The following is a 57,671-nucleotide window of genomic DNA, read 5'->3' as shown; positions in this document are numbered from 1 at the left end:
CTTCCTTGATGTAGCGGATGAACTTGAAGATCGAGAAGCCGGTGAAGCGGGCGATCAGGCCCAGCACGACGAAGATGAACAGGGCGCAGGTCAGGTAGAACGAACCCATCAGCTTGGCCAGCGGCAGCAGCGACGCGATGCCGTACTTGCCGATCGTGAACGCCATCGCGCCGAACGCGCCCAGCGGAGCGACCTTCATGATGATGTTGACGATGCCGAAGATCACGTGCGAGACGTCATCGATGAGCTTGGTGACCGGACGGCCGCGCTCGCCCATCATCGACAGCGCGAAACCGAACAGGATCGCGACCAGCAGCACTTGCAGGATATTACCGGTAGCAAACGCATCCACGAACGTCGTCGGGATGATGTGCATGATGAACTCGGTCGTGGTCTGGGCATGCGCATTGGTCGTGTATTGCGCAATCGAGCTCGCATCGAGGTGGGCTGGATCGACGTTGAAGCCGGCGCCCGGCTTGGCGACGTTGGCCACGACCAGGCCGATGGCCAGCGCGAAGGTCGAGACGACCTCGAAGTACAGCAGGGCCTTGCCGCCGACGCGGCCGATCTTCTTCATGTCCTGCATGCCGGCGATACCGGCGACGACGGTACAGAAGATCACGGGGGCGATGATCATCTTGATCAGTTTGATGAAGCCGTCTCCCAGAGGCTTCATCGCGGTGCCTACCTCTGGGTAAAATACGCCCAGCAACACGCCAAGAACAATGGCGAACAGTACCTGGACGTACAGGATTTTATAAAACGGCTTCTTCATGGCAACTCTTCAACGAGGTTGGTAGTGGCGCCATGGTGGGGCAATCAGCCGGTGCGGGCTATTGTGGAAATCCGCATGCTGCACTGCAGCAGGGCAATGTGAATAAGCGTGGGAACTAAGCGCGCACCGGGATCGTGCACGACCGGACCAAACGCCCGGTCGTGACGACAAGATTGTTACTGGGCGGCCCAGCCGCCGTCCATATTCCAGGCCACGCCGCGCACCTGGTTTGCTGCCGGGCTGCAAAAGAACACGGCCAGCGCGCCCAGTTCGTCGGGCGTGACGAATTCGCCGGACGGTTGTTTCTCGAGCAGCAGGGCCTTGCGCGCGGCGTCGTTGTCGAGCCCTTCGCGCGCGGCGCGGTCGTCCACCTGTTTCTGGACCAGCGGCGTGAGCACGAAGCCGGGGCAGATCGCATTGCAGGTAACGCCCGTCTGCGCCGTTTCCAGCGCAGTGACCTTGGTCAGGCCGACCAGTCCGTGCTTGGCGGCGACATAGGCCGACTTCTGGCTCGAGCCCACCAGGCCATGGACCGAGGCCAGGTTGATGATGCGGCCCCAGTTCTTTTGCTTCATGCCGGGCAAAGCCAGGCGCGTCGTGTGAAACGCCGAGCTCAGGTTGATGGCGATGATCGCGTCCCAGCGTTCGGGCGGGAAATCTTCGAGCGCCGCGACGTGCTGGATGCCGGCGTTGTTGACCAGGATGTCGACGCCGCCGAACTTGTCGTTGGCATACTGCATCAGCGCGGCGATCTCGGCCGGCTTGGACATGTCGGCATTGTGGTACGCGGTCTGCACGCCGAATTCGGCGCCGATATCGGTATACAGTTTTTCGATTTGCTGTGCGTCGCCGAAGCCGTTGAACACGATATTGGCCCCCTGTTCGGCCAGCGAACGTGCGATTCCCAGGCCGATGCCCGAGGTCGATCCGGTGACGAGAGCCGTTTTACCGTCTAGCATGGTCGATGTCATTGTGTCCTCATTGGTAAATGCCCGGTGGCGAGCGGTGGTGCCCGTTGGCGAGCGTATCGGGGGAACTCCCTCAGAATTGGTAGAATTCTAACCGTAACGCCTCCCGCGCGCGAAAGCAGCCAGGCGCCCTTCATGATTTTCTTCTCCCGGAGTCGCGATGTCCGAGCCCAGATTCAAGAGCGTCCAGTGCACGTCGCCACGCGGGTTGCACCGCGTCGCCTACAAGGAATGGGGCGCCCCGGACAATCCGAAGGTGCTCGTGTGCGTGCATGGCGTGACCCGCGTCGGGGACGACTTCGATCATCTGGCGCGCGCGCTGTGCGACACCTGGCGCGTCGTGTGCCCCGATATCGTCGGGCGCGGACGGTCCGACCGGCTGCGCGATCCGGCCGGCTACCAGGTGTCGCAATACGTGGCCGACATGGTCACGCTGATTGCCCGCGTGACTGCCGGCGCCGACGCTGATAATGAGGACGTGGCCTGGTTCGGCACGTCGATGGGCGGCCTGATCGGCATGATGCTGGCCGCCCTCGACAACTCGCCGATCTCGCGACTCGTGATCAACGATATCGGTCCGGCGCTGGGCAGCGAGGCGCTGCAGCGCATCGGCGAGTATATCGCCCAGGACGTGCGCTTCCCGAGCTTTGCCGCCGGCGCGGATTACATCAAGGCCGTCTCGGCGACATTCGGCCCGCACACCGACGACGAATGGCACAAGCTGGCAAGCGACGTGCTGCGCCAGGACACCGACGGCCAGTGGCGCCGTCACTACGACCTGAATCTGGCGCAGCCGTTTCGCGCCATCACGGTCGAACGTGCGGCAGAGGACGAAGCGGCGCTGTGGGCCGCGTGGGATGCGATCAGATGTCCGACGCTGCTGGTGCGCGGCGAACAGTCCGATCTGCTTTCGCGCGCCACGGCGCAGCAGATGACGACGCGCGGGCCGCATGCGCGTCTGGTCGAACTCCCCGGCGTCGGCCATGCGCCGACCTTCGTGCACGCCGACCAGATCGCGCTTGCCCGCACATTTTTAACCGGCACGGGATCATGACGATCCGGCCTGAATCAACCACCATCGAACAGAAAGACATCATGGAAATCAAACGACTGTACGTAGGCAAACGACTGTCCGAAGTCGCCATCCACAACGAGACCGTGTACCTGGCCGGCCAGATCGCCGAAGACACCACCCAGGGCATCGATGGCCAGATGCGCGAAGTGCTGGGTCACGTCGACCGCTTGCTGGGCGAAGCGGGCAGCGACAAGTCGTGCATCCTGTCGTGCAATATCTTCATTTCGGACATGGACAACTTCCCCGGCATGAACGCGGTCTGGGACGAGTGGGTCGCCCAGGGCCACACGCCGCCGCGCGCCACCGTCGAAGCCAAGCTGGCCAATCCGGCCTGCCTGGTCGAGGTGTGCGTCACCGCCGCGCTGCGCTGAGCGCATGGTCTCCACCGCACTGTTAGGCGACGCCAAGACCGGCCTGGTACAGGGCCTGAGCGCTGAGGATTGTGTGCGCGTGCATGGCGCGCTAGAGTACGCGTTCGGCGCCTACGGGGCGCGCCTGGCCGGCTCGGGCCAGAGCGCGTTCGAATTCTCGCTCGGCGCCGCTGGCACGCTCGCGTACCTGAATACCGATGCCGAAACCCGTATCGCCGGCCTGGTGTTCGAACTGGCGCTGATAGACCCGGCCGTGTTCACCGACCTCGAAGAACGCTTCGGCGCCGGTGTCGTCGCGCTGGTGCAGGGCGTGCATCAGCTGATTCGCCTGCGCGACCTGACCGCTGGCGGTGCGCCTGTAGGCAGTGGCAAGAACGCGGCGCAGCAGGCGGCGGCGCAAAACGAGACGCTGCGCAAGATGCTGCTGGCGATGGCCACCGACATGCGCGTGGTGCTGATGCGCCTGGCCTCGTGCGCGGCCACGCTGCGCCACTTCGCCGAACACAAGCGGTTTGACGACGTCACGCGCGCGTACGGGCGCGAGGTGCTGGACTTCTATGCGCCGCTGGCCAACCGCCTCGGGATCTGGCAACTGAAGTGGGAGCTGGAAGACCTGGCGTTTCGCTTCATCGAACCCGATACCTACAAGCGCATCGCCAAGATGCTCGAAGAAAAGCGCATGTCGCGCGAAAGCTTCGTCGCCTCGTCGATCGAGCGCCTGCAAAGCGAGCTGGCATCGGCCTCGATTCCGGCCGATGTGTCGGGCCGGCCAAAGCACATCTACAGCATCTGGAGCAAGATGCGCGGCAAGGAGCTCGATTTCACCGAGCTGTATGACGTGCGCGCGTTTCGCGTGATCGTCCCCGACATCAAGACCTGCTACACGGTGCTGGGCGTGATCCACAATATCTGGACGCCGGTGCCGAAGGAGTTCGACGACTATATTTCGCGCCCGAAGCCCAACGGCTACCGCTCGCTGCATACGGTGGTCATGGCCGAAGACGGACGACCGCTCGAAGTGCAGATCCGCACACAAGAGATGCACAACTTTGCCGAATACGGCATTGCCGCGCACTGGCGTTATAAAGAAGAAGGCGGCTCGAACTTCAAGAGCCAGCAATACGACGAAAAGATCGCCTGGCTGCGCCAGCTGCTGGCGTGGAAGACCGACGTGTCCGATGCGGTCTCGGGCCAGGAAGAACTGCAGCGCGAATGGGTCGAAAAGCTCAAGGCCACGACGCTCGACGACCGCATCTTCGTGTTGACGCCGCAGGCGCGGGTGCTCGAGCTGCCGGTGGGTGGTACGCCAATCGACTTTGCGTACCACTTGCACAGCGATGTCGGCCATCGTTGCCGCGGCGCGCGCATCGATGGCGTGATGGTGCCGCTCAATACGCAACTCAAGAACGGCCAGACCTGCGAAATCATCACGGCCAAAGGCTCGAGCGGCAACCAGGGCCCGTCGCGCGACTGGCTCAGTCCCGGCTACGCGGTCAGCAGCCGCACGCGCTCGAAGATCCGCGCCTGGTTCCATGCGCTGGACCAGGCCGAAACGCTGGCCCATGGCCGCGCGCTCGTCGAAAAATCGCTCCAGCGCGAAGGTAAGACGGCCGTCAACCTGGAAATGCTCGCGCACAAGCTGGGCTTTGCCAAGGTGGACGAACTGTTCATCGAAGTGGGCAAGGACAAGTTCAGCCTGCGCCACGTGGAAGCGGCGCTGCACGATGGCGACGAACCGGCGCCGCTCGAGGAACCGAAGTTCGACAACAAGAGCCGCGCCTCGAGCGTGGAGCAGGGCGCCAAGTCGGGCGTGCTGGTGCTGGGCACCGAGGGGCTGATGACCTTGCTCGCGAAGTGCTGCAAGCCGGCGCCGCCGGACCCGATCATCGGCTTCGTCACGCGCGGCAAGGGCGTCTCGATCCACCGGCTGACGTGCAAGAACTTCTCCGAGATGCAGACCAAGTCACCGGAACGCGTGATTCAGACCGAATGGGGTTCAGCCGGGACCGAGACCGTCTACCCGATCGACCTGTTCATCCTGGCGCAGGACCGGCAAGGGCTGCTGCGCGATATCTCCGAAGTCTTCTCGCGCGAGAAGATCAATGTGATCGGGGTGAACACGCAAAGCGCCAAGGGCCAGGCGCGGATGATCTTCACGGCCGAAATCGGGTCGACGGCGCAGGCGCAGAAAGCGCTGGCGGCGATCATGGAAGTGGGCGGCGTGATGGAGGCGAAGCGGCAGTAGCGCCAGACGTGGTGCGCGGCGTCGTGACGTAATCATTTGTCACCGACTCGCGCAGCCTGCCGCAACCGCAGTATCATTCAGCCCATGCCGCGCTCGCTTCCTTCCACCGCCCATCCCGAACTCTGGTTCGCGCACGTCAAACGCTACTCGCGCAGCTGGTGGTACATGATCCACCTGGGCGCGGTCGCCATCGTGCTGGCGCTCTCGCCATCCACCTGGCAGCGCGAGCGCTTCCACGCCACCGCGCGCCACATCCACGCCAGCACCTGGCAGGTGCTGCCCTGGTTCACGCTGGCCTCGTGCCTGGTGAGCCTGGTCATCATCCGCATCGTGCTGGTCACGGCCAAGAGCTACGGCTTGTCGGGCTTTGCGCTCGAGATGGTGGTGCGGGTGCTGGTGCTCGAATTGATTCCGCTGTGCGCGGCGCTGTTCGTTGCGCTGCGCGCCAGCATGGCGTTCGACGCGTCGGCGCTGGGCCTGGCGCGCGCCGGCCCCCTCGCGCGTGGCGCGGGTGAGGATGCGCTGCGCCGCATGCGCAGCGACCTGGTGCCCCAGTTGATCGCCAATGCGGTGGCGGTGCTGACGCTGGCGCTGGTCACGTCGATTGTCGTGCTGCTACTGGCCTACCTGAACGTGTACGGCGTGTCGCCATGGGGGCTGGGCGACTACACCCGCACGGTCGGGCGTGTGTTCGCACCAAGCGTCACGGCCGGCTTCGTGCTCAAGACGGTGCTGTTCGGCCTGGCCGTGGCGCTGATCCCGACGGCGGCCATCCTCGAATTGCAGCGTTATCCACGGCGTCTGGTCTCCACCGTGCAGCCGGGCGCACTGCGCCTGCTGTTCGTGCTGATCGTGATCGAAGCGGCGTCGCTTGCACTGAAATACATCTGACTGACAGGACCAGAACTTACATGACGGACCAGATTCCCGATACCGCGCTTCCCGAGGAACCGAAGCACGTCGAAACCAAGGCCGTGATCCTCCTCGTTTTTCTGGGACTGATGATCTGCAGCTTTGTGTTCTACGTGATGTACGCGCGCGGCGTGTTCGAGCCGACCCAGCGCCTGACGCTCGTGGCCGACGATTCGACCGGCGTCATTCCCGGCATGGACATGACGTTTGCCGGTTTTCCGATCGGGCGCGTGCGCCAGGTCGAGCTGGCCGACAGCGGCAAGGTCAATATCCTGGTCGACGTCCAGAGCAAGGACGCCAAGTGGCTGCGCGCCTCGAGCGTGTTCACGCTGGAGTCGAGCATCGTCGGCGAAACACGCCTGCGCGCCTACACCGGGGTGCTGACCGATGCCCCGCTGCCGGCCGGTTCGACCCGCACCGTGCTGCGCGGCGACGCCACTGCCGAAATCCCGCGCATCGTCGCCACGGCGCGCGGCCTGCTGGAAAACCTGGAAACCATGACGTCGTCCGGCTCGGACGTCAATACCAGCCTGTCGAACCTGTCGGCCGTGACAGGCCGCATGTCGGGGCGCTACGGCGTTCTGGGCGGCGCGCTGGGTGGTGACGAAGAAGCGAAGAAACTGATGGAAGCGCTCGACCGCGTGAATCTGATCCTGGCCAAGGCCGACCAGCGCGTGTTTGGCCAGGCCGGCGTGATGGACGATGCCCAGACGGCGGTGCGCCAGCTCGACGTCGTGCTCAAGGACGCCAGCGCCACATTGAAGAAAGTCGACGCAGTGCTGGTCGAAGCGCAAGCGGTTGGCGCCAACACGCGCGAGGCAACCGAAGACCTGAGCGCGCTGCGCGGCGACGTCGACGCTAGCCTGCGCAAGGTGAATCGTCTGGTCGAAGAAATCAACCGCAAGTGGCCGTTCGCGCGCACCAGTCCGGAGATCAAGCTGCCATGAAGACCATTCCATTGTTGATCGCTGCCTTGCTGGCCGGCTGCGCGAGCAAGCCGTTGCCGCCTGACTGGCAGGCCAATGCCAAGGGCGCGCTCGACGCGTCGGTCGACGATTACCTGAAAGGCCACACGGCCGCGTCGAACGCCGAGTTTCGCGAGGCGCGCGCCGAGACGACTGCCACTGGCCGTGCCGATCATGTGGCCCAGGTCGAGCTGGTGCGCTGCGCGGCGCAGGTGGCCAGTCTGGTGTTCGAGGATTGCCCGGGTTATGCGGCGCTGGCGCTTGACGCCACACCGGCGCAGCGCGCCTACGCCGCCTATCTGGCGGGGCAGTGGGATGGACTGGATCTGGCATTGCTGCCGGAGCAGCATCGGGCTGTCGTTGGTGGTGGGGCGCTGGAGAACATCGCCGATCCGCTGGCGCGGCTGGTTGCGGCCGGTGCGCAGTTCAAGGCAGGGCGCATCGCGCCGGCGGGAATCGCGCTGGCCGTCGACACGGCGTCGATCCAGGGCTGGCGCCGGCCGCTGCTGGCATGGCTGGGGGTGCAGGCGAAGCGCGCCGAGGCCGCGGGAGACACGGCCGCGCAGGCGGCAATCGAGCGACGCCGCAAGATCGCTGGCGGCTTGTAGAACTTAGCCGCTTAGCGCAGCGCCCACGGCAGCGTGTTGTGGATCGTCGTTGCGGCAATGGCCGCCTGGCCGGTTGCCACCGTGATCTGGTTCAGACCTCGCGTGACATCCCCGATTGCGTACAGTCCTGGCACCGCGGTGCGGCAATGGTCGTCGACCGCCAGCGTGTCGCATTCGACTGTTTCGGCGCCCAGCTTGGCCGCCAGCGCGGAGCGCGCATTTTCGCCCAGCATCGGGTAGAACACATCGCATTCGTAGGATTGCCCGTCGCGCGTGTGCAGCACGGGTTTCAGATCGTCGGTCAGCGTGACGCCGGCCAGCGGTGACGCGATGTGCTGCACGTTTGCGGCCTGCAACTGCGCATGCTGGTCGGCATCGACCACCGACTCGTCGGCCCGCTCGAACAGCAGCACGTCGCGGCTGAAGCTGCGCATGAACAGGGCATGGCCAACCGGGTTGATTTCGGCCGTGGCCACGGCGATGCGTTTGTCGATCACGTCGTAGCCGTCGCACACAGGGCACAGGCGCACCGCGCCGCTGGCCACCGCTTCGTCCCAGCGTTCGACCGGCATGCCGACGTCGGCCACGCCGGTGGCCAGCAGCACCGTGTAGGCGCGCATTTCGGTGACGTCGCCGTCGGGGCTGGTACAGTCGGCGATGAACAGGCCGTCGTCGATGCGCAGGTTGCTGATTTCACCGGGAATCACGTGGCCGCCGTACTTGCCGAGCTGGCAGCGCAACTGGTCGAGCAGCAACTGGCCGTTGATCCCGTCCGGAAAGCCAGGGTAGTTGTGCGAGACGGGAATCCAGGCCAGGCGGCTATTGCCTTTGTCGACCAGCGCGACGTTGCGGGTGAAGCGGCGCAGGTAGATGGCGGCGGTCAGGCCGCCTGGCCCGCCGCCGATGATGAGGGTGTCAAATACGTTTGGTGAGAGGTCCATGCGTGCATTATGTCGCCGATTGCAGGGTCGGGCTATCGGCGCGCGCGCTCGTGCCGGGTGGGCCTGTGCTTACACAGCAAGTGGCAAGGTGACGTTGACTGTCGGTTTCACAACGATTTGCCGCCGGCCGCTTCCGGTTGCAGCGTGACGTGGTCGATGCCATGCCGTGCGCGCAGCATCGCGCGCACCGCTTCCAGCACGGCGGGCCACTGTTCCAGGCTGCGGATCTCGATGTGGCCGATCAGCGCCGGATGGCCCGGTGACATGTCCCACACGTGCATATCGTGCACGCCCAGCACGCCGTCGACGGCGGCCATGTCGGCGCCGACCCGGACGAAGTCGATCTTGTGGGGCACGCCTTCCATCAGGAAATGGTACGACTCACGCAGAATGCCACTCGTCGAACGCAGGATCAGGAGCGCGACGAAGATCGACAGGATCGGGTCGGCCCGCAGCCAGCCGGTGAAATAGATGATCGCGCCGGACGCGATCGCGGCCAGCGAGCCGAGCAGGTCGCCCATCACGTTGACGAGCGCGGCGCGCGTGTTGATGCTGTCGTTGTTGCGCGACAGGATCCAGGCGACGAGCAGATTGATCGAGGCGCCCAGCGCGGCCACGACCAGGACGATGCCGCCCTTGACGGGCTCAGGATGCATCAGGCGCTGGATGGCTTCCCAGCCGATCCAGCCCACCAGGGCCAGCATCACCAGGCAGTTGACAAACGCGGCCAGGGCTTCGGCGCGCACGAAGCCGAACGAGTGGCGCGCCGATGGCGGGCGTTTGGCGATCAGTTGCGCAAGCAGGGCAAGGCCAAGGGCAGCGGCGTCGGTGACCATGTGGCCGGCGTCCGAGATCAGGGCCAGCGAATTGGATATGAAGCCGGTAATCACTTCGACCAGCGCGAACAGCAGTGTCAGGCCCATCGCGAACGCCAGCGCCTTCTGGCTGCGCGCTTCGATGGAGTGGGAATGGCTTGCGTCACCGTCGAGGTGGGCATGCAGGTGAGAAGGGTCATGCGGCTGGTACGTCATCGCCATGCAATCAATAGTCGAACGGGGCACCAGTGTAAATCATCGCGGCCGGTGCAGCAGGATGGCCTGATCAGCAATAAATTTTGTGCAAGGGTTGCGGTTCGGGCATCGGGTCCCTATAATGGCGGCATCGGGCGGTTAGTTCAGCTGGTTAGAATACTTGGTCGACATCCAAGGGGTCGCAGATTCGAATTCTGCACCGCCCACCAGAACACAGAAGTGCAAAGAAGCGTAGCGAGCGGCAGCAGTTTTGGTTGAGAAGCGCAGTCGTACGAATGTACGGCGAGCATCGCAGACCGAAACTGCAAACGCGCAGTAGCTTGTTTGAACTTCGAATTGTAAGAGCGAGAAAGGCATCAACGGTTATGACACCGCGAACTACAACCAGGTTGTGGGGGAATCGCTAGGCGCGGTGTGGTGTTCTTTTGCTCGACACAAAGAAGAAAACGCGGCTAGCCCGCGTTTTTTTTCGTCCAGATTTTACTATCCTTGATTCTTGATTTTTAACGGCGCGCGGCGCCACGATTGGAGTACAGCATGTTGAACGTCCGACTTCCCGATGGTTCCAGCCGCCAGTTTGACGGTCCGGTGACGGTGGCGCAGGTAGCGCAGAGCATTGCTCCGAGCCTGGGCAAGGCAGCGCTGGCCGGCAAGGTCAACGGTAAAGTGGTCGACACGTCGTTCCTGATCGACGCCGACGCCGATCTCGCAATCGTCACCGACCGCGATCCGGAAGGCCTGGACGTGATCCGTCACTCGACCGCCCACCTGCTCGCGCACGCGGTCAAGGAGCTGTTCCCGGAAGCGCAAGTGACGATCGGCCCGGTCATCGAAAACGGTTTCTACTACGATTTCTCGTACAAGCGCCCGTTCACCCCGGACGACCTGGTCGCCATCGAAAAGAAGATGACCGAGCTGGCCAAGAAGGATGAGCCGGTTACCCGCAAGGTGCTGCCACGCGACGAGGCCGTCGATTACTTCAAATCGATCGGCGAGCACTACAAGGCGGAAATCATTGCCTCGATCCCGGCGAACGAGGATGTCTCGCTGTACACCGAAGGCAGCTTCACCGACCTGTGCCGCGGCCCGCACGTGCCATCGAGCGGCAAGCTGAAAGTCTTCAAGCTGATGAAGCTGGCGGGCGCCTACTGGCGCGGCGACTCGAAGAACGAGATGCTGCAGCGCGTGTACGGCACCGCCTGGACCAAAAAGGAAGACCAGGAGCAGTACCTGCACATGCTGGAAGAGGCCGAAAAGCGCGATCACCGGAAACTCGGCAAGTCGCTGGACCTGTTCCACTTCCAGGAGGAAGCCCCGGGCCTCGTGTTCTGGCATCCGAAGGGCTGGACCATCTGGCAGCAGGTCGAGCAATACATGCGCCACAAGTACCAGGTTGCCGGCTACAGCGAAGTCAAGGCGCCGCAGATCCTCGACCGCACGCTGTGGGAAAAGACCGGTCACTGGGAAAACTACCGCGACAATATGTTTACGACCGAGTCGGAGAACCGTTCGTATGCGTTGAAGCCAATGAATTGCCCGGGCCACGTGCAGATCTACAATTCGGGCATGCGCTCGTACCGCGACCTGCCGCTGCGCTTCGGCGAATTCGGCCAGTGCCACCGCAACGAGCCGTCCGGCGCGCTGCACGGCCTGATGCGCGTGCGCGGTTTTACCCAGGATGATGGCCACATCTTCTGTACCGAAGAGCAGGTCGAGCGCGAAGTCACGTCGTTCCACGCCCAGGCGATGGCCGTGTACGATGACTTCGGCTTTGCCAATATCGACGTCAAGCTGGCGCTGCGTCCCGACAGCCGCATCGGTGCGGACGACGTCTGGGATCAGGCCGAAGAATCGCTGCGCTCGGCGCTGCGTGCCTGTGGCGTGACCTGGACTGAATTGCCGGGCGAGGGCGCGTTCTATGGTCCGAAGATCGAGTACCACCTGAAGGATAGCCTCGGCCGTCCATGGCAGGTCGGCACCGTGCAGGTCGACTTCTCGATGCCGGGTCGTCTCGGTTCCGAGTACGTGGCAGAAGACAACACCCGCCGCGTGCCGGTGATGCTGCACCGTGCGATCGTGGGTTCGATGGAGCGTTTCATCGGCATCCTGATCGAAAACTACGCGGGCGCAATGCCACTCTGGCTGGCACCGGTGCAAGTGGCGGTGCTCAATATCTCGGATGCGCAGGGCGATTACGTGAAGGAAGTCGAGGCCAAACTGCGCGCCGCAGGCCTGCGTGTTCACGCCGATTTGCGCAACGAGAAGATCACCTATAAAATACGTGAACATTCCGTCCAAAAACTGCCGTACATCCTCGTTGTTGGGGATAAAGAAAAAGACGCGAATACTGTGGCTGTGCGAGCCCGAGGCAATGTCGATCTGGGCGTGATGTCCGTCGATGAACTCGTGGAACGTCTGGTGGGCGAAGTCGCCGCCAAGACGAAGTAATCCCGGCCAAATTTCAATACGTTCAAAGGAAACAACATAGCTACTGACAAGAACAATCGCATCAATGGCGAGATCACCCATCCCGAAATGCGTTTGAACGGTGTAGAGAACGAGCCATTGGGCATCGTTAGTCTGGCCGACGCATTCCGTATGGCCGAAGAACTGAACGTCGACCTGGTCGAGATCGCGCCAAACGCGGTCCCGCCGGTCTGCCGCCTGATGGACTACGGCAAGTTCAAGTATTCGGAGCAAAAAAAGGCGCATGAGGCGAAGCTCAAGCAGAAGATCATCCAGGTCAAGGAAGTCAAATTCCGCCCGGGTACCGATGACGGCGACTACAACATCAAGTTGCGTAACCTCATCAAGTTCCTGGAAGAAGGCGACAAAGCCAAGATCACGCTGCGCTTCCGTGGTCGTGAAATGGCCCACCAGGATATCGGTATGCGTGTGCTCGAGCGTCTGCGCACGGATCTCGATGCAGTCGGTCAGGTGGAGCAGTTCCCGAAACTCGAAGGTCGCCAGATGATCATGGTGGTCGCGCCGAGGAAGAAGAAGTAATTCTTCGCCGGGAGCATCCAGAGCCGGGCCCGTGTTGCAGACTTTGTCTGCGGCCCGGCCCGGCTTTATTGCGTCCCTAGATCCGGTGTCGCCGACCATTCGTGTTTCTTCCTGTCGGCTATCGCAGCGCGTAGAAGCTGTGCTACAATCTTCGATTCCTGTTTGCGACAAGCAGGTTGTAGCAGACTCTGCGTCTGCTGCAAAACAAGTGAAAGTAGGCATCTAAGAGCAGCGTCGCTGCCACCTGCAATCCTGTTACATATGAGACTGTCCGCGAGGGCAGATGACTATGCCAAAAATGAAAACCAAAAGCAGCGCGAAGAAACGTTTTCGCGTGCGTCCGGGTGGTACTGTGAAATCGGGTATGGCGTTCAAGCGTCACATCCTGACCAAGAAGACCACCAAGAACAAGCGCCAACTGCGCGGCACCCGCAACATCAATGCAGCAGACGTCACGTCCGTCTACCGCATGATGCCATCTGCTTAATCTCACACTAAGGAGCTACTATGCCTAGAGTTAAACGTGGGGTTACAGCACGTGCCCGTCATAAGAAGGTTCTTGACCTTGCCAAAGGTTACCGCGGTCGTCGCAGCAAGGTATATCGTGTTGCCAAGCAAGCAGTCATGCGCGCTGGCCAATACGCATACCGTGACCGTCGCAACAAGAAGCGCGTCTTCCGCGCACTGTGGATCACCCGTATCAACGCGGCATCGCGTTCGCACGGCATGACCTACAGCGTGTTCATGAACGGCCTGAAGAAGTCCGCAATTGAACTGGACCGTAAAGTCCTGGCCGACATGGCTGTGCATGACAAGCCGGCATTCGCCGCGATTGTCAGCGCCGTCAAGGCCAAGCTGGCTGCTTAATCAGTTAAGCTGCTGAGCAAGTTGGTGCCGCGCCCTTCACGGGGCGTGGCGCACAAAGAAGCGGGGCAAGGTTCACACCTGTGCCCCGTTTTTGATTCTGGCGTCTCCCGCCAACGAAAAACAGGAAAAGAACAAGCATGAACCTGGAAGAACTCGTCGTCGCGGCCCGTGCCGATTTCGCGGAGGCGCCAGACGCCGCCGCGCTTGAAAATGCGAAAGCCAAGTACCTGGGCAAGACCGGCCAGGTGACCGACCTGATGAAGGGTCTGGGCAAGCTCGATCCCGATGCGCGCAAGGCGCAGGGCGCCCTGATCAATGCCACCAAAGAACAAATCGAACAGGCATTGACCGCGCGCCGCGACGCGCTCGCCGAGGCCCAGCTCCAGGCGCGCCTGTCCATGGAAGCCATTGACGTGACGCTGCCAGGTCGTGGCCGCTCGAAGGGCGGCATCCATCCGGTGATGCGCACCTGGGAACGCGTCGAGCAGATCTTCCGCTCGATCGGCTTCGACGTGGCCGACGGCCCCGAGATCGAAAATGACTGGACCAATTTCACGGCACTGAACAGCCCCGAAAATCACCCGGCCCGGTCGATGCAGGACACCTTCTACATCGACGGCAACGACAGCACCGGCAAGCCGCTGCTGCTGCGCACGCACACGAGCCCGATGCAGGTGCGCTACGCCCGTACCCACACGCCGCCGATCAAGGTCATCGCGCCGGGTCGTACCTACCGTGTCGACAGCGACGCGACCCACTCGCCGATGTTCCACCAGGTCGAAGGCCTGTGGATCGGCGAGAACATCAGCTTCGCCGATCTCAAGGGCGTGTACCTGAACTTCGTCCAGGCCTTCTTCGAGACGGACGACCTGCAAGTGCGTTTCCGTCCATCGTACTTCCCGTTCACCGAACCGTCGGCCGAGATCGACATCGCGTTCGGCTCCGGTCCGCTCAAGGGGCGCTGGCTCGAAGTCTCGGGCGCCGGTCAGGTACACCCGACGGTGGTGCGCAACTTCGGGCTCGACCCGGAAAAATTCATCGGCTTCGCGTTCGGCTCCGGCCTCGAGCGCCTGACGATGCTGCGTTATGGAATCAGCGATTTGCGCCTGTTTTACGAAGGCGACCTGCGCTTCCTGAAGCAGTTCAATTAATTCGACGCTGAGGCACAAAGATTATGCAATTCTCCGAAAACTGGCTCCGCTCGATCGTCAATCCGCCGATCAATTCAGATGAGCTGTCGCACGTGCTCACCATGTCGGGCCTCGAAGTGGAAGAGGTCGAGGCGGTGGCCCCACCGTTCTCGAACGTGGTTGTGGCTGAAGTCAAGGAAGTGGTCAAGCACCCGAACGCCGATCGCCTGAACGTCTGCCAGGTCGACGTCGGCACCGGCACCTTGCTCAATATCGTGTGCGGCGCCCCGAACGTGCGCGCCGGCATGAAAGCGATCTGCGCGCAAGCCGGCGCCGTGCTGCCGCCGGGCGCGGATGGCAAGCCGTTTGAAATCAAGGTCGGCCAACTGCGCGGCGTCGAGTCGCAGGGCATGATGTGCTCGAGCAAAGAGCTGGGCATCTCTGAAGAAAGCAATGGTTTGATGGAACTGCCGGCCGATGCGCCGGTGGGCCAGAGCATTCGCGACTACCTGGGCCTGGACGACCTGAAGTTCACGATCAAGCTGACGCCCAACAAGGCCGACTGCCTGTCCGTGCTGGGCGTGGCGCGCGAAGTGGCGGCGCTGACCGGTGCACCGTTGATGCTCGAGCCGACCCGCACCGTGGCGGTCAACAGCGATGAAATCCTGCCCGTCAAGGTGTCGGCGCCTGACCTGTGCGGTCGTTTCGCCGGTCGCGTGATCCGTGGCCTGAATGCACGCGCGGCCACGCCCGAGTGGATGAAGCGCCGCCTGGAACGTAGTGGCCAGCGCTCGGTCTCGGCCCTGGTCGATATCTCCAACTACGTGATGCTTGAAGTCGGCCGTCCGTCGCACGTGTTCGATCTGGCCAAGATCCACGGCAGTCTGGACGTACGCTGGGGCAAGACCGGTGAATCGCTCAAGCTTCTCAATGGCAACACGGTCGCCGTCGACGAATGGGTTGGCGTGATTGCCGACGAAGCACAGATCGAATCGCTGGCCGGCATCATGGGCGGCGACTCCACCGCCGTGTCGCTCGATACGACCGATATCTATCTGGAAGCGGCCTTCTGGTGGCCAAACGCCATCCAGGGCCGGGCCCGTCGATTCAATTTCTCGACCGATGCCGCCCACCGCTTCGAGCGTGGCGTCGATTACGCGACCGTGCCCGAGCACCTCGAGCGCATTACGGCGCTGTTGATCGACATCTGCGGCACGCCGGCCAGCAAGGTCGGCCCGATCGATGACCAGATCGTCAATCTGCCAGTGCGTACGCCGGTGGTGCTGCGCACCGCGCGCGCCGCGCAAGTGATTGGCGTGCCGTTGACCGATGCCGTGATCGCCGACATCTTCACGCGCCTGCAGCTGGGCTTTGCGCAGGCGCCCGGCGAGTTCCATGTCACGGCGCCAACGTACCGTTTCGACATCGAGATCGAGGAAGACCTGATCGAGGAAGTCGCGCGCGTTTATGGCTTCGAGAACATTCCGACCCGGCCGCCCACGGCGCCGAGCGCGATGCTGATCGAGCCCGAAAACACCCGCTCGCTGTTTGCGATCCGCCATCAACTGGCCGACCTGGGTTTCCAGGAAGTGGTCAACATGAGTTTCGTGGAAAGCGCGTGGGAGCAGGACTTCGCCGGTAACCTCGAGCCGATCCGCCTGCAGAACCCGATCGCCAGCCAGCTCAGCGTGATGCGTTCGTCGCTGATCGGTAGCCTGGTTGCCAACGTGCGCTACAACATCAACCGCAAGGCCGGCCGCGTCCGCGCGTTTGAAGTCGGCGGTGTGTTCAAGCGCAACGCATCGGTCATGGACGGTCCGCTGACCGTGGCCGGTTACGACCAGCCAAAGCGCGTCGCCGCGATTGCCTACGGCCCGGCGCTGGACGAGCAATGGGATGTTGCCACGCGCGCCGTCGATTTCTTCGACCTGAAAGCGGATCTGGAAGCGTTGTTCGCCCCGCGCCAGCTGCGTTTCTCCACCGCAGAGCACCCGGCACTGCACCCGGGTCGCTCGGCCACCGTCACGCTCGACGACCAGCAGATCGGCGTGATCGGCGAGCTGCACCCGCGCTGGCTGCAAAAGTATGATCTGCCGCAAGCGCCGGTCGTGTTCGAGGTCGATGCCGAGGCGCTGCGTGGGCGCATCGTGCCGGCCTATGCCGAGATTTCAAAGTTTCCGGGCGCCACGCGCGACCTGGCGCTGGTGGTGAAACAGGACGTTCCGGCCCAGTCCGTAATGGATGCTTTTACTGCTGAAATCGCAGTAAATCCTATGGGCAAGATCGTGCAAGCCGTTGTTTTGTTTGATGAATATCGCGGCAAGGGTCTCGAGGCGGATGAAAAAAGCCTTGCTTTCCGCTTTAGCTTGCAAGATACTCAATCGACACTGCAGGACGATGCGGTCGACGCCATCATGGCGGCGGTGCTCGCCACTGCTTCAACCAAACTGAACGCGAAGCTGCGTGCATAATATGCATATCCTGGCTCTCAGCAAAGCGGCCGCAAGCCGCTTTGCTGTGGCTGCGGCATCGTTTGACTTACGGGCAGGGCTTCAAAATTAACAATAACGACGTTGATTCGACGGTGTTCCAGGAAGCCCTCGTGGCCGATCTGGATCGTGCAATGCTGGTGGCGCGCGTACGTAAAGAGGCCGAACAGTCATTGCCGACCCTGACCAAGGCCGAGCTGGCCGAACTGCTGTTCGAGCAGGTCGGGCTGAACAAACGCGAAGCCAAGGACATGGTCGAGACCTTCTTCGACGAAATCCGCAACGCACTCGAGCGCGGCGAAGCCGTGAAGCTGTCGGGCTTCGGCAATTTCCAGTTGCGAGACAAGCCGCAGCGGCCCGGCCGCAATCCGAAAACCGGGGAAGAAATTCCCATTACGGCGCGCCGCGTCGTCACATTCCACGCCAGCCAGAAGCTCAAGGCCATGGTGGAAGAAGCCGGGCCGGGCAATTCGGGCTCGGGTTCGATGGCGCGCGCAGCCTGATTAAACGATGAATGACCGACCGAACAGGACCGAATTGACCGTGCTGCCACTCATCCCCGCGAAACGTTATTTCACGATTGGGGAAGTCAGTGAGCTGTGCGGCGTCAAGCCGCACGTGCTGCGCTACTGGGAGCAAGAATTTACCCAGCTCAAGCCCGTCAAACGTCGTGGCAATCGCCGTTATTACCAGCACCACGAAGTGCTGCTGATCCGGCGCATCCGCGAATTGCTCTACGAGCAGGGTTTCACGATCAGCGGCGCGCGCAATCGCCTTGACCATCGCGCCGTCGTGGTGGCCGAGCTCGACGAAGAGCGCCTGCGCGATGCCCCACCGGCCATCGACGCCGAAAAATTGCGCGCTGACTTGCTCGACATCCTCGATCTGCTCAAGAACGGATCTCCGCCAGCGCCTTAGCGCTGGCCACTACCTCACACCATCGACAGGTGTGCCGTACCAGATTGCGCCGGTTCGCGCGCGGCCGGCAGGCAGCGGGTCGTGGCCGGGTCAAGCCCCCACCTTTCATCACTCAGGTATTCGTAACGCTGTTGAAGGCAGGCGCCGGGGTGTTAAAATGTCACTCGCGCGATGCTGAACGACACGCATCAACCGGGCGGAGCAGATCCGGCACTTTCCTGCGCAAGGAAAATTTAAGGGAAGACAATGATACGCGTTGCCATTTGTGACGATCACCAGATAGTACGAGCAGGTTTCAAGCAGATTTTTTCGTCGTCGGGCGACTTTGAAGTCGTGGCCGAAGGCGCGACGGGCCGTGAGGCCCTCGACATCGCGCGCCGCGAGATTTGCGACGTGCTGTTGCTCGATATCGCCATGCCCGACCAGAGCGGCATCGATATCCTGCGGACGATCCGTCAGGGCCAGCCCAATTTGCCAGTGCTGATCCTGTCAGGGTATCCGGCGCAGCAATATGCGCTGAACCTGTTCAAGATGGGCGCGAACGGTTACCTGAACAAGGAATGCGAAGCGGACGAACTCAAGACGGCCGTGCGCACCGTGTTTCAGGGCCGCCGCTATGTGTCGTCGACGGTTGGCGAATTGCTGGCGCAGAGTTTCGATCGCGATCCGAACACGGCGCTGCACACCGAGCTGTCCGATCGTGAGTTCCAGGTTTTCCTGCGCCTGGCGAAGGGCGCAACGGTGTCCGATATAGGCAATGCGCTGTCGCTGTCGATCAAGACCGTGTCGACTTACCGCACCCGGATCATGGAGAAAATGGGCCTGCAGTCCAACTCCGACTTGACCTATTACGCAATGAAGAACAATCTGCTCGACTAAGAGTTCAGCCGTTTTTGTATCGGATTTTTCCCACAACGCGCCTCGGCGCGTTTTGTCATTGGGGCGACTGCTAGACGGATTCAGCAGTTTCGACCAGCATCAAATGCAACAAATAGTTACGCCGGGCCATTTGCGGCGCAACAACACGTCCTTACAGGTAAAATGCGAGCCCGCGTTGTCAGCGTGAAAGGATGTCTGGATGTATTTTTCAACCGCCCTGGCCGAGCGCCCGGCCCGTCGTCTTCCCCTTCATAAGTCCTTGCTGTGCCTCGTGTGCGTGGTGCTGCTTGTCGTCAATGGCGTATTCTTGCTGCGCAATCTGGATGATTTGCGCGCCGCCAATCTCCTGCAGGCGCAGACCGCCCAGGTTTCCGACGAGCTGCAATACCTGAACCTGCTTGTTACCGATGCCGAAACGAGTTTGCGTGGCTATTTTCTGTCGAACGATGACGTCTATCTGAGCCCGCTGCGCGGCGCGCCGCAGCAGATCGATGCCCAGCTCCGTCAGCTTGGCGTGCTGCTTGCCGACAATCCTTCACAGACCCGCAATCTGGCGCAGCTGCGCGTGCTGACCCAGCGCAAACTTTCCTTGCTGCACCAGTCGCTCGACGTTTTCCGGCAGGGTGGCCTGGACGATATCGTCGCGATCGCTGCGTCACCGGACGACCGGGCGCAAATGGACGAAATCCGCCTGCAAGTGGTGATCATGACGCGCGAGCAGAACGAGCTGCTCGAGTCGCGCACTGCCGGGTTTTATCAACAATACCGGCATGCAGCGCTGTTTGGTGTCGGCATCAATGCAGCAGCAATCACGATCTTGCTGCTGTTTTATAAACTCGTTGAACGGGCATTTGCGGCGCGCCTCGATGCCGAGTACGCGTTGCAGCAAACGAACGACGGTCTCGAGCACATCGTCGCGGAACGCACGGCGCAATTGTCGGTCCTGTCGCGCCACCTGATTCGCGTGTCGGAAGAAGAAAAATCGCGGTTGGCGCGCGAACTGCACGACGAGATGGGTGCCAACCTGACAGCCATCGGCATCGACCTGGCCACGGTCATCGACCGTTTGCGCGCGAACGAACCGGAATTGGTGGACAAGCTTGGGCGAGCGCGCCGCACGCTGGTCGACACCGTGCAGCTCAAGCGCCGCATCGTCGAAAACTTGCGCCCGAGCCTGCTGGACAACATGGGCCTGTCGGCGGCGCTGCAAAGTTACTGCGACGACTATGCGCGCGTTACATCGCTCGACTGCGATGCATTGATCGATTCTGATGTGGATGGGGCTGGTCCTACACAGGCGATCGCATTGTTCCGCATCACGCAGGAAGCGCTAAACAATATCGCCAAATACGCCAGGGCGCGCAATGTCATCGTCAACCTGACCCGAGAACCGGACGGCTGGGGACTGGAAATCACCGATGATGGTATTGGCATTCCCGACGGTATGCTGACCAGGACGAAATCGCACGGCCTGCTTGGCATGCGCGAGCGCGCCTTGCTACTGGGCGGAACCCTGGTAGTGGAGCGGGGTGTCAATGGGGTGGGGACGTGTGTTCGAGCCCTGATTCCGGCGGTGGCGCCGGGAGGCAATGATGTGGCGGCAAATTCTTCGACACCGCCGACCCTGACGCAGACGACAGGGCCGCAACATCAGGATCCGCTACGGCACACAGCGGCGAATCCTGATTGACTACTTGGTTGACAACTTAGCGTGCGACATCTGCCAGCAGGCGATCGTACTCGAACTTGGCGACTTTGTAGCATTCGCCAGCGTAGTCTTCCAGGCCAGCACGGTCCAGCACGGTGATGTTGCCGCGACGGTACTGGATCAGGCCTTCGTCCTGCAGCTTGCCGGCAGCAGCAGTGATGCTTTCGCGGCGCACACCCAGCATGATCGAGATCAGTTCCTGGGTCACTTTCAGTTCGTTGCTTGCTGAACGATCCAGACGGTCGAGCAACCAGCGGCACAGTTTTTGTTCGATGGAGCTGTGACGACCGCCGACAGCGTTCTGCGCCATCTGGGCGAACAGCGCGTTGGTGTAGCGCATCAGCAGCTGTGGCAGGGCGCCACCGCGGTTGAAGGCGTCACGCAGGAACTGGGTGCGCAGGCGGTATCCGTAGCCGGCACTTTGCACGACAGCCGAGCAGGTGGCGCGCTCGCCCATGAACAGCGACACGCCGACTGCGCCTTCGTGGCCAACGACAGCGATCTCGGTCGTGGCGCCGTCTTCCATTACGTACAGCAGCGACACGATTGCGGTTGTCGGGAAATACACGTATTCCAGTTTGCTGCCATACTCGAACAGCTCTTTGCCGAATGGCATTGCCACCAGTTCGAGATGGTCGAACATTTCTTCCAGATCCTGGCGTGGCAACGCTGCCAGCAGTTCGTTCTGTTGGGTGCCGCTGTAGCTGACGATCGGTTTAGACTGGGACTTCGATGCCTCACTCGTGGCAGAATTCTGGCTTTTTGCTTTTTGTGTGATACCAGCAAGTTGAGTGTTGTTCATATTATGTCCTCTTAGGTCTATCGTGCGTCAGGAGCGACTCAGGAGGCGTATGGTGCTTACCTCGTCGCGATGTGTGTACTTTACGTCCACCGTCTGTTGCCGCACATAAGACATGTAGTCGCCCCGGTGTAGGTTGCAAGCATCATCACGTGTCAGTCCAGTCCTACTGGGGGAAATGCCTGTTTTGCCCCTAAAAAGCGTTGTATTTTGTTTTGGAAACAAAAAATAACGCATAATTCAGGGTGCCGGCGGTGATGTTCACCGTCCACAAAACAGGATATTCCTACAAATGGGGCTGCAGATCGGGCTGCATATTTTGCTTGTCGAAGACGATGCCGTGCTTGCCGACGGCTTGTTACGTGCACTTCATGCACAAGACATGACGGTTCAGTTGGTGCGCGATGGCCTCGCTGCCGACGCTGCCCTGCAACGTATCGCTTCCGCTTCCGGCTCTGCCCCTTCCCCTGTGTTCGATGTGGTCGTTCTCGACATCGGCCTGCCCGGCATCGATGGCTTCGAGGTCGTGCGCCGCCTGCGTGCGCGTGGCGGCGCCACCCCCGTTCTTCTGCTGACTGCCCGCGACGCCGTCGAAGACCGTGTGCGCGGGCTGGAAACCGGCGCCGACGACTATCTGGTCAAACCCTTTGCCACGGCTGAACTGGTTGCCCGCATCCGCGCGCTGGCGCGCCGCCATGCGCCGCTCTCGTCGGTCCTGACTCTTGGTCGCCTGAGTCTGGACAGTGCCACCCGCCGCGCGCGCATCGGCGAGGGCGTCATCGACTTGTCCGTGCGCGAGTGGGGCGTCCTCGAATACCTGCTGCAGCATGCGGGGCGCGTCGTCTCCAAGCAGCAGATCATCGACGCCATCCTGCCCTGGGGCGACGACGTCACGCCCAATGCGGTGGAAGTCTATGTGTCGCGCCTGCGCCTCAAGCTCGACGGCGCCGACGTTGCGATCAGGACCATCCGCGGCTTTGGCTATCTGCTCGAAGCCCTCGCCTGATGCATTCTTCCCGATGAACAGCATCCGCCTGCGCCTGCTGAAATGGCTGCTCGGGCCGATCCTGCTCGTCAATCTCGTGCTCGCCGCGCTGGTCGCAGGCCTGGCATGGACACCCGCCCAGGTTGCCTTCGACGCCGGCCTCATGGACACGGCCACCGCCCTGGCCAGCCGCGTTGCCACCGGCGGAGCGGCGAGCCTGCCGCCCATGGACCCTGCCGCGACGGGCGAACGCGCCTGGTTCGTGGTGCGCGACGCGCGAGGCCGGCATCTCGAAGGGAACACGGGGTTTGCGTCATTGCGCCCTGGCGCGCCGGCGTACGATGCCGGCATCGACGGCGAGCCGGTGCGCGTCGTCGCACTCGCCGTGGCGACCCCGACGGGAATGCGCCACGTCGGGGTCGCGCGCACGCTGCGCCAGCGGCTCGACGTGCGCGCCGCCATCGTGCGCTCGCTCGTGGTGCTGGTCTCGCTCGGCACGATCACGCTGGTTGGCGTCGTCTGGCTGTCAGTGGGCAATGGCTTGCGGCCGCTGGCGCGCATCCGCGCAGAACTGGCCAGGCGCGGGCCGGGCGACCTCGCGCCGATTCCTACCGACGGGGTACCGTATGAAATCGCACCGGTGGTCAGCGGCTTTAACGACCTGCTCGATAAAGTCGAAGCCGGCGCGCGCGCGCAGCGCGACTTTCTGGCCGATATGGCGCACCAGCTCCGTACGCCGCTGGCCGGCGTGCAACTACAGCTCGAATGGCTCCATGCGCGTCATGCACACGACGCCGACACGGTGCGTTCGCTGGCCATGATGGACCTGGCCAACGAGCGCATGATTCGCCAGGTCAACCAATTGCTGGCACTGGCGCGCGCGCGGGAAGGGCGGCCCGGCGAACATGCCGGTGCGCTCGACCTGGCACTGCTGATCCAGGAATCGATCCAGTTCTTCGTCGACAAGGCGGCAAACAAACGGATCGACCTGGGCTTTGAACTGGCAGCGGCCCCCGTCACGGGCGACGCGTTCCAGCTGCGCGATCTGATCGACAACCTGGTCGACAATGCGCTGCGCTATACACCCGAAGGCGGGCAGGTGACGGTCGGGTGCACGGTCGATGCCGGCGTGACGGTGCTGACCGTCGTCGACTCCGGGCCCGGCATCCCGCCAGCGCAGCGCGGCGCGGTATTCGAGCGCTTCGTAAGGCTCGATGACAACGCCACGGGCAGCGGACTCGGTCTGGCGATCGTGCGTGATATTGCACGTGCGCACGGCGCCGATGTCGCGCTTGGCGATGCAGCAGGCGGCGGCACACGCGTCACGGTGCGCTTTGGCCCGGCCACTGTGGTGTAGCTGACAAAGGCTTTGTCGTTACCCCTGAAGTCGCGAACCTGCACGAATCGCTGAACCGACTGCCTCACGTCCAGCAATTGCCGCATTGTGCGCGGCTGTCAGGGGTTTGTCAGCATTTCCTCAGGGAAATGACAGCTTCATGCTTTATGATTCCACCTGGAAACATGCCGCGCGACAATTGTAGCCCGGCGGTCAGCGCGCAGCGCCCAGGAGAATTTCATGCAACAACGTCAATCCGGTTTTACGCTTGTCGAGCTCATGGTCGTCGTGGCCATTATCGGCATCCTGAGCGCAATTGCCTTACCCTCGTACAACAGCTACATCCTGCGCGCGCGCCTGGCCGAAGCCCACGGCGACCTGGCGTCGACCCAGCCACGCCTCGAGCAGTTCTGGTCCAACGAACGCACCTACGAGGGTTTCGCGGGCAAGCCCGCCGACACCAAGAACTTCACCTACGCATTGACGAGCGCCAGCGCCAGCGCCTACGTGCTGACGGCAACGGGCCGTGCGGGCGCCGCCGAGTTCGTCTATACCATCGACCAGGCCGGTACCCGCGCCACCACCGGCGCACCGACTGGTTGGACCAAGAGCGCTACTTGCTGGGTCGACCGCAAGGATGGGACATGTACGCAATAAACCCACCCCGGCACGCCACAGGCGGCTTTACGCTGATCGAGTCGATGGTCGGCCTGGTCGTGCTGGGCATCCTGCTGGCTGTGGGCGTGCCGCAGATGTCGGGCTGGCTGGCCGCTACCCGCGCCACCGGTGCGGCCCAGTTCTATGCCGACGGCTTCGCGCAGGCACGCAACCTGGCCATGACGCACAACAGCCAGAGCCGGCTGGTGTTCGTCTCGGGCGAGAACCGCCAGCCGGGCTGGCAGATCGATCTGTGCCTGCGTAACAGCGGCAACCCCTGCACCGACGTCAGCAACGACTGGTCGACCCCGACCACTGCGGCCAAGGGTGCGACCGGCGCAACGGCAGACTACCGCTCGCTCGTGCGCGGCGCCGACACCTTGCCGCCCACCACGATGCTGACCGTCACGCTGGATCCGGAAGACGATGACGCCGTGTATTTCACCCCGCTGGGCTGGATCGATGCCGGCCAGACGAATCAGGTGCTCCGTGTCGACCTCGCGCCAGCCGGCGCGCTCGTGGGGGAATTCAAGGCGTCGGCCGTCGTGCTGACCCTGGGCGGGATGGCAGTGACCTGTCTGCCGGGCGCCGCCGCCGGCGATTCGCGCAGGTGCCCGCAATGACCCGCGCCCCAATGAACCGCGTGCCACTGATCCGCGCTGCCATGATCCGCCGTGCCGAACACGGCGTCGCGCTGCTCGAGTCGCTGCTCGCCGTGATGATCCTGGGTATTGCCCTGGTCGGCACGCTGGGTCTGCAGGCGCGCTCCATCGCGGCCCTGTCGGATGCCGGGTTGCGCGCCGAGGCAACCGTTGCTGCCAACGAGTTGCTGGGCATCATGTACAGCGACATGCCGCATGCGGCCGACTATGCACTGGCCGCGGGCGGAACGCCCGGTACGCGCCTGGCGGCCTGGCATGCGGCCGTGCAGGAGCGGATTCCGGGCGCAGGCATCGTGGTGGGCGTGGCCACGAATGCGACTGTTGGCCGCACTGAAGTGAATATCGCGATCGGCTGGCAGCGCACGGGCGACAGCCAGCGCAATACCCACCGGATCAAATCCTACCTGACGGCATCGAAACCATGAGCGCCCCGTTCATTTCCCGCGCCCGTGGCTTTTCGCTCGTCGAACTGATGGTCAGCGTCGTCATCGGCCTCCTGGCGGTGCTGTTTGCCACCCGGATCATGACGGACAGCGAGCGCAACAAGGACGCCGCGCTGGGCGGCTCCGATTCGATGCAGAACGGCATGCTGGCAATGTTCCAGATCAGCAGCGATGCCGAGCAGGCCGGCTTCGGCCTGAACGACCCGTTGATCACCGGTTGCAACACCATGTTCGCCGACAGTCAGGGCTACGAGCTGGCGCCGGCGCAGCGCGGCGGCGTCACGATCCGTCCGCTGGCCGCAGCCGTGATCGAGCCGGGCGGCACGGGTCCGGACCGCCTGACGCTATACGCGGGCGCCGCCCCCGGCGGTACGTCGACCATGCGCGTTATCAAGAACTATATCGGCGGCACCAGCGTCGAGGTCGATCGCGATCCATGGGGTTACTTCACGCTGGGCGACGTGATCGTCGTCGCGCCCGAGAACATTGGGGCCGATTGCGCCCTGGCGCAGATATCGAAAGTCCCCGACAAGCCGGAACTGTCGTTCGGTGCGACCAGCCAGCGCTTCAACCGCGGCGCGCTGGGTGCGAATTACACGGGCAATACGACACGCCTGTTCAATCTCGGACCCGGTGCGCGGCTGGCGTTTCATACCTGGTCGGTGGAGGCTGGCTACCTGCGCCTGCGCGCCACCGACATGGCCAATGCCGCCGACAACGCGCAGGCGGTCACGGGCGACATCGTCTCGCTCAAGGCGCAGTACGGTTTCGACGGGCGAACGGGCACCGGCTTCGCACCAGAAAAAGGCACCGCCATCAGCGCCTGGTCGTCCACCATGATCGATGCCGACGGCGATGGCGTGACGGGCAGTCCTGGCGACTACGGCCGCATCGTGGCGCTGCGCATCGCGGTGGTGGCGCGAGGGAAAAACCCCGAGCGGCCTGCCGCCGACGGCACCTGCAGCGCCACGACCACGGCGCCGCCGTTGTTTGCGAGCGCGCAGCCGAGCGACGCCACGGCGGAAGAAGTGGAGGTCGATCTGGCGGTCGAGAACGATCCGATCGACTGGACATGCTATCGCTACCGCGTGTTCGAAACCATTGTCCCGCTGCGCAATGCGGGATGGAGGCCATGATGGCGCATCGTCCGCACCGGCTGTCCCGGGCAGCCCAGCGCGGCATCGCGCTGCCGGTCATGCTGATCATGATGCTGGTGATGCTGGTAACGAGCATCTATCTGCTCAAGTCGAGCAACAGCACGACGCTGAGCGCATCGAGCCTGGCGTATGACGCCACGCTCAGCCGCGCCGCCGATTTCGGCCTGCACAAGGGCTTCGAGTGGATCGACCAGAAAGCCAAGACGAACAAGGGTTCGCTGACGGCGCATCAACCGGCGGAGGGTTACCGCGCCACCATGGCGCCTGGCCTGTCGACCCGTGAAGAAGAGTTCTGGAGCAACAGCAAGAAGGTCACGGATTCGGGCGGCACCGAGGTGGAATACGTGATCCACCGCCTGTGCAAGAGTACCGGCACCTTCGACGACAAGAATGCCTGCGTGCAGACCGCCGCCAACACGGCTGGCCTGGGCAATGCGACCGCCATCGGCGAAAGCATCCGCACCGATGGCGTCGTGTACGCCGCCAGCCCGCAGCTGCACTATGTGATTACCGCCCGCATCCACGGCGCGCGCGGCGGTACCGTGGTGAACCAGATGGTAGTACTGATCGGTGTCTGACGGCGCCGTATAACCCGAACGGATTGCGCATGAACCCCTTCTCGACCCTCACGCATGCCGCCGGCCGCACCGGCCCGGTGGCACAGCTTGCAGTGCTGGCGCTACTACTGGGCGCGCCGCTGGCGCAGGCGGAACCGACTGCCATCGCCCAGCTGCCACTGCTCAATATCAGCGGAAGCGGTACGGTCAAGCCGAACCTGATGCTGCTATACGATAACTCGGGGTCGATGAATTTCAATTACACGCCCGATTACATCAACGTCACCGACACCTGCCGCGCCGGTAGCACGATGTCGGCCGGCACGCGCGCCTGCAAGATTGGCGATCCGCCATTTGCCAGTGGCGGCTTCAACCGCCAGTACTACGACCCGGCAGTGCGGTATCTCCCGCCGGTCAAGGCCGACGGCACAGCCTATCCTGATCTCGACGCCGGGCGCACGGGCGACTGGAAGCGCGTGCCAACCGATGTGTACGGCGTGAACCGGGCTGACTTCCTGGGCAATGTGGCTGACACCAGCAATCTGGTGGATGGCTACTACGATATCGAATGGTGCGACGCCAACCTGAACAACTGCATGCGCAATACGGGTGGCTATGCCTACCCGACCAACAGCCGCTACCGTGCGCGCTACGTCTACAGCACCCCGTACTACTACACGAACAATGTCGCCGAGTACTGCACCAATTCCAACCTGACCGAGTGCCGCGCCGCCACCGCCAACGGTACATCGCCGGGAACCAGCTATACGTTCCCGGCGCGCGTGCGCTGGTGTGACTCGAAAGCATTGACCAATTGCCAGGCCAAGTTCGTCGGCACCTACAAGTATCCGCGTTTTGGCGCCGAGAACGTGGTGGCGCCGTGGTACGGCATGATCAGTATCGGCGCGTCGAATAACGCCAGCACGCGCACGATCGCGGCAGTGACCGCCGTCGGTCCGCTGGGCACGCAGGTCATCACCAATGGCGCCGTGACTGCCACCACCGGCACCAACACGGCCGACAAGCAGGCCGCCCTGGCCCAGGCGCTGGCCGTGGCGATCAATGAGAAGGTTGGCGACGCCGACAGTTACTTCGCCTGCGTGCGCACGCCGAAGAACGGGGCGGTGCCCAGCTGCAGCAGCCTGGGCGTGGCTCTCGGCGCCGACAATGTGGTGGGTGTCGTGCCAATCTCGTGCCCGGCTGGTTCGACCACCAAGTCGCTCAGCGTGTGCAGCCTGGTGTCCGACAACAGCCGCGCCGGCACCGGCCTGATGGTCGCCAGCGGCACGGGCGCGACCGCCTTGCTGCGCGTGGGCGGCACCACCAACAACAGCACCAGAAACAGCGAAAAACAAGTGATGAGTCGCCTGAACTTTGCCGGCAGCGGCATGCTGGGCGGCGACATCACGTTCAACAGCAGCACGGGCGCGAGCGCGATCGTGGCTGCGCTGCAAGCGCGAATCGGCACCCGGGGCAACGTGACCGCCTACGTCGGCAACACCCCGAATTCGCCGCCAGTGTGCGCGAATGAACCCAACACGACGCTGTGCCTGGTGGACAGCTCAGGCCAGGCCGAAGGGCAGGGGATCGACTTCACCATCCCGAGCAACAACCGGTACAACAACCGCACCTGGCTGACGATGAGCGCTGTCAACGCGGTCTCGGACATCGTGCCAACGTCGACCACCGGCCTGGGTGGCTCGGTGTTCGTGCGCACCGACATCGTCCCGGGCCGCACCATCTACCCGCGCGCCATCGGCCGCACCGACTGCACCAGCGGCTCCTGCTCGTATGCGCAGGAGATGACCAACTTCGCCAACTGGTATGGCTACTACCGTACCCGCAACCAGATGATGAAGACGGCCGTCGGCCATGCGTTCTCGCCCGTCACCGACAAGTACAACGTCGGGCTGGTCGCGTTGTCGGTCGCCGCGGTCGAAGGCGCCATGAACAAGCCCAAGCCGTTTGCCGGCGCTGAACGCAACAGCTGGTACGACGCGCTGTACGCGATGGCCACGGAGGGCTCGACCCCGGTGCGCCAGGCCCTGCACGCGATCGGCAAGATGTACGCGAATCAGAGTCCCTATAACTACGCGGCCGGCGAAGAAGTCGTGAAGTACCCGTGCCAGCAGAACTTCACCTTCATCACCACCGACGGTTACTGGAATGGCAAGGCGCCGGTCGGGGTGGCCAGCAACGACGAGGTCGACAATCCGGCCCGCTTCTGCCTGCAATCCAGCGGTTGCGTTGATCCGCGCGACCAGGGCAAGCCATCGCTGGCCGACATCGCGCTGTACTGGTACAACGGCGGCTCGGCCGACAAGACCGTGTCGTTGCGTCCGTTGCTTGAGGACTACAGCAAACCCGGCGCGGTGCCGGCCGCCACCGGCGAGAACAACCGCCTGCACATGCGTACCTATGCCCTCGGCCTGGGCGTGGACGGCATCATGAACTACGAGAAGGACTACGACACCAAGCCGGATCCGAACGGCGACTTTTACAAGCTGGTCAGTGGCGCGCTTAAGTGCCCCTGGAACAACGAGGGCCGCTATGTCTGGCCCGATCCGGACGTCGATGAAGACAGCGGCTCGGCCGCCCTGCAATCGCGCGTGGACGATCTGTGGCATGCAGCGATCAATGGCCATGGCAAGTACTTCTCGGCGTCCGATCCGATGCAGGTGGTGGAAGGGCTGCGCACGGCCCTGTCGAACATCGAAGTCAAGACCGGCGCAGCAGCGGCGGCGGCCACCTCGACCCCGAACATCTCGCAAAGCGACAACGACATCTTCTCGGCGACGTTCACCACCGTGCGCTGGTACGGGCGCCTGTCCAAGCGCAAGGTCAATACCATCACCGGCGACGTGGAGCCGACCGAGGACTGGAATACCTCGAGCCTGCTCGGCAAGAAGGTCGAGGTGGACGAAGATGGCCTGGACAGCCGCTCGATCTACATGCTCAAGGATGGCGCGCTGGCCGCGTTCAGCTACGACACGATGGACACGGGCACGCGCGCCTGGTTCGACAACAAGTGCAATGTGCTGACGCAGTGCGCCAATATGTCGGTGGCCAACCGCGCGCTGGTCAACGATGGTCGCAATATCGTCAACTGGCTGCGCGGTCGCCAGCAGTACGCCAACGACAACGTCCTGCGCGCCTTCTCGCGCCAGGAAGTGGGCACCGACAAGACGACGATTCCGATCGTGCTGGGCGATATCGCCTCGTCCAAGCCGGCTTATCTGCGCGAGCCGCGCCGCAATTTCGACCGTGCCGGCTACAGCGCCTTCAAGGCCACCAATGCGAGCCGCAAGGCAACCGTGTTCGCCGCCGCCAACGACGGCATGCTGCACGCGTTCGATGCCGGCACCGGCGACGAGTTGTGGGCGTATGTTCCGCGCATCACGATGAAGAAACTACACCAGCTGGCCAGTACCACCTACGGCACCAACCACATCTTCTCGGTCGACGGCTCGCCCGAGATTGCGGACGTGCAGGTCGGCACTGAATGGAAGTCGGTGCTGGTGGCGGGGCTCAACGCCGGCGGGCGCGGTTACTACGCGCTCGATGTCACCGACCCGACCGCGCCGAAAGCGCTGTGGGAACTGTGCGCCGACGCCAGCGCCTGCGCCGGCAACGTCGACACGCGCCTGGGCCTCACGTTCGGCAACCCGCAATTCGGCACCATCGTCGATAGCGCGGGCGTGGAGAAATGGGTCGTGTTCCTGACCTCGGGCTACAACAATATCCCGGGTACCGATGGCGTGGATGCCGGCGATGGCAAGGGCTATCTGCTGGTGGTCGACGTTGCCACCGGCAAGGTCATCGAATCGCGCTCGGCGACGACCGGCGAGGGCAGCGTCGCCACGCCGTCCGGCCTGGCCAAGATCTCGGCAATCACGAATGACCCGAACAACGATCCGCGCGTGACGTATGTGTATGGCGGCGACAATACCGGCAAGATGTGGCGCTTCGACTTTACCGGTACCGGCGCACCGGCGCGCGTGCTGATGGGCGACGCCGGCGTGAGCCAGCCGGTCACGACCCGCCCTGAAGTCACGCTGTGCCGGGTCGATACCACCGTTGACAACAAGACCGTCTCGTCGGCTCAGCGCGTGGTGCTGTTCGGGACCGGCCGCCTGCTCGATCTGGTCGACGTGACCACCACCGACGTGCAGAGCGCGTACCTGCTCAAGGATGACGGCGAGGGCATCAGCACGGCCGCCTGGCGCCAGTCCTCCATGGTCAAGCGTACGCTGGAGCGCGTGGCCGGCGACGACACGGGCAATGCGCCCTACACGATTGCCGGCGACGACGTGAACCTGGCCAGCAAGAAGGGCTGGTATACCGACTTCAACCTGAATGACGGCGAGCGCGTCAACCTCGACCCGCAAGTGGTGGCCGGCACCATCAACGTGGTCACCAACTTGCCAAGCTCGTCGACCGACTGCAAGGTGGGCGGCACCAGCAATATCTACCAGCTCAATGTCTGCACCGGCCGCGCGGCCTCGCGGGACGGGCTGGCCGGTTATCCGCTGGCCAGTTCTGCCGCAGTGGGCTTCATCGTGATCCGCCTGCCGTCAGGTGCGCTCAAGACGATCACGACCACCGCCGACGGCACCATGGTCACCGGCAAGTTCCCGCCATCGGAAACGATCGAGGCACACCGCGCCGGCTGGCGCCGCGTGCGTGACTGAGCAGTAACATCGGGAGCGAAGAGAGTTCACACGGCGCCTTGCGAAAACGGTAAAATCGAGGGTTTTCGACAAGGGCCGTTTCAAGGGCTCGACTATGGCCAACGATATCGACACCTCCGCCGCGCAGGACACCCCTGACGCCGGCGACGACAGCAGCACCGGCAGCACGAGCGCCATCACCAGTACGGCCGCACAGGCCGGCGTGATCGCGCGCGAAGTCGCGCGCCGCCGCACCTTCGGCATCATCTCCCACCCGGATGCCGGTAAAACCACGCTGACCGAAAAGCTGCTGCTGTTCTCGGGCGCGATTCAGCTGGCCGGTACCGTCAAGGGCCGCAAGAGCGGGCGCCATGCGACGTCCGACTGGATGGACATCGAGAAGCAGCGCGGCATTTCGGTCGCCTCGTCGGTGATGCAGTTCGATTTCCGCGACCACGTCATCAACCTGCTCGACACCCCGGGCCACCAGGACTTCTCGGAAGACACCTACCGCGTGCTGACGGCGGTCGACTCGGCCCTGATGGTGATCGATGCGGCCAAGGGCGTCGAAACGCAGACGATCAAGCTGCTCGAGGTGTGCCGCATGCGCGCCACGCCGATCGTCACGTTCATGAACAAAATGGACCGCGAAACGCGCGATCCGCTCGAACTGCTCGACGAAGTCGAATCGGTGCTCAAGATCGAATGCGCGCCGGTGACCTGGCCGATCGGCATGGGCAAGAACTTCCGCGGTGTGTACCACCTGCTCAACGACGAGATCATGCTGTTCAAGGCCGGTGAAGAAAAAGCCGATGGCGCCTTCGAGATCGTCAAGGGCATCGACAATCCGCGTCTGGCCGAGATGTTCCCGCTCGAGATCGAGCAGCTCAAGATGGAAGTCGAACTGGTGCACGGCGCCTCGCACGTGTTCGATCTCGAACGCTTCCTGTCGGGCGTGCAGACCCCGGTGTTCTTCGGCTCGGCGATCAACAACTTCGGCGTGCGTGAAATCCTGTCGGCGCTGGTCGACTGGGCGCCTTCACCGCGCGAGCGCGACGCCACGGTGCGCTCGGTCAAGCCAAGCGAAGTGCCGTTCTCCGGTTTCGTCTTCAAGATCCAGGCCAATATGGACCCGGCCCACCGCGACCGCATCGCCTTCCTGCGCGTGTGCTCGGGCCGCTTTGAAAAAGGCATGAAGGTCAAGCACCTGCGCCTGGGGCGCGACGTCAAGCTGTCGTCCGTCGTGACGTTCATGGCGTCGAGCCGCGAGCAGGTCGAAGAAGCCTTCGCCGGCGACATCATCGGCTTGCCGAACCACGGCAATATGCAGATCGGCGACAGCTTCACCGAAGGCGAAATACTCAGTTTCACCGGCATTCCGTATTTCGCGCCAGAGCTGTTCCGCTCGGTACGCATCCGCAATCCGCTCAAGATGAAGCAATTGCACAAGGGCCTGCAGCAGCTGGGCGAAGAGGGCGCGGTGCAGGTCTTCAAGCCGGTGCTGGGCAGTGAACTGATCCTGGGGGCGGTCGGCGTGCTGCAGTTCGAGGTGGTCGCCAGCCGCCTGCTCAACGAGTATGGTGTCGACGCCGTGTTCGACAGCGCCAGCATCAGCAGTGCGCGCTGGGTCTCGAGCGACGACAAGAATGCGCTGGCCGACTTTGAAAATTCGCTCGGTCACAACGTGGCCTACGATGCGGCCGGCAATATGGCGTATCTGGCCACCTCGGGCGTCAACCTGCGCCTGACGCAGGAACGCTGGCCGAAGCTGACCTTCCACGCAACCCGCGAGCACGCGGTCAAGCTGGCCTGATCGAAGGGCCAGCGCCCGCGTCGTCCTGACGCGGGCCTTTATTCTTGCGCTTGTTCTTGCGCTTGTTCTTGCGCTTATTCTTGCCGCGTCACGCTGGCCTCGATGGCAATCGACGCCAGCGTTTGCGTGCGCGAGGCCCCAAGCGCGTCGGTCACGCGCAGCTGCACCGGTAGCCATGCGTGCTGCGGCGCCAGCCACAGTTCCAGCACTGGTGCGCCCGGCTCGCCCAGGCGCGCCAGACGCACTGTATCCAGCGGGCCGGCGGCCGTGTCGATCCGTTCCGGTCCCAGCACCTGGTAGCGCTCGATGCCGGCGCCGCCCGCGCCGCCGACCCAGAATTCCAGCACGTCCTTGATCTGACCCGCGTCGCCCACGCCCATGCCCGCCAGTTGCAGCAGCACCGACGCGGCATCCTGGCTCCCGGGGACGAGCGGGAAGGGCTGCGCCTGCGGCCCGGCGCCGATGGTGCCGCTGCCGCGATCGAATACGGTGGTCAAGGCGCCCGTGCCCATCCCGCTCAAGGCCCGCTGCGGGGCGATGCCGGCGTCGTCGACCTGGCCCTGGCTGGAGATCGTACCCAGCACGCCGTCGAGTTCAACCGTATAGCGCGTGCCATCGCTGCGCCAGACCATGCTCGCCGAACCGGCCTCCTGTGCGGGCGCATCGGGGCTGCTGCGCGTGACGAGGGCGTAGTCGATGCGACCGGATGGCGGTGGCTTGACGCGGTAGATGCCCGGCATCTGGACGGGTGCCGCGCTGCCGCCGCTGGCGGCGGGCACCTCACCCTCGCCAGCGGCGGGCGGCGCGGCGGACGGCGTGGCAACGGGGCCGCCATCGGCCACGGCGATGGGGGCGGGCGCCACGGGCTGCGCGGGTGCCAGTGGAGGTGCAAGTGCGGCAGGTACGTCGGCCGCCATCGATGGTGCGTCCACCACCCCGCGTGCGGCCGGAACCAGCCGCAGCGTGAGGTCCGGCATGCCGATGACGGCGGGCCGCTGCGTCAGGCGCGCATCGATCCAGGCGATCACGAGGGCGTGCAGCAGGAGCGACAGCAGGCAGACGAGGAGCAGGCGCCGGTTTCGCTGCAGTGGAGCAAGAAAGATCATGCCGCTAGTGTAGCGCGCGCGTTGCGCCACCACAAAGGCTGGCCTGTTCTGCGGCGTACATTCAAGAATGCATTCAAGAAATATCGCGCTCACCAGGGGATACCATGACGATGATACCGCCGCGCCGCCCGCCAGTCCCACCTGCCATGACGGCGGCTTGACATGCTGGCCCGTCTTCGCATCGGCCCCAAGCTCCTGCTGGCCCCAGGCGCCGTCCTCGTGCTGCTCTTGGTGCTTTCCTGCGCGGCCTATGTTGCGCTGGCACGCCAGAATGCGTCGCTCGAATCGATTGTCGGGCAGCGCGCCGCCAGCTTGCGCGCTGCCGCCAGCCTGGGCACACAATCGCACAAGGCGCATGCCGACATCTACCGTTACCTGAGCTGGATGGGTGGCAGCTTTCCGCCGGCCCGCACCGAGCCGCTGCGGCGCGACATCCTGGCGCAGCACGGGCGCATCGCCGTTGGCCTGGCGACGCTGTCGGCAGGTTCGCTGACTGCCCCCGAACTGCGCCACATCGAGCAGGCCGCGCAGGCGCAGCGCCGCTATGCGCGCGCCGTGCGCGACGTCATCGAGCTCGCGCCGCTGGACGGTTCGATCAGCGCCAACGCGATGCAGAAGGCCGAAGCCGCGTATGCGCTGGTCGACCTGCGCCTGGTGGGTCTGAGCGCACTTGAAGAGACCCTTGCGCGCAAGGCCGCTGCCAGCGCCAAGGCAGACTTTCGCATGATCGCCGTGCTGATGCCGGCCGTGCTGGTGCTGGCAATCGCGCTGTCGCTGGCGATCACGTTCGCCGTACGCCGCATCCTGCTGCGCGAGATCCGGGGCATCGGCCTGGCCGCCAGCAGCCTGGCCAGCGGCAACTTCACGGTGCAGGAGCGTGACTACGGTAGCGACGAAATCGCCGACACCTCGCGCCTGCTCGATGCGAGCATCCGCAATCTCAATGGCATGCTGCGCACGGTCGCCGATGCGGCGCACACGATCGGTGCAGCCTCGCGCGACATCAAATTCGGGAGCCTGAGCCTGGGCAGCCGCGCGGTGTACCGCGCGGGCGCGCTGTCGCATACCGAACACATGCTGCAAGCGCTGGCAGCCGATGTGCGTCACTGTGCCGACGATGCCAGGGCCGCCAACCGCCTGGCGGCCGGTGCCGCCGACGTTGCGCAGGATGGCGGCGGCGTCGTTGACCGCCTCGTGACGACGCTGGGTGCGAGCCGGTGCAGCGCCTTGCGCGTGGTGGACATCGTCGATGCTCTGGAGCTGGCCGCGAGCGCAACAGGCACCATGGCGCTCAACGCGGCGCTGGATGCATCGCGCGCGCCGTTGACCGCTGCCGAGCTGGCTGCGGTGGCAACCGAGGTGCGCGCGCTGGCACGGCGGGTGGCCGGCGCGAGCCGCGAAATTCGCGCGGTGGTGGCGCAGTCGGTGGCCCAGATCGACGGCGGCGTGACGGGGGCGCTGCACGCCAGCAGCAGCATGCAGCGTATCGCCGGTTCGGTACGCGAGGTGGAAGATATCGTCGGGCGCATCGGTACGGCCGGCGATGGCCAGGCCGGGCAACTGCAGGACGTCAGTCAGGCGATCGTGCAGATGGACCAGGTCACGCGTCAGAATTGCACGCTGGTCGAAGAAGCTGCCAACGCCGCCCGCACGCTGCAGATGCAGGCGATTGCGCTGGCGCGCACCGTGGCCGGGTTCAGGCTCGAAGAAGAGGGGGATAGCGTGGTTGCGGCGCTGCCAGTGCCTGCGTCACCACCCGGGCCGAATGAACACGGCGGCGTCCCGGTCGAACCCACGCGCGAACGGCGTGGGCCAGGCCGGGAACGCCGCCGTCATCCGGCGTCGCACTTGCGGCTCGCTTCGAGCCGCAAATAGGACGCCATTGCACGAGCGTTCTGGTGATTACTCGTAATCGCTGATTGGCGCGCAGCCGCAGAACAGGTTGCGGTCGCCATACACGTTGTCGGCGCGGCCGACCGGTGGCCAATACTTCTTCTTGCGCAGGCTCGCGACCGGGAACGCCGCCACTTCACGCGTGTAGCCGTGGGTCCAGTCGTCGCTCGTGACCACTTCGGCCGTGTGCGGCGCACCCTTGAGCGGATTGTCCATGCGGTCGTACTCGCCGCGCTCGACCTTGACGATCTCGGCGTGGATCGTGATCATCGCCTCGATGAAGCGGTCGATCTCGACTTTCGACTCCGATTCGGTCGGCTCGATCATGAGCGTGCCCGGGACCGGGAAGCTCATGGTCGGCGCGTGGAAACCGAAGTCCATCAGGCGCTTGGCCACGTCCTCGTTCGAGATGCCGGTCTTGTCCTGCAGCGGACGCAGGTCGATGATGCACTCGTGCGCGACCAGGCCGTCGTGGCCTGCGTACAGCACCGGGTAGTGCGGCGCCAGGCGACGCGCGATGTAGTTGGCGTTCAGGATCGCCACTTCGGTCGCCGCGGTCAGGCCGTCCGCGCCCATCATCGCGATGTACATCCACGAAATCGGCAGGATCGACGCCGAGCCGAAGGCCGCGGCGCTGACCGCGCCGATGCCGGCTTCGTCACGCACGTAGCCGGTGGAGAGCTGGTTTGGCAGGAACTTCGCCAGGTGTGCGCCGACGCCGATCGGACCGACGCCCGGGCCGCCGCCGCCGTGCGGGATGCAGAAGGTCTTGTGCAGGTTCAGGTGGCTGACGTCGCCGCCGAACGCGCCCGGCGAGGCCAGGCCGACCAGTGCGTTCATGTTGGCACCGTCGACATACACCTGGCCGCCGTGCTGGTGCACGATCTCGCACAGTTCCTTGATGCCTTCTTCAAACACGCCGTGAGTCGACGGGTAAGTGACCATCACGCAGGCCAGATTCGTGCTGTGCTGCTCGGCCTTGGCCTTCAGGTCGGCCAGGTCGACGTTGCCGTTCTCGTCGCAGGCGGTGACGACGACCTTCATGCCGACCATGCTGGCCGATGCCGGGTTGGTGCCGTGGGCCGATGACGGAATCAGGCAGATGTTGCGGTGGCCTTCGCCACGCGCCTGGTGGTACTTCTGGATCACGAGCAGGCCCGCGTACTCGCCCTGCGAACCGGCGTTCGGCTGCAGCGAGATCGCGGCGTAGCCGGTGGCGGCGCACAGCATTGCCTCGAGCTGCGTGATCATTTCGCGGTAGCCGACCGTCTGGTCGTTTGGCGCCAGCGGGTGGATGTTCGAGAACTCTGGCCAGGTGACCGGCACCATTTCGGACGTCGCGTTGAGCTTCATCGTGCACGAACCAAGCGGGATCATCGTGCGGTCCAGCGCCAGGTCCTTGTCGGCCAGTGCGCGCAGGTAGCGCAGCATGTCGTGCTCGGCGTGGTAGCGGTTGAAGGTCGGGTGCGTCAGGTAGGCGCTGGTGCGGGCCAGGGCCGTCGGCAGCGCGTCAACGGCAGCAGCGTCGAGTGCGTCCAGGTCAACCGATTTGCCGTCGCCGAAGATGGCGATCAGCGTGGCGAGGTCGTCGCGGGTGACGGTTTCGTCGAGCGCGATGCCCACTTGCGTGGCGTCGATCTGGCGCAGGTTGATGCCGTGCGCGGTGGCGGCGGCGTGGATTGCGCCGGCGTCCTTGACGCGCACGGTCAGCGTGTCGAAGTAGGTCTGGTTGACCAGCTCGAAGCCCAGTTGCTGCAGGCCGGCGGCGAGGATCGCGGCTTGGCGGTGCACGCGGCGGGCAATGCGCTCGAGGCCTTGCGGGCCGTGGTAGACCGTGTACATGCCGGCCATCACGGCCAGCAGTACTTGTGCGGTGCAGATGTTCGACGTCGCTTTTTCGCGGCGGATGTGCTGCTCGCGGGTCTGCAGCGCCAGGCGGTAGGCCTGGTTGCCTTGCGCGTCGATCGTCACGCCGACCAGACGGCCCGACATGCTGCGCTTGAATTCGTCGCGGGTGGCCAGGTAGCCGGCGTGCGGGCCGCCGAAACCGAGCGGCACGCCAAAGCGCTGGCTGTTTCCGACGACGACGTCGGCGCCCCATTCGCCCGGTGGCGTGAGCAGGGTCAGGGCCAGCAGGTCAGCGGCCACGATCACCATGCTGCCTGCAGCGTGCAGTTTCTCGACGGCGGCGCGGTAGTCGCGCACTTCGCCATTCACGCCCGGGTATTGCAGCAGCACGCCAAAGCAGGTTTCATCGAGCGACTCGATGTCGGCTGCTGCGATGGTGCGCACTTCAACATCGATCGGCAGCGCGCGCGTTTCGATGATTTCGCGGGTTTGCGGCAGCACGTCGTCGGCGACGTAGAACACTTTCGATGCCGACTTGCCGACGCGCTGGATCAGCGTCATGGCTTCGGCGGCGGCGGTGCCTTCGTCCAGCATCGACGAGTTGGCGATGCCCATGCCGGTCAGGTCGGTCACGGCCTGCTGGAAGTTCAGGATCGCTTCGAGGCGGCCTTGCGAGATCTCTGGCTGGTACGGCGTGTAGGCGGTGTACCAGGCCGGGTTTTCGAAGATGTTGCGCAGGATGACCTTCGGCGTGAAGGTGCCGTGGTAGCCCTGGCCGATCAGCGATTTGAGCACCTTGTTCTTCGAGGCCAGGCCCTTGAGGGTGGCCAGTGCTTCTTCTTCGGTGCGTGGCTCGGCGAACTGGCCCAGGTCGATCTTGTCCTTGCGGCGGATATTGGCTGGCACGACGGCGTCGATCAGCGCGGCGCGGGTCTCGTAGCCGAGGGCCGACAGCATCGCTGCCTGTTCGGCGTCGGACGGGCCGATGTGGCGCGGGATGAATGAATCACGTGCTTCGAGTTGGGTGAGGCTTGGTCGGGTCATGTTGGGGGACACAGTCTGCGGCGACGTTGAAGGAGAATGGCGGGTGGTGCAGGGCGGTGCGCCGCGGCGGGGCCGGCGGCGCACCTGAAGGCGGATCAGTGGTCGGTGGTCTTGCCGTAGGCGTCAGCGTCGAGCAGATTGTCGTACGAGCCGGCGTCGCTTGGAGCGAGCTTGAACAGCCAGCTGCCGTAGGCATCCTGGTTGATCGAGTCCGGCGCGTCGGCCACTGGCTGGTTCACGGCGGTGACGGTGCCGTCAACTGGCGAGTAGATGTCGCTGGCGGCTTTCACCGATTCCACCACGGCGGCGTCGCTGCCGGCGGTGAAGGCCTTGCCGACCTGCGGCAGTTCGACGAACACGATGTCGCCCAGCGCGTCCTGCGCGTATTCGGTGATGCCGACGGTCAGGGTGCCGTCTTCTTCGCGGCGAATCCACTCATGGGATTCGGTGTATTTCAGGTCGGTAGGGATGTTCATGAGGACTCCGGGTAGTTGGGTGGATAGCAGTATAGGTGTTCTGGGGTCTCGGCAGCGCTCAGGCGGCCAGCACTTTACCGTTGCGCACGAACGGCAGCTTGACGACGCTGGCGGCCAGGCGCTTGTCGCGGATGATCACGTGGACGGTGTCGCCGATGGCCACGTCCATGGGTACGCGCGCCAGGGCGATCGCCTGCTGCATGCTCGGGCTGAAGGTGCCGCTGGTGATTTCGCCTTCCAGGCCGGAGGCCGCGACCACTTTCTGGTGCGCGCGCAGGATGCCGCCTTTTTCGCGCAGGATCAGACCGACGAACTGCGCGCCCTGGCCTTTCGCCTGCAGCGCGGCCTTGCCGATGAAGTCGCGCTCGGAGACCAGATCGATCGTCCAGGCCAGGCCGGCGTCGAGCGGGTTGACGGCGTCGTCCATGTCCTGGCCGTACAGGTTCATGCCGGCTTCCAGGCGCAGCGTATCGCGCGCACCGAGACCGGCCGGCTTGATGCCGACGGCGACAAACGCATTCCATAGCGCTTCGGCTTGCGAAGCCGGCACGCCGATTTCGAAACCGTCTTCGCCGGTGTAGCCGGTGCGGGCGACCATCGCTTCGCCAAACGCGGTGTCGCCGACGATGACGGCGTTGAACGGCTTGAGGTGTTCAGATGGCGCCTGGGTGGTCGGCAGCACCTGCCACACCTTGGCGCGGGCGTTCGGACCCTGCACGGCGATCAGCGCGATCGGATCGTTGCCGTCGCGGCGCGCGGTGATCGTCACGCCGCTGTTGGTGGCGGTGTTCTGCCCGTTCATCCACGCGACGTCTTTTTCGGCGGTGCCGGCGTTGACGACGATGCGGAACCATTCTTCGGACATGAAATAGACGATCAGGTCGTCGATGACGCCGCCTTCGGGATTGAGCATGCACGAGTACAGGGCCTTGCCCGGCACTTGCAGCTTGTCGACGTTATTGGCCAGCAGGCCGCGCAGGAACGTGCGCACATTGGCGCCCTTGACGTCGACGACGCACATATGGGACACGTCGAACATGCCGGCGTCGCTGCGCACTGCGTTGTGCTCTTCGATTTGCGAACCGTAGTTGACGGGCATGTCCCAGCCGCCGAAATCGACCATCTTGGCGTTGGCGGCGCGGTGAGCGGAATTGAGCGGGGTCGCTTTGAGCGTCATGGAATCCTCAGGCAGAAATAGGGGTACAGCACGGTCGTCGTGCGCTGTCGACCCCTCTGTCCTTGGTACCTGAGAGATAGCGGCTGCGTGCCGCTTGCCCCTTCGGTGGACCGCTACCGCGGCCGCTCTCCAGAGTTGAACCGCCGCGCGCTGCGCCGCCGTCCCTTGACCGGTCCTTTTGCCTGAGAGTTTATGGGTGAGTGCCCCTTCGGCGGCAGCATGCTGCGCTCTCCCGATCAAGACTGCGGAGGATATTCCACCCTTTGCCGACTGTCAACCGCCCACCCCCAAACTCACAATTAGGGTCAGAGTCGATTTCTTTGACAACTTTTGACAATTGCCCAATAAATCGACTCTGACCCTAATTAATTTTGACCTCTGCGGAAATGAAAACGATGCATTTAGAAAATTCAATGACTCGCAGAATCAAAGCCTGACTTTGGTAGCGCTAAACGCGCAAATAATAAATAGGGTCAGAGTCGAATTGTTTGACAACTTTGAGGAATTGCCCATTAAATCTACTCTGACCCCATTGGTAGGTTTGGCGTGGATTTGCTTTAAAGCATTGCTTCGCACTATTGGCGATTGGTGGTGGGACCGTGCGGGGGGATTTGCTACACTTAGTTCACTTACTTTGTAGGCGGAACAGACTATGAATCAAGACAAGGCGCTGCAGGAGAAAGAGGGGTGGTTTACGCTGTCGGGCGATGTCAACAGTGATATGGTTCACCGGATGTTCGAGGCGGTGGCGACCATGACGGAAGACGGCATCGATACTGCCCACGTGCTGCTGCAATCGAACGGTGGTTATGTCAGCGATGGGCTGTGCCTGTATAACTTCATGGCCAATTCGCCCGTTAAATTTGTCATGTACAACGCTGGTGCAGTGGCATCGATTGCCGTCGTCGTGTATCTGGCCGGGGCGCGCCGCTATGCCAGCGAGACGGCGCGGTTCATGATCCACAAGTCGCACGCGACGGCTTCGCCCGGTTCGCGACCGGATGCGCTCAATATCATCGTCGAGGGCCTGCGCGCCGACGATGCGCGCACCGAGACGATCCTGCGCAAGGAGATCGAGCTCACGCCCGAGCAATGGAACGTGCATCAGTACGGCGACCTGCACATGACGGCGCGCGATGCGAAGTTGGCTAGGATGATTCACGAAGTGACCAACTTTGCGCCGCCCAAGGGGGCGGTACTGCGTAATATTTGAACGGGGCCCGACCAGCATCAGCACACGGTGTGTGGTGGATGCGGGTATGAAATAGCCTGCCGACGTGAGGCGGTGGCAGGCTATTTTGTGCGATGCGCCCGGTCTGCCCGGCGCGCAGGCGTGACTCAGCGGTTCGAGTCGTCCTTGTGATGCTGGCGCTCTGCGGTCCCGTCCTGCTCGGGCGTGCCGTCCCGCTCGGGCATGCCGCCCCGGACGTCAGCGGCCGACAGCGAGCCGGCCTGTGGCGATTCAATCAGGCGGGTATCCGGTTGCTGGACCGGTGTGGGCTGGCGCCCCGACGCCACCGACGCCACCGACGCCACCGACGCCACCGACGCCACCGACGCCACCGACGCCACCGATTGCACGGATGCTCCGAATGCCGGATCGGATTGCTGATTCGACGCAGGATCAGACTGATGGTCTGCATGATCCCTGTGACTCTGGCGTCCGATGTCGGCTTCCTGCTCGTGCGCGCCGCCCTGGTCGCCTGAACCGGGACCCGCGTTGTTGTTCTCGACCATGATGTTTCCTTTCAAAATTATCAACAGATCGTACGCCTGTCTCCGAAATGACGTGGTTCGTTTCCGGCAAGCGCGCTCCTGCGACGCTCGCTGCGGGGCGTGAAACGGGCGGCGGCCTCGACAGCTGTAGACATGCGCCTGCCTACGAGACTACTATCGATGGGGGCAAGCGCCGCGCTGGCGCTGCCCGGCACAGTGTCGCCCCGCCTCTGCCCGCTGTGTTTGCTCATTGCTGACTGGCAAGAGTGTGGCAAAATAGAGGCTCGCTTCACTTCGCCAATTCGTCATGGCCACCCCCTCCGCCCAGACCCACGCCGCGCGCAAGGCCGTCGCCGCCCAGCAAGCAACGCTTGCCGAGCTGGTTGTGATCGCGTGCCGTCAGGCCGGGACTGACCTGGGTGACGTGGTCCGGCGCATCGTGTCGGTTCTGCTCGACCTCACCGCAGCGGGTCCGGATCCCCGCGCCGTCATGCGCCGGGTCAAATCCGGCAACCTCCTCAAGAGCAACGATTACGCGTTCGTCCACCTGGCCACGAGCGCGCTCGAGACGGCGCTGGAAGCCGAGATTGCATTGCTGGCGCCACGTGGCCCGGCTGCCCAGGCAGCCCCCATGGCGCTCAGTCTCGTGCCGCTCGAGCAGATCGACCAGCAGATGGCGCTGGACGCCGTCAGCCGCCCGTTCGACCTGCAGTATTCGGAGCAGCTAGCCACCCTCGGCGTGCGCCTCGGGTTGCTGCTCGGCCGCGATCTCGTGCGCGCGGCCCACAACCCATTTCGTCCCGCTGTGTTCCTGGCCGCCCTGCACGCGGCGTGGTGCGAATTCGAGCCCGACCCGGAAGCACACGGCCTGCTCACGCCGCTGCTGCGCCCGGGCCTGATGATCGATCTTGGGCCGCTCTACGAAGCACTGACCGAGGCGCTCAAGGCCGCGCGCAAGGGCAGGGACGATGACACGCGCTTTGCCAAGACCGATGACCGCGCCGCGCGCCGCGCCGAACGTGCGCGGCGCGAAGCCTCGCTGTCCGATCAGCTGCGTCAGCTGTTCGACCCGGCGCTGGCCGTGCCGGAGATACCCAATCTGCCGCAGGGCAGCGGTGGCTGGCGGCCAAGCACCGCCTCGGGCTTTGCCGTCGCGCCGCCGGAAGCAGGGCCGGATGCGGCGCCGGTAGCGAGCATGCCGGCCACCCCGGGGCTGCTCGCCACGGACGCGGGCGTCCAGGCCGGCGCGTCATTTGGCACGCAAGCCGGCGCGCAAGCTGACGCACAAGTCGGCGCCCAACCGGCCTTCCACCCGGGCGCACCGGGCCACGCCATGCCGTTGCCCGCCCAGGGATTCAGTCACGCAGTCAGCCACGGATTCAGCCACGCAGGCACGCACGCAGGCACCCACGGCGGCGCAGGCGCAGCAGCCATGGCTGGCGCGATGCCGCTGATCGACCTGCTTGGCCGCCTCGGCGCCGGCGCCGCGATCCCCGGCATGCCGGATCTGCCCGTGTTTGCCATCAGCACCGGCGCCGCCGGAGCCAGTCCAGCACAGCGCATTGACGGCAACAGCGCGAGCGTTCCCCACGGCGCGTTCTACCTCCCGCGCCTGCGCGCCAGCCTGCCGCCAGGCGCACTGTCGCGCGGCGACGCCACCACGCTCGATTTGCTGTCGCGGGTATTCGAGGGCGTGCTGCAGGACGATGGCGTCGCGCCAGAGACACGCGAGCTGCTGGCGTTCCTGCAGGTGCCGGTACTCAAGGCGGCCCTGCGCGATCGCAGCTTCTTCTACGAAGAGGCCCATCCCGCAAGGCGCCTGCTCGATCTGCTCTCGCAAACGGGCTGGGAGCAACCGGCCGACCAGGACGATCCCGTCTATCATGCGATGCGCCGCAGCGTCGAGCGGGTACGCGATGCCGAGCAGCCCGAGTTCGAGGCGGCCGTGGCCGAACTCGAAGCTGGCCTGGCCGCGCGCGACAATGCCGAGCAGGCCGCCATCGCCGGTCCGATCGCCAACGCCACACGCCAGGAAAAGCGCCTTGCCGCCGAGCGCTCGGCCCAGCGCGCGGTGGCCCTGCGCCTGGCCGGCGAACAGCTCGTGCCAGCCGTGGCGGGCTTTCTCGAACAGCGCTGGCGCGCCGCGCTGGCGCTGGCCTACACCATCGAAGACAGTCGTCCCGGCGCGATCGAGAATGCCACGCGCACGATGGAAGACCTGATCTGGAGCGTCAAGCCCAAGGCCACGCAAGAGCAGCGCAAGGCCTTGATCGCGCGCCTGCCTGCGCTGCTGGCAAGCCTGAACAAATGGCTCGATGCCACGCGCTGGCAGGACGCCGAGCGGCTGCAGTTCTTTGCCGAGCTGGCCGAATGCCACGCCTCGATCGTGCGCGCGCCGATCGAGCTGGCGCCCGAACGCCAGCTCGAACTGGCGGTCGAGGCGGCGCAGCAGGATGCGCTGCGCCGCGTGGCGCAAGAGCAGGCCCAGGCCGAGGACGAGGCGCACGCAAGCCAGGGGCCGGAAGCCGACACCCTGGCCGGCCTGGAACGGGGCATGCGCCTCGAGCTGGCCGAGGGCGACCGTGTGCGCAAGGTGCGCCTGGCCTGGGTCAGTCCGCTGCGCACGCTCTACATCTTTTCCGGTGCCGGGCGCCAGGAGGCATTCTCGTTGCCTGCCGGGCGCCTGGCCGACCTGCTGCGCGCCGGTGCGATCCGGGTCGTGCTGGCAGAAGGGGTTGTCGGCCGCATCCTTGGCGCAGCCGTCGGCAGCGAGGCCGTCAACGATGCAGGCCCGCCGGCGGACCATCACGCCGCCGAGTAAGCCACTGTCCGTCGTCGTCCCGGCCATGGCCGCCGCCCTCCCGGCGATGGTATGATGAACGCTTCTTCGCTACCTTCCGGTCCCACGCAACGTGCGCCTCTCTTCCATCAAATTGTCGGGATTCAAATCGTTCGTCGATCCCACCAATTTTCAGGTGCCCGGCCAGCTGGTCGGCGTGGTCGGCCCGAACGGCTGCGGCAAGTCGAACATCATCGACGCCGTGCGCTGGGTGCTGGGCGAATCCAAGGCCTCTGAGCTGCGCGGTGAGTCGATGCAGGACGTGATCTTCAACGGCTCCACGCACAGGAAGCCGGCCGGGCGCTCGTCGGTCGAACTCGTGTTCGACAACAGCGCCGGCAAGGCCGCCGGCCAATGGGGGCAGTACGCGGAAATCGCCGTCAAGCGCACGCTCACACGCGACGGCACCTCCACGTATTACATCAATGGCCAGCCGGTGCGGCGGCGCGACATCCAGGACATCTTTCTTGGCACGGGCCTGGGCCCGCGCGCCTATGCCATCATCGGCCAGGGCATGATTTCACGGATCATCGAATCGCGCCCCGAAGAACTGCGCGTGTTTCTCGAAGAGGCGGCCGGCGTTTCCAAATACAAGGAACGCCGGCGCGAAACCGAAAACCGCCTGTCCGACACGCGCGAGAACCTGCTGCGGGTCGAAGACATCCTGCGCGAACTGAACGCCAACCTGGAAAAGCTCGAAGCGCAGGCGGCGGTCGCGCTGCGCTTTCACCAGATGCAGTCCGACCAGGAAGAAAAGCAGAAGCTCCTCTGGTTGCTGCGCAAAAATGACGCCAACGCCGAGCAGGTCAGGTTCTTCCGCGAGATCGAAGATGCGCAGACCGGGCTCGAAGCCCAGACCGCGCAACTGCGCGGCGTGGAGCTCGACCTCGAGCACCTGCGCCAGGCGCACTTTGCCGCCGGCGACCGCCTGCACACGGCGCAGGGCGCGCTCTACAGCGTGAACGCGGAGATCGGCAGTCTCGAAGCGCAGATCAAGTTCGTCGTCGAATCGCGCACGCGCCTGCAAAACCAGATCGCCACGCTGAGCGTTCAGCGTGATGGCTGGTCGACCCAGGCCGCAGAACACCGCGAAGGCCAGGAAGAAGCCGAGTTGCAGCTCGAGGAACTGGCCGCCCGCGCCGAAGGCGCGCAGATCGCAGTCGAGGTGCATGGCGAGCGCCTGCCCGAACTCGAAGCGGCCTGGCGCGCCGGCCAGGATGCGGCCAATGCGGCGCGCGCGCGCATCATGGCAGTCCAGCAGCGCATCGAGCTGGCAGCGGCCCACGGGCGCAACGCCGGCGGCATCCTGGCCAATCTGGTCGTGCGGCGCGAGCGCCTGCAACAGGAGCGCAACGCGCTGAACCTGCCCGACAGCGCCACGCTCGACAACCTGCGCCTGCAGCTCGAAGAACAGCAACTGGCGCTCGAAGAGCAAACGCTGACGCTGGACGAGGCCACAGCGCGCCAGGACACCGTCGAGGCCGAGCGCCGCCAGGCCAACGGCGACGTCCAGCGCGAAAGCGCCGCCAACGCGCAGCTGGAAGCGCGCCTGACGGCGCTGCGCCAGATGCAGGATCGCGTGCAAACAAAGGGCAAGGTCCAGCCCTGGCTGCAAAAGCACGCGCTGGCGGAGTTGCCGCGCCTGTGGCAGCAGCTCGACGTCGAAGCTGGCTGGGAAACGGCACTCGAGGCCGTGCTGCGCGAACGCGCCGGCGCGCTCGACGTGTCGGACCTTGATGCGGCCAAGGCTTTTTTCAACGACCCGCCACCGGCGCGCCTGGCGCTGTACGCACCGCAGCCGGGCGGTGCACGTGATTCTGTCCCCACCGGCCTGACGCCGTTTGCAAGCCTCCTGCGCATCAACGACGCCGGCGTGCGCGGTGTGCTCGACGACTGGCTGCACGGCGTCTACATCGCGCAGGATGCATCGGAAGCATTTGATGCGCGCGCCCGCCTGCCGCATGGCGCCAGCTTCGTCACGCGCCAGGGGCACGTGATCACCCGCTCGAGCGTGCGCTTTCATGCCCCCGACGCCGAGCAGGATGGCATGCTGGCACGCCAGCACGAGATCGACAACACCGACAAGCAGGTGCGCGCACAGGCGCTGCTGGCGGACGAAGCGCGCGCGCGCGCCGCCCGCGCCGACGCTGCCGTGCTCGATCTGGCGCGGCGCATGCAGGATGCGCGTGCGCGCGTGGCGAGCTTGCAGCGCGAGGTGCACGCGCTGCAGATCGATGTGCTCAAGCAAAGCGAGATCGAAGCACGCTTCAACCAGCGGAGCAGGCAGATCGCGGCCGACCTGACCGAGATCGCAGCCCAGGAAGCCGAACAGCGCCAGGCGCAGCTCGAGGCCGAACAAACATCCGAAGAGCTCGAGATGCAACTGGCCGAACTGCAGGAAGCCAGTGAAGACGACCAGGCCGCATTCCAGGATCAGGAGCAGGCCCTGGCCCGCGCGCGCGAACACCTGCGCGACCTGGAACGCGGCGCGCAGGAAGCGCAGTTCGCCGAGCGCGCCCAGCGCAGCCGCATCGACGAATTGCGCCGCACGATCGCCACCGCCGCTACGCAGGCCGAGCAGGTTGGCGCCAGCCTGGCGCAGGCGCGGCTTGAACTGGAAGCGCTGGAAAGCGGCAGCGCGCACGAAGGCCTGCAAGTGCTGCTCGACGGGCGCACGACTCAGGAAGCGGCACTGTCCGCGGCGCGCCATGAACTCGACCAGGTGGCGCAGCAGCTGCGCACGGCCGAAGAATCGCGCATGCAGACCGAGCGCAGCCTGCAGCCACAGCGCGACCGCATCACCGAGCTGCAACTGAAGGAGCAGGCGGCGCGCCTGAACCAGGAGCAGTTTGCCGAAGCGCTGGCCGCCACCGGCGCTGACGAAGCCGAGTTGCAGGCCAAGCTCGCACCCGACCTCAAGCCCCAGTACCTGCAGGGTGAAGTCACGCGCCTGACCAATGCCATTGCCGGCCTGGGCGCCGTCAACCTGGCGGCGGTGGACGAACTGGCCCAGGCCAGCGAGCGCAAGCACTTCCTGGATTCACAGAATGCCGACCTCAGTGAAGCCATCGCCACGCTGGAAGACGCGATCGGGCGCATCGACCGCGAAACGCGCGATCTGCTGCAAGACACGTTCGAGCGCGTGAATGGCCATTTCTCGGAGCTGTTCCCGATCCTGTTCGGCGGCGGCAATGCGCGTCTGGTGATGACCGGCGACGAGATCCTCGACGCTGGCGTCCAGGTGATGGCCCAGCCGCCCGGCAAGAAGAACGCGACGATCCACCTGCTGTCGGGCGGCGAGAAAGCACTGACCGCCACGGCGCTCGTGTTTTCGATGTTCCGCCTGAACCCCGCGCCATTCTGCCTGCTCGACGAAGTCGACGCGCCGCTGGATGATGCCAACACCGAGCGTTTCTGCCGCATGGTCAAGCGCATGTCCGAGCACACGCAGTTCCTGTTCATCTCGCACAACAAGATCGCGATGGAGATGGCCAGCCAGTTGATCGGCGTGACGATGCAGGAGCAGGGCGTCTCGCGCATCGTCGCGGTGGACATGGAAGCGGCCGCAGACCTCGTCGCCGCGTAATCGCGCGACGCCTGTCAGAATGCTAATAAATGACATCCACGCGGGGGAGTTGGTATCATTGCATGCCTTCGCGTGGGGACTGCCCGCACGCGTGGCACTTCGATTGAATCACCCAGTTCGCGGCAAGACCAGGACCGTGCGTCCTGCGCGACTTTCGCTATTGAGGCACAAGCAGCATGACTGATCTCCAAATGAGCCTGATCGCAGCCGGCGGCGTGTTCGTCGTCGGTGTCGTCACTTACAACAAATGGCAAGAGTACAAGGCCAGGAAAAGCGTCGAGCGCGCGTTCGCATCGGACCACGACGACGTGCTGATGCGCACTGGCGAAGGCGCACCGGCAGCCGAACGCAGTGAGCCGATGTTCGACCTCGGCGCGCCGCCAGCGGTACCCGCAACGGCCCCCGCTGCTCCCGCTGCCGCCCCTGCGCCCGCGAAGGAGGGTGAATTCACCTACACGCGCGTGAACGAGCCGACGCTCGACGCAGCCGCGTTTACCGTCACCGATACCAAGCCCGAGCCCGAGCCGCAGCTTGACGCACCGGCACTGGCCGACACGCCGGCGCCGTCTATCGATGAAACCCCTGTCGCTGTGCCTGCAATGCCGCCGATGCCTGTGCCAGCCATTCCGGCTGCACCAGCTGCACCCGTCGCGCCGCCACCTTCCCGCGCCGCCGGCTCCAACGCCGCCCAGGACGCCGTGGCCGCATCGCTCCCGGGCACGCGCCCCGGCATGCCGCCGACTGAACTGGCCGAGTGCCTGGTCGACCCGCTGATCGACTGCATGATTCCGCTGGCGCTCGACGCGCCGGTCCGTGGCGACAAGATTCTGCCGACGCTGCACGGCCTGCGCCGTGTGGGCAACAAGCCGATCCACTACATCGGCTTTGCCGTCAGCGGCGAGTGGGAACCGATCGTCCATGGCGGCGTGTATACCAAGCTGCAAGCAGGCGTGCAGATGGCCACGCGCACCACGGCGCTGAACGAACTCGAATACTCCGAACTCGTCACGCGCCTGCGCGCCGTGGGCGACGACATTGGTGCCGAGCCCCATGTGCCCGACATGATCGAAGTGATGAGCGAAGCGCGCACGCTGCACCGCTTCGTTGCCGGCCACGACGCGCAGTTGAGCGTCAACCTGGCCGCGAATGGTGCGCCATGGGCGATGTCGACGCTGATCGGCGCGCTCGAAAACGCGGGCTTTGACGTGCGGCCCGATGGGCGCTTTGCGATGCCGGACCGCGACGGCGCCACCAACAGCGTCCTGTTTACGCTCTCGACCAATGTCACGCTGGGCGCCGACACCACGTCGCGCCTGACGCTGCTGCTGGACGTGCCGTGCGTCGCGCCGGCGCGCGATGCCTTTGGCCGCATGGTCGATACCGCGCGCGCACTGACGCAGCGCCTGGACGCGACCATCGTCGACGATGGCAACCAGCCGCTCGAAGCCGAAGTGCTCGACGAGATCAAGGGCCAGGTGGTCGAGTTCTACGCCGAGATGGACGCCGCCGACATTGCCGCCGGCTCGACCCGGGCGCTGCGCCTGTTCTGCTGAGGATCGCCCCGTGACCGAGCAGATCGATGCCCCGGCCCGGATGGCCTGGCTGGTCGCGGAACTGAACCGCGCCAGCTACCACTACCATGTGCTCGACGCCCCGACGATTCCGGACGCCGAGTACGATCGCCTGTACCACGAGCTGGCCGCGCTCGAGACGCTGCACCCTCAAGCGATCGTGCCCGACTCACCGACCCAGCGCGTGGGCGACGCCCCGATCCCCGAATTCAACCAGGTCACGCATGCGGTGCCGATGCTGTCGCTCAATAACGGGTTCGCCGACGAGGACATCGACAATTTCGACCGCCGCGTGCGCGAAGGGCTCGAAGCGCGCGCTGTCGCCTACAACGCTGAACTGAAATTTGACGGCCTGGCCATCAGTCTGCGCTACGAAAACGGTCGCTTCGTGCAGGCCGCCACGCGCGGCGATGGCTATACGGGCGAAGACGTCAGCGCCAATATCCGCACCGTGCGCGTGATCCCGATGCGCCTGCATGGCGACGCCGTGCCGGCCGTGCTCGAGGTGCGCGGCGAAGTCCTGATGTTCAAGCGCGACTTCGAGAGCCTGAACGAGCGCCAGCGCGCCGCCGGCCACAAGGAATTCGCCAATCCGCGCAACGCCGCCGCCGGCAGCCTGCGCCAGCTCGACGCACGCATCACCAATGCGCGCCGGCTGCGCTTTTTCGCCTATGGCGTCGGCCAGCTCGAGGGCGCGCAGGATGCGCTGCCCGCATCGCATTCGGCGATGCTCGACTGGCTCGATGCGCTCGGGCTGCCGGTTGCCAAGGAACGCCAGGTGGTCACGGGCCGCGATGGCTTGCTGGCGTTCTACCGCGACATCGGCGCGCGCCGGGCGGCGCTCCCTTACGAGATCGACGGCGTGGTCTACAAGGTCGACCGGCTGGAGGATCAGCGTACGCTGGGCTTCGTCTCGCGCGCGCCGCGCTTCGCGCTGGCGCATAAATTCCCTGCTGAAGAAGCCTTGACCACGGTCCAGGCAATCGAGGTCCAGGTCGGCCGCACCGGTGCCATCACACCGGTGGCGCGCCTGGTGCCGGTGTCGGTCGGCGGCGTCACCGTCACCAACGCCACGCTGCACAATGAAGACGAAGTGCGACGCAAGGACGTGCGGGTGGGCGACACGGTCATCGTGCGCCGCGCCGGCGACGTGATTCCCGAAGTGCTGGGCGTGGTGCTCGAACGCCGACCGGTGCCGGAACCCCCGGTCTACACCTTGCCGGCGACCTGCCCGGTATGCGGCTCGCACGTCGTGCGCGAAGAAGGCGAGATCGTCGCACGCTGCTCCGGCGGTTTGAGCTGCGCGGCCCAGCGCAAAGAGGCGATCCGCCACTTCGCCGGCCGGCGCATGATGGACATCGAAGGCCTGGGCGACCGCTACATCGACAGCCTGGTCGAAGCGGACCTGGTCACCGGCGTGGCCGACCTGTACCAGCTGACGCAGGACGACCTGCTCAAGATGAAGCGTCTGGCCGACGAGGCCGATGCTGCGACCCCGGACACCGTCAGGCAGGGCAAGGTGCCGACCAAGTGGGCCGACAATCTGCTCGCGGCGATTGCCGCCAGCAAGGCCCCGCCGCTCGAACGCCTGCTGTTCGCGCTGGGCATCCGCCATGTGGGTGAGTCCACCGCCAAGACGCTGGCCGAGTACCTGGGTAGCCTGGCGCTGGTGCGCCGCGCGCCGGCCGCGCTGCTGCGCGTGCTGCCCGATATCGGCGGCACGGTGGCGCAGTCGATTGCCGACTTCTTCGCTGAAGAAAAAAATCAGGCTGCGCTGGACGCCTTGCTGGCAGCCGGCGTGGCGCCCAAGGGCGAGCATCCGCCCAAGGCGCAGCTGCGCGAGCTGCTTGACGAGATCAAGCTGCTGGCCGCACTGGACATCCCCAAACTGACCGAGCCGCGCGCGCGCCAGATCGTCGCCGCAGGCCAGACGCTCGACGCCATCGCGGCGCGCACCGACTTCGGCATCTTCGGCTTGCCGGCCACGGTGGCGGCAGCGCTCGAAGCGTGGCTGGCCGAAGCAGCCAACCGCGATCTGGTGACGGCGCTGGCCGCCATCCGGCTCGAACTGCTTGCGCTGGTGCCGGAAGCAGCGCAGGCTTCTGACGGTCCGTTGACCGGCAAGACGTTCGTGCTGACCGGCACGCTGCCGACGATGAGCCGCGATGCGGCTGGCGCCCTGATTGAAGCGGCTGGCGGCAAGATTGCCGGCTCGGTTTCGAAGAAGACCTCGTACGTGGTGGCCGGTGCGGAGGCAGGCAGCAAGCTGGCCAAGGCCGAAGAACTCGGCGTCGCCATCCTGGACGAGGCGGCGCTGCTGGCGCTGCTCGGACAATGATCACCAACCCTGACTGAACAACGATGACCCTGATCCGCAAAGCCGTATTTCCTGTGGCCGGCCTTGGCAGCCGCTTCCTGCCCGCGACCAAGGCGCAGCCGAAGGAAATGCTGCCGATCGTCGACAAGCCACTGATCCAGTACGCGGTCGAAGAAGCGGTCGCCGCCGGCATCACGGAGCTGATCTTCATCACGGGCCGCAACAAGCGCGCGATCGAAGACCATTTCGACACCGCCTACGAGCTCGAAGCCGAACTGGAAGCCGCCGGCAAGACGGCGCTGCTCGAGACGGTGCGCAATGTCATTCCGAAGAACGTCAACTGCATCTACATCCGCCAGTCGTCGCCCTTGGGGCTGGGGCACGCTGTGCTGTGTGCGCGCCCGGTGGTGGGCAACGACCCGTTCGCGGTCCTGCTGGCCGACGACTTCATGGACACGGCCGATGGCCACAAGCCGGTGCTGGCCCAGATGACCGACCTTTACACGTATGAACGCAGCAGCATCCTGGCGGTGCAGGACGTGCCGCGCGCGCAGACGCGCCAGTACGGCATCGTCAGCGCCACGCCTTATCGCCCGGGTCTGGAGCTGGTGTCCGACATCATCGAGAAACCGCAACCGGCCGATGCGCCGTCGACGCTGGCCGTCGTCGGCCGCTACCTGCTGTCGCCGTCGATCTTCGGCTACCTCGAGACGATTGGCAAGGGCGCCGGCGGCGAAATCCAGCTCACCGACGGCATCGCCGCGCTGATGCAGGCCGAACGCGTGCTGGCTTACCGCTACGCCGGCCAGCGCTACGACTGCGGCTCCAAGCTCGGCTACCTGCAGGCGATGACGGCCATGGGCCTGAAACACCCCGAAACCGGCGAGGGCTTTCGCGCCTCGCTCGCCGCTCTGCTGGCAGGGCAGGGCGCGCAATGAGCATTCGACCTATCCTGCGCATGGGCGATCCGCGCCTGCTGCGCGTGGCCGCGCCGGTCACGCAATTTGACACGCCCGCGCTGCACGCGCTGGTTGCCGACATGTTCGAGACCATGCACGCGGCCAAAGGCGTGGGCCTGGCCGCGCCGCAGATTGGCGTCGACCTGCAACTGGTGATCTTCGGTTTCGCCAGCAACTTGCGCTATCCGGACGCGCCGCCGGTGCCCGAGACCGTGTTGATCAATCCCGTGCTCACGCCGATCGGCGAGGCGATGGAAGAGGGCTTTGAGGGCTGCCTGTCGATACCCGGCCTGCGCGGCAGCGTGCCACGCTACACGCGCCTGCATTACGAGGGGTTCGACCAGTTCGGCGCACGCATCGCCGTCGATGCCGATGGGTTTCATGCGCGCGTCGTGCAGCATGAAGTGGATCACCTGCTGGGCATCCTGTACCCGTCGCGTATTCGCGACTTCAACCACTTCGGTTTCACCGACGTGATGTTCCCCGACCTTGAGACGAAAGCGGACACGTGATGCGCACCCTGTATTTGCTGGCGCTCCTGGGCGCTGCCCCACTGGCGCATGGCGCCGACTTCTTCACGAAGATCGACTCGGCCCCGGCCAGCGAACTGTGGATCGACACGGGCTTTTACACGGCCCACTTCGACGGCGACAAGGACCTGAACAACAACAACAAGGGCCTGGCGCTCGAGTATCGCTTCAGCGGCACGCTGGCCGCCACCGGCGGGCGCTTCTACAACAGCGACCGCGCCTGGTCGAATTACGCCGGGGTGATCTGGCAGCCCTACGCAGTGGGGCCGGTGCGCGTTGGGCTGGCGCTGGCAGCGTTCGACGGCTACCCGAAAACGCGTGACGGCGGCTGGTTCCCGGGCGTGATTCCGACCCTGACCTACGAGTACGAGCGGGTGGGCGTGAATGTCGGGATCCTCCCGAACTACAAAGACCGCTTGTACGGCGGAATTTCGTTCCAGCTCAAGTTCAAACTGTTCCAACGATAAAAAAGGGCCGCGCGATGCGGCCCTTGTCGTCACCAGGCGATCACCAGGCGATCAGCTTTCCTTCGGATACGGACTCGGCCCGCCATCGGCGATGAACGCGTCGATTCCTTGCTGCAGCACCGGCAGCGGCACCGATCCCATATGCAGCACGGTGTCATGGAAGTTGCGGATATCGAACTTCGGTCCCAGTGCTTTTTCGGCCCTGGCGCGCGCTTCCTGGATTGCCATCTGGCCCAGGTAATACGACAGCGCCTGGCCCGGCCACGAGATATAGCGATCGACCTCGGTTTCGACTTCGTGCTTCGACAGCGCCGTGTTCTCCATCAGGTACGCCTGCGCCTGTTCGCGCGTCCAGCCCTTGGCATGCACGCCCGTGTCGACCACGAGACGAGACGCACGCCAGGCCTGGTAGCTGAGCATCCCGAACACTTCATACGGCGTCTCGTAGATGCCCATTTCGGCGCCCAGGCGCTCGGCGTACAGTGCCCAGCCTTCGCCGTAGGCCGAAATGTACGCACGGCGAAACGGCGGCACGCCTTTTTGCTCTTGTGCCAGCGGAATCTGGAATGCGTGACCCGGCGCCGATTCGTGCAGCGTCAGCGCCGGCAGGCTGTAGAGCGGGCGCGCCGGCAGGTTATACGTGTTCACCCAATACATGCCTGGACCGCCGCGGCCGGCCGTCCAGAACGGCGCCTGGTCGTCCGGCACCGGCACGATCGCAAAGCGCCGGCGTGGCAGGTGGCCGAAGTACTGGTCGGCCTTGGCGTCGAAACGTTTGGCAGTCCACGCCGCGCTCTTGAGTAGTTCGGCCGGGGTTTTGGCATAGAACTGCGGGTCGGTACGCAGGAACTGCAGGAAAGCCTGGAGGTCGCCCTTGAACCCCACTTGCTGCATGATGTCGTGCATCTCGGCGCGGATCTTGGCCATCTCGGCCAGGCCGACCGCATGGATCTGGTCGGCCGTCAGGTTGGTCGTCGTGAATTCGACGATCTTCGACTGGTAGTAGTCTTTCCCGCCTGGCATGGCCTGGGCGGCCAGCGTCGTGCGCGCTTTTGGCACGTATTCATCGCGGAAGAACGCGAGCGTCCTGGCGTGCGCCGGCTGCACCTTGCCGGCGATGATCGCCACGGCCTGGCGGCGCAGTGCTTCCTGCTCGGCCGCGGGCATGGTCGACGGCATTTGCTTGAACGGCGCGTAGAACACCGTGTCCTGCGGCGTCCTGGCTTCGGTCACCGAGAGCAGCGTGCTTTCGCGGCCCGCCAGCGTGATCTTCGGCGGCGTGAAGCCGCGCGCCAGGCCGGCGCGCATATTGCCGATTTCTTCGTCGAAGTACGCGGGAATGCCTTCAAGCCCGTCGAGGTAGTTGCGGTAGGCCTGCGTGGTGGTCAAGGCGCGGCGCGCGCCGTAGGTGACGCCGGTCCAGAATGCGCTGTCGGCATTGACCGGCTGCTCGAATTCGCGAAACACCTGTGCGTCGTGCAGCGAGGCGATTTGCGCGCGGTACACGGCGAAGTTGATGCGCTCGGCCGGCGACAGGCTGGCGGGCTTGATCGCATCGAGCTGTTTCAGGATGCCGGCCCAGACCACACGGCGCGCTTCCTGCGCCGGCGCATCGACCCGGGCGAAGCCGCGGCTGGCGTCCGGGGCGTCGTCATCGCGCTCGAGTTTTTCGGCGACGCGCCATTGCCATTCTTTGGTGTAGATGTCCTTGAAGCGCACGTCGGCCGGTGTCGCCCTGGCGGCCTTGCCTGCCGCCGGAGCGGAGCTCGCCGCGGTTACCGCCGCTACCGCAGGCGCCATGGCCAACCCGATTACCACGAAGGCCGTCGACATGACCGCGCCCAGCTTCTTCTGTTTCATTGAGTCCCAATCCATGAATGTGCATGATGCTCGGGAACGTGAGCGCCCGGCGTTTGTCATCTTAGCGGCGATTGCCGGGAATGCCTACTCATGGTGAGCGCCTGTGCAACGGTGTCATGACGCAGCATGGACGACCTGCTGGTGCATCTCTCGTCCCTGATTTAGTTCGTGCTTTCAAAAAGTTTGGTGCCGAGCCACGATATAATGTTGCCAACCTGTCGCGGGGCAATACACGACGCAAGGGTACGACCAATCCGCACTCCAGCGTGCATGGACCTTTAATGATGATATCGGCCGCAATTGTTTTCTCCTCCA

Annotated in this window: 45 protein-coding genes, 1 tRNA gene and 2 riboswitches (1 of these 48 only partly in view); of the genes, 35 read left to right on the top strand and 11 right to left on the bottom strand. The window is 64.5% G+C overall.

The genetic code is table 11. The annotated features are described in order from the left end of the window. Both RCH14_RS15885 and RCH14_RS15880 read right to left on the bottom strand, forming a co-directional pair. Positions 1-775, bottom strand: the 5' portion of a protein-coding gene (locus RCH14_RS15885) for a dicarboxylate/amino acid:cation symporter (RefSeq protein ID WP_343027068.1). The gene continues 527 nt to the left of window position 1, outside the view; 775 of the gene's 1,302 nt are visible here — the first part of the coding sequence; its start codon is at positions 773-775; its stop codon lies off the left edge, out of view. Positions 776-951: 176 nt separating this feature from the next. Continuing rightward, the gene (locus tag RCH14_RS15880; RefSeq protein WP_343027067.1) at positions 952-1,734 is read right to left on the bottom strand and encodes a 3-hydroxybutyrate dehydrogenase; all 783 of its coding nucleotides are present in this window, start codon (positions 1,732-1,734) and stop codon (positions 952-954) included. A 169-nt stretch (positions 1,735-1,903) separates the two neighbouring features. Here RCH14_RS15880 and RCH14_RS15875 point away from each other — a divergent pair, with 169 nt between their 5' ends. The 6 genes from RCH14_RS15875 to RCH14_RS15850 all read left to right on the top strand — a co-directional run bounded on the left by RCH14_RS15875 (position 1,904) and on the right by RCH14_RS15850 (position 7,919). Beyond that, positions 1,904-2,797: an alpha/beta hydrolase gene (locus tag RCH14_RS15875; protein WP_343027066.1), complete on the top strand. Its 894-nt coding sequence runs from the start codon at positions 1,904-1,906 to the stop codon at positions 2,795-2,797. A 41-nt stretch (positions 2,798-2,838) separates the two neighbouring features. Next, complete coding sequence (locus RCH14_RS15870; protein WP_343027065.1) at positions 2,839-3,189, top strand: RidA family protein; 351 nt, start codon at positions 2,839-2,841, stop codon at positions 3,187-3,189. Between the two features lie 4 nt (positions 3,190-3,193). Then, positions 3,194-5,434 (top strand): bifunctional (p)ppGpp synthetase/guanosine-3',5'-bis(diphosphate) 3'-pyrophosphohydrolase, encoded by a 2,241-nt coding sequence (locus RCH14_RS15865; protein ID WP_343027064.1) that lies wholly within the window; start codon positions 3,194-3,196, stop codon positions 5,432-5,434. An 84-nt stretch (positions 5,435-5,518) separates the two neighbouring features. Beyond that, positions 5,519-6,325 carry an ABC transporter permease gene (locus RCH14_RS15860; protein WP_343027063.1) on the top strand — a complete coding sequence of 269 codons (807 nt, stop codon included), beginning with the start codon at positions 5,519-5,521 and terminating at the stop codon, positions 6,323-6,325. 20 nt (positions 6,326-6,345) lie between these two features. Further along, positions 6,346-7,293, top strand: coding sequence for an MlaD family protein (locus RCH14_RS15855; protein WP_343027062.1), 948 nt, complete (start codon positions 6,346-6,348; stop codon positions 7,291-7,293). Beyond that, the gene (locus RCH14_RS15850; protein WP_343027061.1) at positions 7,290-7,919 is read left to right on the top strand and encodes a hypothetical protein; all 630 of its coding nucleotides are present in this window, start codon (positions 7,290-7,292) and stop codon (positions 7,917-7,919) included. The genes RCH14_RS15855 and RCH14_RS15850 overlap by 4 nt, the downstream gene beginning before the upstream one ends. A gap of 11 nt (positions 7,920-7,930) precedes the next feature. On the opposite strand, the gene RCH14_RS15845 is transcribed toward RCH14_RS15850, so the two are convergent. Next, positions 7,931-8,860: an NAD(P)/FAD-dependent oxidoreductase gene (locus tag RCH14_RS15845; RefSeq protein WP_343027060.1), complete on the bottom strand. Its 930-nt coding sequence runs from the start codon at positions 8,858-8,860 to the stop codon at positions 7,931-7,933. A gap of 107 nt (positions 8,861-8,967) precedes the next feature. Further along, positions 8,968-9,891 carry a cation diffusion facilitator family transporter gene (locus RCH14_RS15840; RefSeq protein ID WP_343027209.1) on the bottom strand — a complete coding sequence of 308 codons (924 nt, stop codon included), beginning with the start codon at positions 9,889-9,891 and terminating at the stop codon, positions 8,968-8,970. A 132-nt stretch (positions 9,892-10,023) separates the two neighbouring features. On the opposite strand from RCH14_RS15840, the gene RCH14_RS15835 reads away from it, so the two are divergent. The 11 genes from RCH14_RS15835 to RCH14_RS15785 all read left to right on the top strand — a co-directional run bounded on the left by RCH14_RS15835 (position 10,024) and on the right by RCH14_RS15785 (position 20,870). Further along, positions 10,024-10,100, top strand: a tRNA-Val gene (locus RCH14_RS15835). Positions 10,101-10,428: 328 nt separating this feature from the next. Next, complete coding sequence (gene thrS, locus RCH14_RS15830) at positions 10,429-12,339, top strand: threonine--tRNA ligase (RefSeq protein ID WP_343027059.1); 1,911 nt, start codon at positions 10,429-10,431, stop codon at positions 12,337-12,339. A 36-nt stretch (positions 12,340-12,375) separates the two neighbouring features. Then, positions 12,376-12,897, top strand: a complete 522-nt coding sequence (gene infC, locus RCH14_RS15825; protein WP_183553737.1) for a translation initiation factor IF-3 — start codon at positions 12,376-12,378, stop codon at positions 12,895-12,897. A 289-nt stretch (positions 12,898-13,186) separates the two neighbouring features. Next, positions 13,187-13,384: a 50S ribosomal protein L35 gene (rpmI, locus tag RCH14_RS15820; RefSeq protein WP_183553079.1), complete on the top strand. Its 198-nt coding sequence runs from the start codon at positions 13,187-13,189 to the stop codon at positions 13,382-13,384. Positions 13,385-13,404: 20 nt separating this feature from the next. Further along, entirely contained in the window at positions 13,405-13,764 is a 360-nt protein-coding gene (gene rplT / locus RCH14_RS15815; RefSeq protein ID WP_183553077.1) for a 50S ribosomal protein L20, read from the top strand. Positions 13,765-13,901: 137 nt separating this feature from the next. Then, on the top strand, positions 13,902-14,915 hold the full coding sequence (gene pheS, locus RCH14_RS15810; protein WP_343027058.1) for a phenylalanine--tRNA ligase subunit alpha: 1,014 nt from the start codon (positions 13,902-13,904) through the stop codon (positions 14,913-14,915). Positions 14,916-14,938: 23 nt separating this feature from the next. Then, complete coding sequence (pheT, locus tag RCH14_RS15805) at positions 14,939-17,365, top strand: phenylalanine--tRNA ligase subunit beta (RefSeq protein WP_343027057.1); 2,427 nt, start codon at positions 14,939-14,941, stop codon at positions 17,363-17,365. Between the two features lie 152 nt (positions 17,366-17,517). Beyond that, positions 17,518-17,886 (top strand): integration host factor subunit alpha, encoded by a 369-nt coding sequence (locus RCH14_RS15800; protein ID WP_183553735.1) that lies wholly within the window; start codon positions 17,518-17,520, stop codon positions 17,884-17,886. A 7-nt stretch (positions 17,887-17,893) separates the two neighbouring features. Next, the gene (locus RCH14_RS15795) at positions 17,894-18,301 is read left to right on the top strand and encodes a MerR family transcriptional regulator (protein WP_343027056.1); all 408 of its coding nucleotides are present in this window, start codon (positions 17,894-17,896) and stop codon (positions 18,299-18,301) included. Positions 18,302-18,547: 246 nt separating this feature from the next. After that, positions 18,548-19,180 (top strand): response regulator transcription factor, encoded by a 633-nt coding sequence (locus RCH14_RS15790; RefSeq protein ID WP_091873377.1) that lies wholly within the window; start codon positions 18,548-18,550, stop codon positions 19,178-19,180. 199 nt (positions 19,181-19,379) lie between these two features. Beyond that, positions 19,380-20,870: a CHASE3 domain-containing protein gene (locus RCH14_RS15785; protein WP_343027055.1), complete on the top strand. Its 1,491-nt coding sequence runs from the start codon at positions 19,380-19,382 to the stop codon at positions 20,868-20,870. 16 nt (positions 20,871-20,886) lie between these two features. Here RCH14_RS15785 and RCH14_RS15780 read toward each other — a convergent pair whose 3' ends face one another. Further along, positions 20,887-21,690 carry a Crp/Fnr family transcriptional regulator gene (locus RCH14_RS15780; RefSeq protein ID WP_343027054.1) on the bottom strand — a complete coding sequence of 268 codons (804 nt, stop codon included), beginning with the start codon at positions 21,688-21,690 and terminating at the stop codon, positions 20,887-20,889. Between the two features lie 289 nt (positions 21,691-21,979). Here RCH14_RS15780 and RCH14_RS15775 point away from each other — a divergent pair, with 289 nt between their 5' ends. From RCH14_RS15775 to RCH14_RS15735, 9 genes are all read left to right on the top strand, one after another. After that, on the top strand, positions 21,980-22,693 hold the full coding sequence (locus tag RCH14_RS15775; protein ID WP_343027053.1) for a response regulator transcription factor: 714 nt from the start codon (positions 21,980-21,982) through the stop codon (positions 22,691-22,693). Between the two features lie 13 nt (positions 22,694-22,706). Then, a complete protein-coding gene (locus RCH14_RS15770) occupies positions 22,707-24,029 on the top strand; it encodes a sensor histidine kinase (protein WP_343027052.1) in 1,323 nt (440 codons plus the stop codon). A 219-nt stretch (positions 24,030-24,248) separates the two neighbouring features. Then, a complete protein-coding gene (locus tag RCH14_RS15765) occupies positions 24,249-24,665 on the top strand; it encodes a type IV pilin protein (RefSeq protein WP_343027051.1) in 417 nt (138 codons plus the stop codon). Continuing rightward, positions 24,653-25,288, top strand: coding sequence for a prepilin-type N-terminal cleavage/methylation domain-containing protein (locus RCH14_RS15760; protein ID WP_343027050.1), 636 nt, complete (start codon positions 24,653-24,655; stop codon positions 25,286-25,288). The genes RCH14_RS15765 and RCH14_RS15760 overlap by 13 nt, the downstream gene beginning before the upstream one ends. Next, positions 25,285-25,752: a hypothetical protein gene (locus RCH14_RS15755; protein WP_343027049.1), complete on the top strand. Its 468-nt coding sequence runs from the start codon at positions 25,285-25,287 to the stop codon at positions 25,750-25,752. The genes RCH14_RS15760 and RCH14_RS15755 overlap by 4 nt, the downstream gene beginning before the upstream one ends. After that, positions 25,749-26,906 carry a PilW family protein gene (locus RCH14_RS15750; RefSeq protein WP_343027048.1) on the top strand — a complete coding sequence of 386 codons (1,158 nt, stop codon included), beginning with the start codon at positions 25,749-25,751 and terminating at the stop codon, positions 26,904-26,906. Before RCH14_RS15755 ends, RCH14_RS15750 begins: the two co-directional genes overlap by 4 nt. Beyond that, the gene (locus RCH14_RS15745; RefSeq protein WP_343027047.1) at positions 26,903-27,505 is read left to right on the top strand and encodes a hypothetical protein; all 603 of its coding nucleotides are present in this window, start codon (positions 26,903-26,905) and stop codon (positions 27,503-27,505) included. The genes RCH14_RS15750 and RCH14_RS15745 overlap by 4 nt, the downstream gene beginning before the upstream one ends. 29 nt (positions 27,506-27,534) lie before the next feature. Beyond that, positions 27,535-32,175 carry a PilC/PilY family type IV pilus protein gene (locus RCH14_RS15740; protein WP_343027046.1) on the top strand — a complete coding sequence of 1,547 codons (4,641 nt, stop codon included), beginning with the start codon at positions 27,535-27,537 and terminating at the stop codon, positions 32,173-32,175. A gap of 94 nt (positions 32,176-32,269) precedes the next feature. Beyond that, positions 32,270-33,967, top strand: a complete 1,698-nt coding sequence (locus RCH14_RS15735; protein ID WP_343027045.1) for a peptide chain release factor 3 — start codon at positions 32,270-32,272, stop codon at positions 33,965-33,967. 74 nt (positions 33,968-34,041) lie between these two features. On the opposite strand, the gene RCH14_RS15730 is transcribed toward RCH14_RS15735, so the two are convergent. Beyond that, positions 34,042-35,073 (bottom strand): hypothetical protein, encoded by a 1,032-nt coding sequence (locus RCH14_RS15730; protein ID WP_343027044.1) that lies wholly within the window; start codon positions 35,071-35,073, stop codon positions 34,042-34,044. Positions 35,074-35,235: 162 nt separating this feature from the next. Here RCH14_RS15730 and RCH14_RS15725 point away from each other — a divergent pair, with 162 nt between their 5' ends. Next, positions 35,236-36,948 (top strand): methyl-accepting chemotaxis protein, encoded by a 1,713-nt coding sequence (locus RCH14_RS15725; protein WP_343027043.1) that lies wholly within the window; start codon positions 35,236-35,238, stop codon positions 36,946-36,948. A gap of 27 nt (positions 36,949-36,975) precedes the next feature. Here RCH14_RS15725 and gcvP read toward each other — a convergent pair whose 3' ends face one another. The 3 genes from gcvP to gcvT form a co-directional block, all read right to left on the bottom strand. After that, positions 36,976-39,858 (bottom strand): aminomethyl-transferring glycine dehydrogenase, encoded by a 2,883-nt coding sequence (gene gcvP / locus RCH14_RS15720; protein ID WP_343027042.1) that lies wholly within the window; start codon positions 39,856-39,858, stop codon positions 36,976-36,978. Between the two features lie 95 nt (positions 39,859-39,953). Beyond that, positions 39,954-40,334: a glycine cleavage system protein GcvH gene (gcvH, locus tag RCH14_RS15715; protein ID WP_343027041.1), complete on the bottom strand. Its 381-nt coding sequence runs from the start codon at positions 40,332-40,334 to the stop codon at positions 39,954-39,956. Positions 40,335-40,392: 58 nt separating this feature from the next. After that, the gene (gene gcvT / locus RCH14_RS15710) at positions 40,393-41,511 is read right to left on the bottom strand and encodes a glycine cleavage system aminomethyltransferase GcvT (RefSeq protein WP_343027040.1); all 1,119 of its coding nucleotides are present in this window, start codon (positions 41,509-41,511) and stop codon (positions 40,393-40,395) included. A gap of 46 nt (positions 41,512-41,557) precedes the next feature. Beyond that, a riboswitch (glycine riboswitch) is annotated at positions 41,558-41,654 on the bottom strand. Positions 41,655-41,671: 17 nt separating this feature from the next. Beyond that, positions 41,672-41,756: riboswitch (glycine riboswitch) on the bottom strand. Positions 41,757-42,163: 407 nt separating this feature from the next. Between gcvT and RCH14_RS15705 the strand changes: the two genes are divergently transcribed. Further along, on the top strand, positions 42,164-42,724 hold the full coding sequence (locus RCH14_RS15705) for an ATP-dependent Clp protease proteolytic subunit (RefSeq protein WP_343027039.1): 561 nt from the start codon (positions 42,164-42,166) through the stop codon (positions 42,722-42,724). Positions 42,725-42,849: 125 nt separating this feature from the next. Here the strand turns inward: RCH14_RS15705 and RCH14_RS15700 are convergent, their stop codons facing one another. Continuing rightward, positions 42,850-43,248, bottom strand: coding sequence for a hypothetical protein (locus tag RCH14_RS15700; RefSeq protein WP_343027038.1), 399 nt, complete (start codon positions 43,246-43,248; stop codon positions 42,850-42,852). Positions 43,249-43,534: 286 nt separating this feature from the next. Here RCH14_RS15700 and RCH14_RS15695 point away from each other — a divergent pair, with 286 nt between their 5' ends. From RCH14_RS15695 to RCH14_RS15665, 7 genes are all read left to right on the top strand, one after another. Continuing rightward, positions 43,535-46,048: a DUF1631 family protein gene (locus tag RCH14_RS15695; protein WP_343027037.1), complete on the top strand. Its 2,514-nt coding sequence runs from the start codon at positions 43,535-43,537 to the stop codon at positions 46,046-46,048. A gap of 91 nt (positions 46,049-46,139) precedes the next feature. Then, positions 46,140-49,652, top strand: coding sequence for a chromosome segregation protein SMC (gene smc / locus RCH14_RS15690; protein ID WP_343027036.1), 3,513 nt, complete (start codon positions 46,140-46,142; stop codon positions 49,650-49,652). Between the two features lie 176 nt (positions 49,653-49,828). After that, on the top strand, positions 49,829-51,205 hold the full coding sequence (locus tag RCH14_RS15685) for a cell division protein ZipA C-terminal FtsZ-binding domain-containing protein (RefSeq protein WP_343027035.1): 1,377 nt from the start codon (positions 49,829-49,831) through the stop codon (positions 51,203-51,205). A gap of 40 nt (positions 51,206-51,245) precedes the next feature. Next, a complete protein-coding gene (ligA, locus tag RCH14_RS15680) occupies positions 51,246-53,561 on the top strand; it encodes an NAD-dependent DNA ligase LigA (RefSeq protein WP_343027208.1) in 2,316 nt (771 codons plus the stop codon). 23 nt (positions 53,562-53,584) lie between these two features. Next, positions 53,585-54,478, top strand: coding sequence for a UTP--glucose-1-phosphate uridylyltransferase GalU (galU, locus tag RCH14_RS15675; protein ID WP_343027034.1), 894 nt, complete (start codon positions 53,585-53,587; stop codon positions 54,476-54,478). After that, positions 54,475-55,011, top strand: coding sequence for a peptide deformylase (gene def / locus RCH14_RS15670; protein ID WP_343027033.1), 537 nt, complete (start codon positions 54,475-54,477; stop codon positions 55,009-55,011). Before galU ends, def begins: the two co-directional genes overlap by 4 nt. Continuing rightward, positions 55,011-55,496, top strand: a complete 486-nt coding sequence (locus RCH14_RS15665; RefSeq protein WP_407070085.1) for a hypothetical protein — start codon at positions 55,011-55,013, stop codon at positions 55,494-55,496. Before def ends, RCH14_RS15665 begins: the two co-directional genes overlap by 1 nt. A 51-nt stretch (positions 55,497-55,547) precedes the next feature. Here the strand turns inward: RCH14_RS15665 and RCH14_RS15660 are convergent, their stop codons facing one another. Then, on the bottom strand, positions 55,548-57,356 hold the full coding sequence (locus RCH14_RS15660) for a DUF885 family protein (protein ID WP_343027031.1): 1,809 nt from the start codon (positions 57,354-57,356) through the stop codon (positions 55,548-55,550). Positions 57,357-57,671 lie beyond the last annotated feature (315 nt).

The sequence above is a fragment of the Massilia sp. MP_M2 genome, from assembly GCF_039123635.1.
Classification (GTDB): domain Bacteria; phylum Pseudomonadota; class Gammaproteobacteria; order Burkholderiales; family Burkholderiaceae_D; genus Telluria.
This window is presented reverse-complemented; position numbering and strand designations above follow the sequence as displayed.

What these genes read in the sequence shown, in the direction of transcription:
- RCH14_RS15880 (WP_343027067.1), bottom strand. Translation starts at nt 1,734, where the DNA reads ATGCTAGACGGTAAAACGGCTCTCGTCACCGGATCGACCTCGGGCATC.
- RCH14_RS15875 (WP_343027066.1), top strand. Translation starts at nt 1,904, where the DNA reads ATGTCCGAGCCCAGATTCAAGAGCGTCCAGTGCACGTCGCCACGCGGG.
- RCH14_RS15870 (WP_343027065.1), top strand. Translation starts at nt 2,839, where the DNA reads ATGGAAATCAAACGACTGTACGTAGGCAAACGACTGTCCGAAGTCGCC.
- RCH14_RS15865 (WP_343027064.1), top strand. Translation starts at nt 3,194, where the DNA reads ATGGTCTCCACCGCACTGTTAGGCGACGCCAAGACCGGCCTGGTACAG.
- RCH14_RS15860 (WP_343027063.1), top strand. Translation starts at nt 5,519, where the DNA reads ATGCCGCGCTCGCTTCCTTCCACCGCCCATCCCGAACTCTGGTTCGCG.
- RCH14_RS15855 (WP_343027062.1), top strand. Translation starts at nt 6,346, where the DNA reads ATGACGGACCAGATTCCCGATACCGCGCTTCCCGAGGAACCGAAGCAC.
- RCH14_RS15850 (WP_343027061.1), top strand. Translation starts at nt 7,290, where the DNA reads ATGAAGACCATTCCATTGTTGATCGCTGCCTTGCTGGCCGGCTGCGCG.
- RCH14_RS15845 (WP_343027060.1), bottom strand. Translation starts at nt 8,860, where the DNA reads ATGGACCTCTCACCAAACGTATTTGACACCCTCATCATCGGCGGCGGG.
- RCH14_RS15840 (WP_343027209.1), bottom strand. Translation starts at nt 9,891, where the DNA reads ATGACGTACCAGCCGCATGACCCTTCTCACCTGCATGCCCACCTCGAC.
- thrS (WP_343027059.1), top strand. Translation starts at nt 10,429, where the DNA reads ATGTTGAACGTCCGACTTCCCGATGGTTCCAGCCGCCAGTTTGACGGT.
- rpmI (WP_183553079.1), top strand. Translation starts at nt 13,187, where the DNA reads ATGCCAAAAATGAAAACCAAAAGCAGCGCGAAGAAACGTTTTCGCGTG.
- rplT (WP_183553077.1), top strand. Translation starts at nt 13,405, where the DNA reads ATGCCTAGAGTTAAACGTGGGGTTACAGCACGTGCCCGTCATAAGAAG.
- pheS (WP_343027058.1), top strand. Translation starts at nt 13,902, where the DNA reads ATGAACCTGGAAGAACTCGTCGTCGCGGCCCGTGCCGATTTCGCGGAG.
- pheT (WP_343027057.1), top strand. Translation starts at nt 14,939, where the DNA reads ATGCAATTCTCCGAAAACTGGCTCCGCTCGATCGTCAATCCGCCGATC.
- RCH14_RS15800 (WP_183553735.1), top strand. Translation starts at nt 17,518, where the DNA reads ATGCTGGTGGCGCGCGTACGTAAAGAGGCCGAACAGTCATTGCCGACC.
- RCH14_RS15795 (WP_343027056.1), top strand. Translation starts at nt 17,894, where the DNA reads ATGAATGACCGACCGAACAGGACCGAATTGACCGTGCTGCCACTCATC.
- RCH14_RS15790 (WP_091873377.1), top strand. Translation starts at nt 18,548, where the DNA reads ATGATACGCGTTGCCATTTGTGACGATCACCAGATAGTACGAGCAGGT.
- RCH14_RS15785 (WP_343027055.1), top strand. Translation starts at nt 19,380, where the DNA reads ATGTATTTTTCAACCGCCCTGGCCGAGCGCCCGGCCCGTCGTCTTCCC.
- RCH14_RS15780 (WP_343027054.1), bottom strand. Translation starts at nt 21,690, where the DNA reads ATGAACAACACTCAACTTGCTGGTATCACACAAAAAGCAAAAAGCCAG.
- RCH14_RS15775 (WP_343027053.1), top strand. Translation starts at nt 21,980, where the DNA reads ATGGGGCTGCAGATCGGGCTGCATATTTTGCTTGTCGAAGACGATGCC.
- RCH14_RS15770 (WP_343027052.1), top strand. Translation starts at nt 22,707, where the DNA reads ATGAACAGCATCCGCCTGCGCCTGCTGAAATGGCTGCTCGGGCCGATC.
- RCH14_RS15765 (WP_343027051.1), top strand. Translation starts at nt 24,249, where the DNA reads ATGCAACAACGTCAATCCGGTTTTACGCTTGTCGAGCTCATGGTCGTC.
- RCH14_RS15760 (WP_343027050.1), top strand. Translation starts at nt 24,653, where the DNA reads ATGTACGCAATAAACCCACCCCGGCACGCCACAGGCGGCTTTACGCTG.
- RCH14_RS15755 (WP_343027049.1), top strand. Translation starts at nt 25,285, where the DNA reads ATGACCCGCGCCCCAATGAACCGCGTGCCACTGATCCGCGCTGCCATG.
- RCH14_RS15750 (WP_343027048.1), top strand. Translation starts at nt 25,749, where the DNA reads ATGAGCGCCCCGTTCATTTCCCGCGCCCGTGGCTTTTCGCTCGTCGAA.
- RCH14_RS15745 (WP_343027047.1), top strand. Translation starts at nt 26,903, where the DNA reads ATGATGGCGCATCGTCCGCACCGGCTGTCCCGGGCAGCCCAGCGCGGC.
- RCH14_RS15740 (WP_343027046.1), top strand. Translation starts at nt 27,535, where the DNA reads ATGAACCCCTTCTCGACCCTCACGCATGCCGCCGGCCGCACCGGCCCG.
- RCH14_RS15735 (WP_343027045.1), top strand. Translation starts at nt 32,270, where the DNA reads ATGGCCAACGATATCGACACCTCCGCCGCGCAGGACACCCCTGACGCC.
- RCH14_RS15730 (WP_343027044.1), bottom strand. Translation starts at nt 35,073, where the DNA reads ATGATCTTTCTTGCTCCACTGCAGCGAAACCGGCGCCTGCTCCTCGTC.
- RCH14_RS15725 (WP_343027043.1), top strand. Translation starts at nt 35,236, where the DNA reads ATGCTGGCCCGTCTTCGCATCGGCCCCAAGCTCCTGCTGGCCCCAGGC.
- gcvP (WP_343027042.1), bottom strand. Translation starts at nt 39,858, where the DNA reads ATGACCCGACCAAGCCTCACCCAACTCGAAGCACGTGATTCATTCATC.
- gcvH (WP_343027041.1), bottom strand. Translation starts at nt 40,334, where the DNA reads ATGAACATCCCTACCGACCTGAAATACACCGAATCCCATGAGTGGATT.
- gcvT (WP_343027040.1), bottom strand. Translation starts at nt 41,511, where the DNA reads ATGACGCTCAAAGCGACCCCGCTCAATTCCGCTCACCGCGCCGCCAAC.
- RCH14_RS15705 (WP_343027039.1), top strand. Translation starts at nt 42,164, where the DNA reads ATGAATCAAGACAAGGCGCTGCAGGAGAAAGAGGGGTGGTTTACGCTG.
- RCH14_RS15700 (WP_343027038.1), bottom strand. Translation starts at nt 43,248, where the DNA reads ATGGTCGAGAACAACAACGCGGGTCCCGGTTCAGGCGACCAGGGCGGC.
- RCH14_RS15695 (WP_343027037.1), top strand. Translation starts at nt 43,535, where the DNA reads ATGGCCACCCCCTCCGCCCAGACCCACGCCGCGCGCAAGGCCGTCGCC.
- RCH14_RS15685 (WP_343027035.1), top strand. Translation starts at nt 49,829, where the DNA reads ATGACTGATCTCCAAATGAGCCTGATCGCAGCCGGCGGCGTGTTCGTC.
- ligA (WP_343027208.1), top strand. Translation starts at nt 51,246, where the DNA reads ATGGCCTGGCTGGTCGCGGAACTGAACCGCGCCAGCTACCACTACCAT.
- galU (WP_343027034.1), top strand. Translation starts at nt 53,585, where the DNA reads ATGACCCTGATCCGCAAAGCCGTATTTCCTGTGGCCGGCCTTGGCAGC.
- def (WP_343027033.1), top strand. Translation starts at nt 54,475, where the DNA reads ATGAGCATTCGACCTATCCTGCGCATGGGCGATCCGCGCCTGCTGCGC.
- RCH14_RS15665 (WP_407070085.1), top strand. Translation starts at nt 55,011, where the DNA reads ATGCGCACCCTGTATTTGCTGGCGCTCCTGGGCGCTGCCCCACTGGCG.
- RCH14_RS15660 (WP_343027031.1), bottom strand. Translation starts at nt 57,356, where the DNA reads ATGAAACAGAAGAAGCTGGGCGCGGTCATGTCGACGGCCTTCGTGGTA.